Source organism: Microbacterium sp. BK668 (assembly GCF_004362195.1).
Lineage (GTDB): Bacteria > Actinomycetota > Actinomycetes > Actinomycetales > Microbacteriaceae > Microbacterium.
The window spans coordinates 115,344-171,975 of record NZ_SNWG01000001.1 but is presented as its reverse complement, the minus strand read 5'-3'; the positions used below and the strand labels follow the sequence as shown (position 1 = coordinate 171,975).

Annotated in this window: 51 protein-coding genes (2 of these 51 only partly in view); 25 read left to right on the top strand and 26 right to left on the bottom strand. The window is 71.8% G+C overall.

The window, feature by feature from the left end:
- Both EV279_RS16960 and EV279_RS16955 read left to right on the top strand, forming a co-directional pair.
- Positions 1 to 142: the 3' end of an SLC13 family permease gene (locus tag EV279_RS16960; protein WP_243728383.1), read on the top strand. 605 nt of this gene lie to the left of the window's left edge; 142 of the gene's 747 nt are visible here — the last part of the coding sequence; its start codon lies off the left edge, out of view; the stop codon is at positions 140 to 142.
- Between the two features lie 23 nt (positions 143 to 165).
- Positions 166 to 951: an SLC13 family permease gene (locus EV279_RS16955; RefSeq protein WP_243728382.1), complete on the top strand. Its 786-nt coding sequence runs from the start codon at positions 166 to 168 to the stop codon at positions 949 to 951.
- Between the two features lie 68 nt (positions 952 to 1,019).
- Here the strand turns inward: EV279_RS16955 and EV279_RS00740 are convergent, their stop codons facing one another.
- Positions 1,020 to 2,066, bottom strand: coding sequence for an SDR family NAD(P)-dependent oxidoreductase (locus EV279_RS00740; protein ID WP_133541043.1), 1,047 nt, complete (start codon positions 2,064 to 2,066; stop codon positions 1,020 to 1,022).
- Positions 2,067 to 2,118: 52 nt separating this feature from the next.
- Between EV279_RS00740 and EV279_RS00735 the strand changes: the two genes are divergently transcribed.
- Both EV279_RS00735 and EV279_RS00730 read left to right on the top strand, forming a co-directional pair.
- A complete protein-coding gene (locus tag EV279_RS00735) occupies positions 2,119 to 2,700 on the top strand; it encodes a TetR/AcrR family transcriptional regulator (RefSeq protein WP_243728381.1) in 582 nt (193 codons plus the stop codon).
- Positions 2,701 to 2,821: 121 nt separating this feature from the next.
- Positions 2,822 to 3,136 (top strand): ATP-dependent DNA ligase, encoded by a 315-nt coding sequence (locus EV279_RS00730; RefSeq protein WP_133541041.1) that lies wholly within the window; start codon positions 2,822 to 2,824, stop codon positions 3,134 to 3,136.
- An 11-nt stretch (positions 3,137 to 3,147) separates the two neighbouring features.
- On the opposite strand, the gene EV279_RS00725 is transcribed toward EV279_RS00730, so the two are convergent.
- The 6 genes from EV279_RS00725 to EV279_RS00700 all read right to left on the bottom strand — a co-directional run bounded on the left by EV279_RS00725 (position 3,148) and on the right by EV279_RS00700 (position 9,754).
- Positions 3,148 to 3,513 carry a hypothetical protein gene (locus tag EV279_RS00725; protein ID WP_133541040.1) on the bottom strand — a complete coding sequence of 122 codons (366 nt, stop codon included), beginning with the start codon at positions 3,511 to 3,513 and terminating at the stop codon, positions 3,148 to 3,150.
- An 18-nt stretch (positions 3,514 to 3,531) separates the two neighbouring features.
- Complete coding sequence (locus EV279_RS00720; RefSeq protein WP_133541039.1) at positions 3,532 to 4,167, bottom strand: NAD(P)-binding domain-containing protein; 636 nt, start codon at positions 4,165 to 4,167, stop codon at positions 3,532 to 3,534.
- A gap of 100 nt (positions 4,168 to 4,267) precedes the next feature.
- Entirely contained in the window at positions 4,268 to 6,568 is a 2,301-nt protein-coding gene (locus tag EV279_RS00715; RefSeq protein WP_133541038.1) for a glycoside hydrolase family 3 N-terminal domain-containing protein, read from the bottom strand.
- Positions 6,565 to 7,431 (bottom strand): carbohydrate ABC transporter permease, encoded by an 867-nt coding sequence (locus tag EV279_RS00710; RefSeq protein ID WP_133541037.1) that lies wholly within the window; start codon positions 7,429 to 7,431, stop codon positions 6,565 to 6,567. The genes EV279_RS00715 and EV279_RS00710 overlap by 4 nt, the downstream gene beginning before the upstream one ends.
- On the bottom strand, positions 7,428 to 8,453 hold the full coding sequence (locus tag EV279_RS00705) for a sugar ABC transporter permease (protein ID WP_133541036.1): 1,026 nt from the start codon (positions 8,451 to 8,453) through the stop codon (positions 7,428 to 7,430). The genes EV279_RS00710 and EV279_RS00705 overlap by 4 nt, the downstream gene beginning before the upstream one ends.
- A gap of 11 nt (positions 8,454 to 8,464) precedes the next feature.
- Positions 8,465 to 9,754, bottom strand: coding sequence for an extracellular solute-binding protein (locus EV279_RS00700; RefSeq protein ID WP_133541035.1), 1,290 nt, complete (start codon positions 9,752 to 9,754; stop codon positions 8,465 to 8,467).
- Between the two features lie 176 nt (positions 9,755 to 9,930).
- Here EV279_RS00700 and EV279_RS00695 point away from each other — a divergent pair, with 176 nt between their 5' ends.
- Positions 9,931 to 10,929 (top strand): LacI family DNA-binding transcriptional regulator, encoded by a 999-nt coding sequence (locus tag EV279_RS00695; protein WP_133541034.1) that lies wholly within the window; start codon positions 9,931 to 9,933, stop codon positions 10,927 to 10,929.
- A gap of 39 nt (positions 10,930 to 10,968) precedes the next feature.
- On the opposite strand, the gene EV279_RS00690 is transcribed toward EV279_RS00695, so the two are convergent.
- Positions 10,969 to 12,132, bottom strand: a complete 1,164-nt coding sequence (locus EV279_RS00690; RefSeq protein WP_133541033.1) for an ROK family protein — start codon at positions 12,130 to 12,132, stop codon at positions 10,969 to 10,971.
- A 308-nt stretch (positions 12,133 to 12,440) separates the two neighbouring features.
- Here EV279_RS00690 and xylA point away from each other — a divergent pair, with 308 nt between their 5' ends.
- The 6 genes from xylA to EV279_RS00660 all read left to right on the top strand — a co-directional run bounded on the left by xylA (position 12,441) and on the right by EV279_RS00660 (position 18,535).
- A complete protein-coding gene (xylA, locus tag EV279_RS00685) occupies positions 12,441 to 13,631 on the top strand; it encodes a xylose isomerase (protein WP_133541032.1) in 1,191 nt (396 codons plus the stop codon).
- A gap of 123 nt (positions 13,632 to 13,754) precedes the next feature.
- A complete protein-coding gene (locus tag EV279_RS00680; protein WP_208109441.1) occupies positions 13,755 to 15,068 on the top strand; it encodes an FGGY family carbohydrate kinase in 1,314 nt (437 codons plus the stop codon).
- Between the two features lie 85 nt (positions 15,069 to 15,153).
- Positions 15,154 to 15,834, top strand: coding sequence for a GTP pyrophosphokinase family protein (locus EV279_RS00675; RefSeq protein WP_133541031.1), 681 nt, complete (start codon positions 15,154 to 15,156; stop codon positions 15,832 to 15,834).
- A 57-nt stretch (positions 15,835 to 15,891) separates the two neighbouring features.
- Positions 15,892 to 16,752, top strand: coding sequence for a transposase (locus EV279_RS00670; protein ID WP_133541028.1), 861 nt, complete (start codon positions 15,892 to 15,894; stop codon positions 16,750 to 16,752).
- Positions 16,753 to 16,838: 86 nt separating this feature from the next.
- Positions 16,839 to 18,038, top strand: coding sequence for a cation:proton antiporter (locus EV279_RS00665; RefSeq protein ID WP_133541026.1), 1,200 nt, complete (start codon positions 16,839 to 16,841; stop codon positions 18,036 to 18,038).
- Positions 18,035 to 18,535, top strand: coding sequence for a glutaminase (locus tag EV279_RS00660; RefSeq protein ID WP_133541024.1), 501 nt, complete (start codon positions 18,035 to 18,037; stop codon positions 18,533 to 18,535). Before EV279_RS00665 ends, EV279_RS00660 begins: the two co-directional genes overlap by 4 nt.
- Before the next feature lie 12 nt (positions 18,536 to 18,547).
- On the opposite strand, the gene EV279_RS00655 is transcribed toward EV279_RS00660, so the two are convergent.
- A complete protein-coding gene (locus EV279_RS00655) occupies positions 18,548 to 19,297 on the bottom strand; it encodes a GMP synthase (RefSeq protein ID WP_133541022.1) in 750 nt (249 codons plus the stop codon).
- A 91-nt stretch (positions 19,298 to 19,388) separates the two neighbouring features.
- The gene (locus EV279_RS00650; protein ID WP_133541020.1) at positions 19,389 to 20,141 is read right to left on the bottom strand and encodes a LysR family substrate-binding domain-containing protein; all 753 of its coding nucleotides are present in this window, start codon (positions 20,139 to 20,141) and stop codon (positions 19,389 to 19,391) included.
- A 33-nt stretch (positions 20,142 to 20,174) separates the two neighbouring features.
- Between EV279_RS00650 and EV279_RS00645 the strand changes: the two genes are divergently transcribed.
- A complete protein-coding gene (locus tag EV279_RS00645) occupies positions 20,175 to 20,573 on the top strand; it encodes a DUF1304 domain-containing protein (RefSeq protein ID WP_208109440.1) in 399 nt (132 codons plus the stop codon).
- Positions 20,574 to 20,642: 69 nt separating this feature from the next.
- On the opposite strand, the gene EV279_RS00640 is transcribed toward EV279_RS00645, so the two are convergent.
- The 7 genes from EV279_RS00640 to EV279_RS00610 all read right to left on the bottom strand — a co-directional run bounded on the left by EV279_RS00640 (position 20,643) and on the right by EV279_RS00610 (position 30,666).
- Positions 20,643 to 21,215, bottom strand: coding sequence for a thermonuclease family protein (locus tag EV279_RS00640; RefSeq protein WP_243728380.1), 573 nt, complete (start codon positions 21,213 to 21,215; stop codon positions 20,643 to 20,645).
- 125 nt (positions 21,216 to 21,340) lie between these two features.
- Positions 21,341 to 21,748: a transferase gene (locus tag EV279_RS00635; protein ID WP_133541018.1), complete on the bottom strand. Its 408-nt coding sequence runs from the start codon at positions 21,746 to 21,748 to the stop codon at positions 21,341 to 21,343.
- A 182-nt stretch (positions 21,749 to 21,930) separates the two neighbouring features.
- Entirely contained in the window at positions 21,931 to 22,704 is a 774-nt protein-coding gene (locus EV279_RS00630) for a DNA-formamidopyrimidine glycosylase family protein (RefSeq protein ID WP_133541016.1), read from the bottom strand.
- Entirely contained in the window at positions 22,697 to 27,718 is a 5,022-nt protein-coding gene (locus EV279_RS00625) for a DEAD/DEAH box helicase (protein ID WP_133541014.1), read from the bottom strand. The genes EV279_RS00630 and EV279_RS00625 overlap by 8 nt, the downstream gene beginning before the upstream one ends.
- A 115-nt stretch (positions 27,719 to 27,833) precedes the next feature.
- On the bottom strand, positions 27,834 to 28,019 hold the full coding sequence (locus EV279_RS00620) for a PspC domain-containing protein (protein WP_133541012.1): 186 nt from the start codon (positions 28,017 to 28,019) through the stop codon (positions 27,834 to 27,836).
- Between the two features lie 39 nt (positions 28,020 to 28,058).
- The gene (locus EV279_RS00615; protein WP_133541010.1) at positions 28,059 to 29,723 is read right to left on the bottom strand and encodes an ATP-binding cassette domain-containing protein; all 1,665 of its coding nucleotides are present in this window, start codon (positions 29,721 to 29,723) and stop codon (positions 28,059 to 28,061) included.
- A 271-nt stretch (positions 29,724 to 29,994) separates the two neighbouring features.
- The gene (locus EV279_RS00610) at positions 29,995 to 30,666 is read right to left on the bottom strand and encodes an alpha/beta fold hydrolase (protein ID WP_133541008.1); all 672 of its coding nucleotides are present in this window, start codon (positions 30,664 to 30,666) and stop codon (positions 29,995 to 29,997) included.
- 79 nt (positions 30,667 to 30,745) lie between these two features.
- Here EV279_RS00610 and EV279_RS00605 point away from each other — a divergent pair, with 79 nt between their 5' ends.
- Together EV279_RS00605 and EV279_RS00600 are read left to right on the top strand one after the other, a co-directional pair.
- Complete coding sequence (locus EV279_RS00605) at positions 30,746 to 31,414, top strand: NUDIX hydrolase family protein (RefSeq protein WP_133541006.1); 669 nt, start codon at positions 30,746 to 30,748, stop codon at positions 31,412 to 31,414.
- Positions 31,415 to 31,737: 323 nt separating this feature from the next.
- Positions 31,738 to 33,264 carry a DivIVA domain-containing protein gene (locus EV279_RS00600; RefSeq protein ID WP_243728379.1) on the top strand — a complete coding sequence of 509 codons (1,527 nt, stop codon included), beginning with the start codon at positions 31,738 to 31,740 and terminating at the stop codon, positions 33,262 to 33,264.
- A gap of 161 nt (positions 33,265 to 33,425) precedes the next feature.
- Here EV279_RS00600 and EV279_RS00595 read toward each other — a convergent pair whose 3' ends face one another.
- Both EV279_RS00595 and EV279_RS00590 read right to left on the bottom strand, forming a co-directional pair.
- A complete protein-coding gene (locus EV279_RS00595; protein ID WP_133541004.1) occupies positions 33,426 to 34,496 on the bottom strand; it encodes a low specificity L-threonine aldolase in 1,071 nt (356 codons plus the stop codon).
- Positions 34,497 to 34,629: 133 nt separating this feature from the next.
- Positions 34,630 to 35,304 (bottom strand): SDR family NAD(P)-dependent oxidoreductase, encoded by a 675-nt coding sequence (locus EV279_RS00590; protein WP_133541002.1) that lies wholly within the window; start codon positions 35,302 to 35,304, stop codon positions 34,630 to 34,632.
- A 120-nt stretch (positions 35,305 to 35,424) separates the two neighbouring features.
- Here EV279_RS00590 and EV279_RS00585 point away from each other — a divergent pair, with 120 nt between their 5' ends.
- The gene (locus tag EV279_RS00585; RefSeq protein WP_133544456.1) at positions 35,425 to 36,834 is read left to right on the top strand and encodes an MFS transporter; all 1,410 of its coding nucleotides are present in this window, start codon (positions 35,425 to 35,427) and stop codon (positions 36,832 to 36,834) included.
- A 234-nt stretch (positions 36,835 to 37,068) separates the two neighbouring features.
- On the opposite strand, the gene EV279_RS00580 is transcribed toward EV279_RS00585, so the two are convergent.
- Positions 37,069 to 38,526 carry a DUF6421 family protein gene (locus EV279_RS00580; RefSeq protein WP_208109438.1) on the bottom strand — a complete coding sequence of 486 codons (1,458 nt, stop codon included), beginning with the start codon at positions 38,524 to 38,526 and terminating at the stop codon, positions 37,069 to 37,071.
- 164 nt (positions 38,527 to 38,690) lie between these two features.
- Here EV279_RS00580 and EV279_RS00575 point away from each other — a divergent pair, with 164 nt between their 5' ends.
- The 6 genes from EV279_RS00575 to EV279_RS00550 all read left to right on the top strand — a co-directional run bounded on the left by EV279_RS00575 (position 38,691) and on the right by EV279_RS00550 (position 44,605).
- Entirely contained in the window at positions 38,691 to 39,149 is a 459-nt protein-coding gene (locus EV279_RS00575; RefSeq protein WP_279526923.1) for a winged helix-turn-helix transcriptional regulator, read from the top strand.
- Positions 39,150 to 39,177: 28 nt separating this feature from the next.
- On the top strand, positions 39,178 to 40,161 hold the full coding sequence (locus EV279_RS00570; RefSeq protein WP_133540998.1) for a diacylglycerol kinase family protein: 984 nt from the start codon (positions 39,178 to 39,180) through the stop codon (positions 40,159 to 40,161).
- 82 nt (positions 40,162 to 40,243) lie between these two features.
- On the top strand, positions 40,244 to 41,395 hold the full coding sequence (locus tag EV279_RS00565; protein ID WP_133540996.1) for a histidine kinase: 1,152 nt from the start codon (positions 40,244 to 40,246) through the stop codon (positions 41,393 to 41,395).
- Entirely contained in the window at positions 41,392 to 42,030 is a 639-nt protein-coding gene (locus EV279_RS00560) for a response regulator transcription factor (protein ID WP_133540994.1), read from the top strand. Before EV279_RS00565 ends, EV279_RS00560 begins: the two co-directional genes overlap by 4 nt.
- Before the next feature lie 242 nt (positions 42,031 to 42,272).
- Positions 42,273 to 43,145, top strand: coding sequence for an ABC transporter ATP-binding protein (locus tag EV279_RS00555; protein ID WP_133540992.1), 873 nt, complete (start codon positions 42,273 to 42,275; stop codon positions 43,143 to 43,145).
- A complete protein-coding gene (locus EV279_RS00550; protein WP_133540990.1) occupies positions 43,142 to 44,605 on the top strand; it encodes an ABC transporter permease in 1,464 nt (487 codons plus the stop codon). The genes EV279_RS00555 and EV279_RS00550 overlap by 4 nt, the downstream gene beginning before the upstream one ends.
- Positions 44,606 to 44,806: 201 nt before the next feature.
- Here EV279_RS00550 and EV279_RS00545 read toward each other — a convergent pair whose 3' ends face one another.
- Positions 44,807 to 45,322: a hypothetical protein gene (locus EV279_RS00545; RefSeq protein ID WP_133540988.1), complete on the bottom strand. Its 516-nt coding sequence runs from the start codon at positions 45,320 to 45,322 to the stop codon at positions 44,807 to 44,809.
- 66 nt (positions 45,323 to 45,388) lie between these two features.
- On the opposite strand from EV279_RS00545, the gene EV279_RS00540 reads away from it, so the two are divergent.
- On the top strand, positions 45,389 to 46,036 hold the full coding sequence (locus EV279_RS00540; RefSeq protein WP_133540986.1) for a 2-phosphosulfolactate phosphatase: 648 nt from the start codon (positions 45,389 to 45,391) through the stop codon (positions 46,034 to 46,036).
- Between the two features lie 167 nt (positions 46,037 to 46,203).
- On the opposite strand, the gene EV279_RS00535 is transcribed toward EV279_RS00540, so the two are convergent.
- The 3 genes from EV279_RS00535 to EV279_RS00525 all read right to left on the bottom strand — a co-directional run bounded on the left by EV279_RS00535 (position 46,204) and on the right by EV279_RS00525 (position 48,216).
- Complete coding sequence (locus tag EV279_RS00535) at positions 46,204 to 46,695, bottom strand: SprT-like domain-containing protein (protein ID WP_133540984.1); 492 nt, start codon at positions 46,693 to 46,695, stop codon at positions 46,204 to 46,206.
- Positions 46,696 to 46,725: 30 nt separating this feature from the next.
- Positions 46,726 to 47,247, bottom strand: a complete 522-nt coding sequence (locus EV279_RS00530; RefSeq protein ID WP_133540982.1) for a tetratricopeptide repeat protein — start codon at positions 47,245 to 47,247, stop codon at positions 46,726 to 46,728.
- Between the two features lie 102 nt (positions 47,248 to 47,349).
- Entirely contained in the window at positions 47,350 to 48,216 is an 867-nt protein-coding gene (locus EV279_RS00525) for a fused MFS/spermidine synthase (protein ID WP_133540980.1), read from the bottom strand.
- 154 nt (positions 48,217 to 48,370) lie between these two features.
- On the opposite strand from EV279_RS00525, the gene EV279_RS00520 reads away from it, so the two are divergent.
- Together EV279_RS00520 and EV279_RS00515 are read left to right on the top strand one after the other, a co-directional pair.
- Positions 48,371 to 49,126 carry a 5-oxoprolinase subunit PxpA gene (locus EV279_RS00520; protein ID WP_133540978.1) on the top strand — a complete coding sequence of 252 codons (756 nt, stop codon included), beginning with the start codon at positions 48,371 to 48,373 and terminating at the stop codon, positions 49,124 to 49,126.
- The gene (locus EV279_RS00515) at positions 49,120 to 50,781 is read left to right on the top strand and encodes an urea amidolyase family protein (protein WP_243728378.1); all 1,662 of its coding nucleotides are present in this window, start codon (positions 49,120 to 49,122) and stop codon (positions 50,779 to 50,781) included. Before EV279_RS00520 ends, EV279_RS00515 begins: the two co-directional genes overlap by 7 nt.
- A 9-nt stretch (positions 50,782 to 50,790) precedes the next feature.
- Here the strand turns inward: EV279_RS00515 and EV279_RS00510 are convergent, their stop codons facing one another.
- On the bottom strand, positions 50,791 to 53,415 hold the full coding sequence (locus tag EV279_RS00510; RefSeq protein WP_133540976.1) for a DUF4062 domain-containing protein: 2,625 nt from the start codon (positions 53,413 to 53,415) through the stop codon (positions 50,791 to 50,793).
- Positions 53,416 to 53,484: 69 nt separating this feature from the next.
- Positions 53,485 to 56,094, bottom strand: a complete 2,610-nt coding sequence (locus tag EV279_RS00505) for a DUF4062 domain-containing protein (RefSeq protein WP_166644405.1) — start codon at positions 56,092 to 56,094, stop codon at positions 53,485 to 53,487.
- Between the two features lie 320 nt (positions 56,095 to 56,414).
- On the opposite strand from EV279_RS00505, the gene rpoB reads away from it, so the two are divergent.
- Positions 56,415 to 56,632: the beginning of a DNA-directed RNA polymerase subunit beta gene (gene rpoB / locus EV279_RS00500; protein WP_133540972.1), read on the top strand. It continues 3,277 nt past the right edge of the window; only the first 218 of its 3,495 coding nucleotides appear in the window; the start codon lies at positions 56,415 to 56,417; its stop codon lies beyond the right edge, outside the window.

Here is a 56,632-nt window from a genome sequence, read left to right as displayed (position 1 = left end):
CACGCCCGCCGAGATGCCGCTCGATCTCGCCCGACACGCGCGAACCCTGCGTCAGCAGTACTCGCTGACGCTCGACACAGGGGTGCTCCTGGGGCCGACCAACGGGGTCACCGAAGTCGTCGTCGCGCGCGGTCGCCCCTGATCGGACGCGTGATCTATCCCGGGATGGCGACGCCCTCGGGGGATCTCGTCGTCCTGGCCGCCCGTCGAGGCGATGAGCTGCTCAAAGGCGACATCACGGTACAGGCCGGGGACGCGCTCCTCATGCAGGGGCGGTGGGACGACCTGGCGCGACACGCGGGGGACGACGGGGTGCTCGCCGTGCATTCGCCCCAGCGGCTTCGCCGCTCGGTGCCGTTCGGACGAGGTGCGAGACGCACGATGGCCGTCGTCGCCGCGATGGTCGTGCTGCTGGCGACGGGTATCGTGCCGCCTGCGGCGGCGGCGCTGCTGGCCGCCGGCGCGCTCGTGGTGCTGCGGGTCGTAGATCCGCCCCAGGCGTACCGTTCGATCTCGTGGACGACGATCGTGCTCATCGCCGGCATGATTCCGCTCTCGACCGCCTTCACGAAGACCGGCGCAGCGGACCTCGTGGCGAGCGCGCTCCTCGGAGCGATCGGCGACGCCGGGCCGACGGTCGCGCTCCTGGTGCTGTGCGTGCTCGCCCTCGTACTCGGGCAGCTCATCAGCAACTCCGCCACGGCGCTCATCCTCGCGCCGATCGCGATCTCGGTCGCCGCGACGCTGGACGTTTCGGTGCAGCCGTTCCTCATGGGGCTCGCCGTCGTCGCCGCCGCGGCCTTACTCACTCCCGTGGCGACGCCCGCGAACCTCATGGTCATGGAGCCCGCCGGCTACCGATTCGGCGACTACTGGAAGCTCGGCCTCCCGCTCGCCGTCTTCTTCCTGCTCGTCGGCGTCTTCTACGTGCCGCTGGTGTGGCCGTTCTGACCCCGTGCCTGAGCCGCCGTTCCGCCGGCCCGCGACGCGCCAGGCGCCGGGACCGTCGTGCGACCCGCTTACGCGGCCGACCAGCCGCCGTCGCTGGCGAGCGTGACGCCGTTGACGTTCACGCCGTCGTCACTCAGGAGGAAGGTGATGGATGCCGCGAGCGCCTCCGCCTCGGCGGCGTCGGGCATGATCGCCATGGCCGTCTGCACGCGCTCGGCCCCGAGCGGTGAGCCGAAGGACGCCTCGATGTTCGTGATGGTGGGGCCGGGTGCGACGGCGTTCACGCGGATGCCGCTCGGTCCGTACATGTAGGCGCTCGACTTCGTCAGTCCCACGACCGCGTGCTTCGACGTCGTGTAGGCCGCGCCGGCTGCCGAGCCGCGCAGCGCCGCCTCCGAGGCGGTGTTGACGATCGAGCCGGCACCTTGCGCGAGCATCGCGGGAATGACCGCGCGCATGAGCTTCATGGTGCCGGTGACGTTGACGCGCAGGACACGGTCCCACACGGCGTCGCTCAGCTCGCCGACCGGCGTCATGTCGTCCATGATGCCGGCGATGTTGGCCAGGCCGTCGATCGTCTCCCCGGCGGCGGAGAGGATGGCGGCGACGCCGTCGTCGTCGGTGATGTCGGCGGAAAGGGGAACGACGTCCGCTTCCCCGTGCTGCGTGACGAAGTCGTCGAGCCTCTCCTTGCTCACGTCGACGGCGACCACCCGTCCTCCCTCCCGCGCAATGCGCGAGGCGGTCGCGCGTCCGATCCCCGACCCGGCACCGGTCACGATGACGGTCTTTCCGGCGAAGCGGCCCTCGTCGATGCGCTCGGTCCAGGTCCGGAGCGCGGGGGCCGCGGTCGCCGAGGTGTCGGGCGCGCTCGCGGCGGAAACGCCCCCGCTCGTCGCCGCCGCGCGCTCGACGAGATCGCCGAGCATCTGCTCCGTGAAGGCGCCGCGGCTCATCGTGACGAGGCGCTTGATCGGGAGGCGGCGGATCGGCGCGAACACCTCCGGGGTCTGACCGCTCTGCGCGAGGACCTCGGTGAGGAGCGCATTGCCGGCGGGGTCGGCAAGCCAGTCGGCGATCGCCGAGTCGGCTGTGAGGGCTGTGGCGGTAGTCATGGTTCGGGTCCTTTCTCTACCGGACATCGTTGTCCGGTAATAGGTTATACCCGTGCCGATTCGTGAGGAAGGGTCCCCCCGCGCCAACCGGGGCCCCGCGGCGGGCCCCGAGAACCGGCGCGCCCTCATCGCGGCGGCTCGCGAGGTCTATGCCGAGGCCGGACTCACCGCCCCTTTCAGCCAGGTCGCCAAGCGGGCGGGCGTCGGGCAGGGGAGCCTCTACCGTCACTTCCCAGACCGCACAGCGCTCGCCGTCGCGGTGTTCGAGGACAACATGACCGAGCTCGAGGGCTTCGCGGCAGCGCCCGCGCGCACGATCGAGGACCTGCTGGACCTCGTCGCCGACCAGGCGATCGTCTCCAGCGCCTTCATCGAGCTGATTTCGGCGCAGCCGGAGGATCGCCGGGTCGTGCACCTCGGCGCGCGCTACCGCGACGTCGTGGCGAGCCTGGTCGACCGGCAGCGTGACATCGCGGGCGAGGCATCCGGTCTCGAGGTCGCCGACGTGCTCCTAGCGACCGAGATGCTCGCGTTCGCCATCTCGCGCAGTGCGCCGGGAGATCGCGCCGACGCCGCGGCGCGCGCGCGCCGACTGCTGCGCAGCGCGTTCCGCCCGGTGGGGTCGTCGATCTGACGCGAGGCGGATCCGAGGCGGAGCCGGTCTGACGCGCACGTGAGGTCCCCGTGAAGAATCGCCGCATCCGGCTCCAGACCCGCTAACGTGACGAGCACGGGGGAGTGAGAAGGAGTGGCGAATGGGGCGGTTCATCTACGACACGATGGCGAACTCGGTCGACATCGACGATCGGACGCTCGCACATCTGCGCATCGTCGTGATGAACAAGCTTCGACGGTCGGAGGCGTTCATGTTCGACGTCGAGATCGGAGACGGAAGCGGACGGAAGAGCTTCTGGATCCATCCGTCGGTCCCGCTCCAGTTCCACTTCTTCGGCAGCCGCAACCCGCGCATCAATCGCCTCTGGATCGAGGAGCTGATGCAGTCCGCGAGCGGGCCCAGCGGACTGCAGATCGTCCCGGAGCCCGAAGAGCCGTCAGGCGAAGAGGGCTGACGCGACGGGTGTCACTCGCGGGACTCGACGATCTCGACGGCCTGCGGTGAGATGTCGGGCGCGGGCTCACCGTCGCCGGCGATGCTCTCGGCGACGAGCGAGACCCCGCCCGAGGAGTTCGCGGAGTTCGCGAGGCTCTCGATCCATTCGCGGCTGAGGACCGGCGGCTCCGGTTCGTCGAAGACGAATCGCAGCGGGATCGACGGATGCAGCCAGATCGTGCTGCGTCCTCGGGGCTGATCGTCGGGATGCGCCCACGACACGGTGAAGCTCTCGCCACGGCGGAGCTTCGTCGCGATGACGACCTTCAGATGCGCCAGCGCGCGGTCCTCGATGTGGATGGGAGTTGCGGATCCGCCGTAGTAGATGGTCCCCATAGGTGAACCATAATCCCGTCAGCGTTGCGCGCGTGCCAGATTTCCGACGAGCTCGTCACGGTCCTGGCGCACGCCGTAGGCCGGCTGATCGCGCTCGACGCGCCAGCTCTCGGCGAGCGGGCCGACGTCGACCGTGTCGAAGCCGAACTCGTCGTACAGTCCGGTCACGAACTCGACGGCCTCGGGGTTGTCGCTCGAGGTGGCGAGCGCACGGCGTCCCGGCGTCCCGGCCGGCGTTCCGTCGGTGCCGATCTGCGAGGCGGTGATGTGGTTGAAGGCCTTGGCCACCTTCGACTCCGGAAGATGCTCCTGAAGCAGGCCGCTCGTCGTGGCGCGCTTGTCGTCGAGCTCAGCGATCCGACCGTCGCGCTCCCAGTAGTAGTTGTTGGTGTCGAGCACGATCTTCCCGGCGAGCGGCGCGACCGGGATGTCCTGATACGCCTTGAGGGGCACGGTCACCACCGCCACATCCGCCGCGGCCGCGGCATCCTCCGCCGTCCCGGCACGAGCCCGGGGCCCGAGCTCCTCGACGAGCGCCGAGAGGGTCTCCGGGCCACGCGAGTTCGCGATCACGACGTCGTACCCGCGCGCCGTGAGGCCGCGGGCCAATGCCGATCCGATGTGTCCTGCGCCGATGATTCCCAAGGTCGTCATGCCGAGGTGAAACGCCCGGCGCCCGATGCTATTCCGGGCCCGACCGGCGACCGGATCCGCGGCCGTCTCGGGCTCTCGAGGCGACCGCGGCTCCGCCGGATCATCGCGGGACGACCGCCGCGACCGACACCGACACGGTTCGCGCGTCCGCCGGCCCGATCTCGTGGACGGGACCGACCAGGCGCGTCGTCGACGACGTCTCGCGGTCCTCGCACGAGCCTCCCACCCAGAACTCGATGTCGCCGGGCTCGACGACGCGAGCGCCGCGGCGGTCGGTGAAGCTCAGACGCCCCACCGGGACGTCGAAGCGGACCACCGTCGTCTCGCCCGGCTCGAGCGCCACGCGGGCGTAGCCCACGAGCTGGGCGACCGGACGCGTGACGCTGGCGTACAGGTCGCGCGCATACAGCTGGACGACGTCGACGCCGCTGCGCTCCCCGACGTTGCGCACCTCGACCGTGACCGGAAGGTCGGCACCGGTCGCGGACTCCGTCGGCGCCGACAGCCTCGAGTGCTCGAACCCGGTGTAGGTCAGGCCGTGCCCGAAGGGCAGCGCCGGGGTGCTGTCGGCGCTCGTGATCTCAGACGGTCCACCGAGGATCGGGTGCAGGTAGGTGTACGGCTGTGCGCCCGCCGATCGCGGGAGCGAGACGGGCAGGCGACCCGACGGCGCGGCGCGCCCGGAGAGCACCGCCGCGATCGCGGACGCTCCCTCCTCGCCGGGGAAGAAGGCCTGCAGGACGGCCGCGGGCGCGGCTGGCCCGTCGATCGCCCACCCGATCGCGTAGGGGCGGCCGGACAGCACGATCATGACGGTGGGGACGCCCGTCGATACGACCTCCTCGACGAGGCGCCGCTGGAGGCCGGGCAGTTCGAGGTCATCGACGTCGTTGCCCTCGCCGACCGTGCCGCGTCCGAACAGGCCCGCGCGGTCGCCGACGACGACGACGGCCACGTCGGACGCCGCCGCCGCGGCCACGGCCTCGGCGATCCCGGACGCGTCATCTCCGGATACGTCGCATCCGCGCACCGCCTCGGGCGCCGAGCCCGGGAACTCGGCCCGGAGAGCCTCGAAGACGCTCGGCAGCTCGAGCCCGAGCGGCACGTCGGGGTGGTGGGCCAGCACGTGGTTGACGAAGGAGTAGCAGCCCATGAGCGCTTCCGCGGAGTCGGCGTTCGGCCCGATGATCGCGAGGCGCCCGATGGACGCCGCATCGAGCGGGAGGACGCCGCCGTTGGAGAGGAGCACGAGCGACTCCTCCGCGAGACGCCGTGCGACGGCCCGGTGCTCCGGGGTGTCGAGGTCGATGGCGGCGGGGGGTTCGTCGAACGTCTCGTCGAGGAGGCCCAGCTCCTCCTTCTCGGCCAGCACGCGCAGGACAGCCCGGTCGACGAGCGCTTCGTCGACCGCTCCGGATCGCAGCGCCTCGGCCAGAGGGGCGGTGAACGCGTCGCCGGTCGGCAGCTCCACGTCGATCCCCGCGGCCAGCGCCAGGGCCGCCGCTTCGCCGAGGTCCTGGGCGACCGCGTGCATCGTGTGCAGGAAGGCCACCGAGAAGTAGTCCGACACGACCACTCCGTCGAATCCCCACTCCTCGCGGAGGACGCTCGTGAGAAGCTCCTCGGACGCGGCCACGGGCACCCCGTCGATCTCCGCGTAGGAGTTCATCACCGACCGCACACCGCCGTCGCGGACGGCCATCTCGAACGGCGGAAGCAGGACGTCGGCGAGCTCGCGGGGTCCCGCGTGCACCGGGGCGTGATTGCGCCCCGACTGCGACGCCGAATAGCCCACGAAGTGCTTGAGGGTCGCGTGGATGCCGGCATCCTGCAGTCCCCGCACGTAGGCGGTCCCGACGGTGCCCACCACGTACGGATCCTCGCCGATGCACTCGTCGACACGACCCCAGCGCGGATCGCGGATCACGTCGAGCACGGGTGCCAGGCCCTGGTGGATGCCGAGCTGTCGCATCGACCCTCCGATGAGGCGTCCCATCTCCTCGACGAGCGCCGGGTCGAACGACGCGCCCCACGCGAGAGGGGTCGGGAAGGTGGCGGCCTTCCACGCCGCCAGGCCCGTGAGGCACTCCTCGTGCACGATGGCGGGGATTCCCAGCCGGGTCTGCTCGCGCAGGCGGCGCTGCTCGCTCCACAGCCATGCGGCGCGCTCGACCGGGTCGACCGGCCTCGTGCCGTACACCCGCGTGAGATGCCCGATGCCGTGGGCCGAGGCATCCTCGTACTTCGTGGAGGTGGCCATCTCGCCCGCCATGGGCGCGACGAGCTCGTCGCCCTGGTCGACCCAGTACCCCACGAGCTGCGCGAGCTTCTCGTCGAGGGTCATCTGCGCATGCAGAGCCCGCACCCGCTCGGAGACCGGCGGGAGTTCGATCCGGCTCATCCCTTGACCGCTCCTGTCAGGCCGCCGACGATGCGCCGCTCGAAGAGGCTGAAGAACGCCAGAGCCGGGATCATCGACAGCGACGTGAACGCGAGCACCTTCGCGGTGTCGACGGAGTACTGCGACGAGAACGCCTGGACGCCGAGCGGCAGGGTGAAGTTCGCGTTGTCGTTGAGGAGGAACAGCGGCAGGAGGTAGGCGTTCCAGCTTCCGATGAAGGCGAGGATGCCGACCGTGATCACCCCGGGGACGGCGAGGGGGAGCACCATGCGCCAGAAGAAGCCGAGGCGGCTGCAGCCGTCGATGAACGCCGCTTCCTGGATCTCGTCGGGGATCGCCCGGAGGAACGGCACCAGGATGATGATCGTCGTCGGAAGGGCGAAGGCGATCTGCGGGAGGATGACGCCGCCGAGGGAGTTGATCAGCCCCAGGTTGCGCACCACGATGTACAGCGGCGTGATGGCGACGGTGATCGGGAACATCAGGCCGGCCGCGAACAGGGCGTACAGCGCGCCGCGACCGCGGAACTGGTAGCGGGCGAGCACGTAGCTGGCCATCAGCCCGAGGAGGATGACCCCGACGGTCGTGGCGACCGCGACGATCGTCGAGTTGAACACGAGGATCCAGAACGTGCTCTCGGTGAGGACGTCGATGTAGTTCGTGAACACCCACGGGTCGGGCAGCCCGGCCGGGTTGGTCGTGATCTGCGAGTTCGAGCGGAAGCCGCCGAGGATGATGTAGATCACCGGGCCCAGCATGAGCGCGATGACGATCAGCGCCACGAAGTACACGGCAGGAGTCCCCGCCCGCATGCGCGATCGCCGCGGGGCGGTCGGCGCGGCGGTGGCCACGGCGGCGGTCATCGGTCGTTCCTTTCGGTGAGCGCGCCGGCGGTGTCGCGGCGCAGCACGAAGCGCTGGTAGATCAGGGCGACGACGAGGGAGATGAGGAAGATCACGACGGCGACGGCGCTGCCGTAGCCGAAGTTCCCCGCGTTGCGGCCGTTGGCGACCATGTAGGTCGCCATGGTCGAGGTGCCGGCGACGGATGCCACGTACTGGCCCCAGATGATGTAGACGAGGTCGAACAGCTGGAGGGCGCCGATGATCGACAGGAACGCCCAGATGCGCAGCGTCGGTCCGAGCAGGGGGATCGTGATGCGGCGCTGGATCTGCCAATAGGTGGCCCCATCGATCGCCGCCGCCTCGTAGAGCTCATCGGGGATGCCCTGAAGCCCCGCGAGGAAGAGGATGACGGCGAAGCCGACGTACTTCCAGGTGAGGATCGCCATGAGGGTCCAGATGGCGATGCTGGGGTCGGAGAGCCAGTCGCGCGTGAGGTTGTCGAGGCCCAGGTTCTCGAGGAGACCGTTGAGGGCTCCGTTCGTGGCGAGCATGAGGCTGAAGCCGGTGCCCACCACCACCTCGGCGATGACGTAGGGCACGAAGATCAGCACCCGGATGAGCGACTGACCGCGCATCTTGCGATTGAGCAGAAGCGCCAGCAGAAGCGCGATCGGTCCCTGGATGACGATCGACATGACCAGGATGAAGGCGTTGTGGCCCAGCGCCTCCTGGAAGTCGGGGTCGGTGAAGATCGTGACGTAGTTCTTGAGGCCGACGAAGTCGACCGCGGGTCCGTAGCCCTTCCAATTGAAGAAGCCGTAGTACGCCGCCATGATGACGGGGAAGATGACGAACCCGATGAAGAAGATGAGTGCCGGACCGACCAGCACGGCGACTTCGAGGCGGCCGGACCATCCCAGCCCAGGGCGCCGGCGGCGCGGCGGTGCCGAGGGCGGCGGCGTGACGCCACCGCCCCCGGAGCGCTGCGCGAGATCCGTCTGCGGGCGAACGTCCGTCTTCGGTGTCTCGCTCGTGGTCATGCGGAGTGTTCCTAGCCCTTCGCGCCGGCCTGGTTGGCGGCTTCGATCAGCTTCTCGGGCGTGCTCTGGCCCGCAAGCATGTCGACGACCGCCACGTTGAGCGCGTTGCCGACGTTCTGTCCGAGGACGGTGTCGAGCCACTGCGAGACGAACGGAGCCTTGTTGTAGGCCTCGAGGATCTGCTGGAGATAGGGCTCGGTGACGGCCTTCTGCGCCTCGGCGTTGACCGGCGGCGAGTTGTACGCCTTGTAGTAGGCGGTCTGCTGGTCGTTGGAGGCGACGAAGTTGAGGAAGTCGGCGCACTCCTCGGGAGCCTGAGCGGCGCACGAGTAGCCGTCCACGCCGCCCATCATCGAGCCGGGCTCTCCCTCGCCGCCGGAGACCTCGGGGAAGGGGTACCAGGCGAGGTCGGGAAGGGGCTTCTCATCGGGGGTGAGAGAGGCGATCACGCCCGGGTCCCACGCGCCCATGAGCTCGCCGCCGGCCTTCTTGTTGGCCACGAGCCCCGCCGAGCTGCCCGCTCCCTGCTGGGCGGACGTCGTGAGGAAGCCCTCGTTGAACGGCTCGGTTGCTGCGAACTCCTCGAGGTCCTCCGCGGCCTTGAGCCAGCAGGGGTCGCTGAAGTCCTTCGAGTCGCCCGTCTCCTCCATGGTCTCGGGGGAGCACTCGCGGATGGCGAACCAGTAGAACCAGTGCGCAGCGGGCCAGGCGTCCTTCGCGCCGAGGGCGAGCGGGGCGACGCCGATCGCCTTCAGCTTCTCGTTGGCTTCGACGAGCTCGTCGATGGTGGTCGGGTTCTCGGTGATGCCGGCCTGGTCGTAGAGATCCTGGCTGTAGAAGATGCCGCCGGGAAGCACCGACAGGGGCATCGCCCAGATCTTGTCCTGGTACGTCTCGGCTTTGAAGGAGCCTTCGGAGATGTTCTCCTTCGCCTCGCCCTCGATCTTGTCGGTGAGGTCCATGAGCTGACCGGCCTGCACCATGGCGGCCAGCTTGCCACCGCCGCGCTGGAGGAAGATGTCCGGCGGGTCACCCGCGTTCAGCGACGTCTGGAGCTTGCCGTCCAGGTCCTCGTTCTGGATGGACTGCATCTTGATCGTGACGTTCGGGTTCTCCTCCTCGAACGCGGCGATCGCGTCCTTCCAGAACTGCTGACCCGGTCCGGTCGTGGAGTTCTGCCACAGTGTCATCTCGACGGTGCCGTCTGCGCTCTCGCCGGAGCCGCCGGCGCTGCAGCCGGCGAGCGCGAGAGCGCCGACGACCAGTGCGGCAGAACCCGCGAGGATCCTGTTGCCCTTCATGTGATTTCCCGTTCTCTTCTTCGAGGAGCACACCACTGCTCCGGGGGGTGCGGTTTCTGTGCGAGTCGGGTCGCGCAGGTCTGGAACGCTGTCCGGACAGAAAAAAGCGTGCGTGCCCAACAAATATCTGTCAAACGTTTTCGAAAACGATTTCCAATCCGTTATGCTTCCGCGACATGAAGCACAGGCCGACGATCACCGACGTCGCGCGTGCCGCCGGCGTCTCGGTGTCGACGGTTTCCAAAGCCGTCAACGGGCGCTACGGGGTTGCCAGCGAGACGGTCGACCATGTACTCGCCGTCGTCGCCGAGCTCGGCTACGAGTCGAGCCTCATCGCCAGCAGCATGCGCGCGCGCTCGACCGGGGTGATCGGCGTTCTGGTGGCCGATTTCGAGCCGTTCAGCGCCGAGATCCTCAAGGGCGTGGGGCTCGCCCTGCGCGATTCGTCGTACGACCTCCTCGCGTACTCCGGATCGCACGGCGAGGCCGAGGGATGGGAGCGGCGCTCGATCTCGCGCCTGTCCGGCACGCTCATCGACGGCGCCATCATGGTGACGCCTACCGTGCTCAATGTCGGCACCGAGGTCCCCGTCGTCGCCATCGACCCGCACACCGGACCCGCCGACCTGCCCACCGTCGAGTCCGACAGCTTCGGCGGCGCCCTCCAGGCCACGCGCTACCTGATCGAGCTCGGTCACACCGCGATCGGCTTCATCGCCGGCCGGCCCGACCTGCGCTCGTCGATCGCGCGCGACGCGGGCTATCGCCGGGCGATGGCCGATGCCGGCCTTCCCGTGCATCCCCACCTCGTCGGGACCGGAAGCTACCGCCAGGATGCTGTGCGGGTGGCCGCCCTCGAGATGCTCGGGGGAGTCGAGCGCCCGACCGCCATCTTCGCGGCGAACGACATCTCGGCGCTCGAGATCGTCAAGGTCGCGGGGGAGCTGGGGCTGGACGTTCCCCAGCACCTGTCCGTCATCGGATTCGACGACGTCCCCGAGGCCGCCAAGGCGACGCCCGCGCTCTCGACCGTGCGACAGCCCATGCAGACGCTCGGCGCCGAGGCGGCGCGGATGCTGCTCTCGCTGATGCGGGGCGAGACGCCGCACACGACCCACGCGACGCTGCCCACCCGGCTCGCCCCCCGCGCCACGACGGCACCTCCGCCGCGCTGACGCCGGGCGTCCCGCGCGCTGACCCCAGGTGTCCCGCGCTCAGCTCAGCGCCGCGCCGGCGGGGTCGCGGAGAAGCTCCTCGAACGCCGCTTCCGCGGCGCCGATGATCAGCCGGTCCTCGGCGAGCGCCGCCGCCCGGATCTCGAGATCCTCCCCGTTGGCGGGCATCGACTGGGCCACCACCGCTGCGGTGAAGCCTGCGAGGTCGTGTTCCGCAAGCATCCCGAGGAACCCGCCGAGCACCACGACCGACGGATTGAGGACGTTGACGGCATTGGCGAGGGCTGTCGCGAGGATGCGCCGCTGGCGGGCGACCTCCTCCAGCACGTCCGTCGTCCGCGCTTCGCGGAGGAGGCTCGCCAGGGTCGGCTCGTCGACGTTGCTCCGCTGCAGTACGGCGAGGAGGCGCGACCGGCTCACCTCGTCCTCGAGGACGCCGTTGCCCGCCCGGCGGTCGGCCGCAGAGGCGATGCCCGGCCGGTTCTGCCCGAACTCGCCGGAGTAGCCCGACGCGCCTCCGACCGACACGCCCTGCACGATGAGGCCCCCGCCGATGCCGCTCGCGCCGCCGTTGAGATAGACGACGTCGTCGACTCCTGCGGCCGCCCCGAAGAGGTGCTCCGCGACGATCGCCATCGCGGCGTCGTTGCCGACGACGGTGGGAAGGCCCGTCTCCGCCTCGACGAGCTCGCGCAGCGCGACATCCGTCCATCGCAGGTGCGGTGCATCGCGGACGAGGCCGTCCGACGAGCGCACGAGCCCCGGCACAGCGACGCCGATGCCCGCGATCGCGGCGTCCGCGAGCGCCTCGGCCCGCCAGATCTCGAGCCGCTCGCCGATGAGCCGCGCCGTGCGCTCGGGACTGAGGAGTTCGGTCATCTCGATGCGCTCGCTGAGGCGGACCGTTCGGTCCAGTCCCACGACTCCGAGTGTCAGGGCGTCGACCTCCGGATTCACGGCGATCGCCACCACCCGGTGGTGCGCGGCCACCAGGGGCGAGGGGCGGCCCACGCGGCGGCTCGGGTCGGGAGCGCGCTCCTCCACGACGCCGAGCGACACGAGGTCTCCGACGAGATCGCCGATCGTGGAGCGGTTCAGGCCCGTGGCGAGGGTCAGCGCCGCGCGCGAGACCGGGCCCTCCAGGTGAGCGAGCCGCAGCAGCCGCGAGAGGTTCGCCTGACGGCTGCCGACGGGATCGTTCATCCCCTCACTGTAGGGCGGCGCGACGAACCGGCCACGACGGGCGGTGCCGGTTTCAGTAACTCGCGCGGCGTCGGACCGATGCCGTCCGGGCTGCATACGCTCCGGCACTCGACAGTCCGACGCGATGCACGGGGGCCGAGATCGCACAGTCTGCGGTCCCTCCTCGCGGCGGACCGCACATCGTGCCATCTCGGCGCCGCGCGGGTTCCCGAAGGCCGGGCTGCAAGGACTGGACGCGGCATCCGATCTGGTATACGTTGTCTCTGACAACATTTCGATCTCCCCTCGGCCGTTCGCAAAGGAGCGCCATGCCCACCCCCACTCGTGACGACAAGTTCTCCTTCGGACTCTGGACCGTCGGATACAACGGCACTGACCCGTTCGGCGGACCGACCCGGCCGCCGCTGGACGTCGTGCACGCCGTCGAGAAGCTCGCCGAGCTCGGCGCGTACGGCCTCACCTTCCACGACGACGACCTGTTCGCCTTCGGTTCGAGCGACGCCGAGCGTCAGACGCAGATCGACCGCCTGAAGGGCGCGCTCGACGACACCGGCCTCATCATCCCGATGGTGACCACCAACCTCTTCTCGGCCCCGGTCTTCAAGGACGGCGGGTTCACCTCGAACGACCGCCAGGTGCGCCGCTTCGCCCTGCGCAAGGTCTTCCGGCAGCTCGACCTGGGCGCCGAGCTCGGTGCCAAGACGTTCGTCATGTGGGGCGGCCGCGAGGGCGCCGAGTACGACTCCGCCAAGGACATCCGCGCGGCGCTCGAGCGCTACCGCGAGGCCGTGAACCTCCTCGGCCAGTACGTGACCGACAAGGGCTACGACATCCGCTTCGCGATCGAGCCGAAGCCGAACGAGCCCCGCGGCGACATCCTCCTCCCGACACTCGGCCACGCGATCGCGTTCATCGACTCGCTCGAGCGCCCCGAGCTCGTCGGCCTCAACCCCGAGGTCGGCCACGAGCAGATGGCGGGGCTCAACTTCGCCGCCGGCATCGCCCAGGCGCTCTACCACGGCAAGCTCTTCCACATCGACCTCAACGGCCAGCGCGGCATCAAGTACGACCAGGACCTCGTGTTCGGACACGGCGACCTGCACAACGCGTTCGCCCTCGTCGACCTGCTGGAGAACGGCGGCCCCGGCGGCGTGCCGGCCTACGACGGCCCCCGGCACTTCGACTACAAGCCGAGTCGCACCGAGGACGAGACCGGCGTGTGGGAGTCGGCATCGGCGAACATGCGCACCTACCTCCTCCTCAAGGAGCGCGCCGCCGCCTTCCGCGCCGACCCCGAGGTGCAGGAGGCGCTCGAGGCCGCCCGCGTGCCCGAGCTCTCGGTGCCGACGCTGAACGACGGCGAGACGTACGACGACTTCCTCGCCGACCGCTCGGCGTACGAGGACTTCGACCCGTCGCAGTACCTCGGCGGCAAGGGCTTCGGCTTCGTCCGCCTCCAGCAGCTCGCGACCGAGCACCTGCTCGGCGCGCGCGGCTGAGGCATCCGTCCCCACCCCCCTTCTCCCCGCGAAACAGCATCGGGGCGCCGAGACAGCGGGTTTCGCCGCAGTCTCGGCGCTCCACTGCAGTCTCGCGGTGGGTGAACGCGTGAAGGAGCGCACATGAGCCTCGTCATGGGAGTCGACTCGTCGACGCAGTCGTGCAAGGTCGTGATCACGGATGCCGCGACCGGCGCGGTCGTCAGGCAGGGGCGAGCATCCCATCCGGACGGCACCGAGGTCGACCCCGCCGCGTGGTGGACGGCGCTCCAGGCCGCGATCGTCGACGCCGGCGGACTCGACGACGTCGCAGCATGGGCGATCGGCGGGCAGCAGCACGGCATGGTCGCGCTCGACGCGGAGGGACGAGTCATCCGCCCCGCCCTGCTGTGGAATGACACCCGCTCGGCGGGCGCGGCAGCCGACCTCGTCGCCGAGTTCGGTGCCGACACGCTCGCCCGGCGCACGGGGCTCGTGCCCGTCGCGAGCTTCACCATCACCAAGCTTCAGTGGCTCCGCGACCAGGAGCCCGAGAACGCCGCGCGCGTCGCCGCGGTCGCTCTGCCGCACGACTGGCTGACCTGGCGCCTGCGCGGCTTCGGGCCCGCCGGCGAGTCGCCCTGCGGGCCCGTGCTCGACGAGCTCGTGACGGATCGCTCGGATGCCTCGGGCACCGGTTATTGGAACCCAGACGCCTCCGGACCCGATCCCTACGACCGCGAGCTGCTCGTCGCCGCCCTCGGCCACGACGCGCTCCTTCCGCGCGTGCTCGGACCCGACGAGTGGGTCGAGGACGAGGCCGGCCGGCGGGTCGGCCCCGGCGCGGGCGACAACGCCGGAGCCGCGCTCGGCCTCGGTGCACGTCCCGGAGACGTCGTCGTGTCGATCGGCACGTCGGGGACGGTCTTCGCCGTGAGCGAGGAGCGCACGATCGACCCGACGGGCACCGTCGCCGGCTTCGCCGATGCCGACGGGCGCTTCCTGCCGCTCGTCGCGACCCTCAACGCGGCGCGCGTGCTCGACGCGATCGGACGCGTCCTCGGCGTCGACCACGCAGAGCTCTCGCGCCTGGCCCTCGCCGCCGAGCCGGGCGCGGCCGGCCTCGCCCTCGTGCCGTACTTCGAGGGCGAGCGCACCCCGAACCTCCCCGACGCGACGGCGTCGCTGACCGGCATGACGCTCGCCTCGACGACCCGCGAGAACCTCGCCCGGGCCGCCGTGGAGGGGATGCTGTCGGGCCTCGGCGCCGGACTCGAAGCCCTTCGCGCCCTCGGCGTGCCCCTCGAGCGGGCGCTCCTCGTCGGCGGCGGGGCGCAGTCCGAGGCCGTGCGCGCGATCGCACCCCAGGTGCTCGGCATCCCCGTCGAGGTGCCCGAGCCGGGAGAGTACGTCGCCCTTGGCGCAGCCCGTCAGGCCGCGCGCATCGCGTCGGCGTGACGCGGGCCCATGCGGCCGGAGTGGCAGCGGCGACGGTCATCCGCTCTCACAGGAGTCGTATAGGCGGTGTGCCTAGGTTGGGGGCATGGCGATCCCCGGGGATGACGCGACCCTCACCATCTCGCCGTCCGAACTGCGCACGATCCGCGACGAGCTTCAGCGGTTCCTGCTCGAGTACCGCTTCGGCATGCAGGAGATCGAGACGAAGATCGGCATCCTTCGCGAGGAGTTCGAGCACACGCACGACTACAACCCCATCGAGCACGTCTCGAGCCGGCTGAAGTCGCCCGACAGCATCGTGGAGAAGGTCGCGCGGAAGGGCATCGACTCGGACTTCGACTCGATCCGCGCCGGCATCACCGATATCGCGGGGATCCGGGTCACGTGCAGCTTCGTCACCGACGTCTACCGGCTGTTCGACCTCCTGGTGCGCCAGGACGACATCACCCTGGTCACGATGAAGGACTACATCGCCGAGCCGAAGCCGAACGGCTATCAGAGCCTCCACGCGATCATCGAGGTGCCGGTGTTCCTCTCGACGGGGCGCGTCGAGGTTCCCGTCGAGGTGCAGTTCCGCACGATCGCGATGGACTTCTGGGCGAGCCTCGAGCACAAGATCTACTACAAGTACGACCGGCAGGTGCCCGACCGCCTGCTCTCCGAGCTGAAGGATGCGGCGGACTCCGCCGCCGCGCTCGACCAGCGCATGGAGCGTCTGCACCGCGAGCTCCATGGCCCCCGCCCGGCGGCTGTCGTCGCCATCTGACCCGGTCGGCCCCAGGCTGCCGTGCGAGGCGGCACGGGGACCGGCAGAATGATCGGGATGCCGCAGCCCGCCGCGCAGGACGACCTCGACGCGATCGCCGTCGAGCTCTACGCACTGCCCCCATCGGAGTTCACCGCGGCGCGCAACGCGCGGGCCTCGGCATCCGATCGCCCGCTCGGTGCTCGGGTGAAGAAGCTCCCCAAGCCCGCCGTCGCGGCGTGGGCCGTGAGCCTGCTCGCGCGTGAGGGCCAGCTCGGCGAGGCGCTCGAACTCGCCTCGGCGCTGCGCGAGGCGCAGGACGACCTCGACGCGGCAGAGCTCTCGCGCCTGGGCGCGCAGCGCCGCGCCCTCGTCGGGGCGCTCTCCACGCAGGCGGTCGCCCTGGCCGGGGAGCGCGGCGTCGCGGTCGGCGCGGCGGCCCGGGACGACATCGAGAAGACCATCAATGCAGCGGTGATGGATGCCGCGGCCGCCGCCGCCGTCATGACCGGCCGCCTCGTGCGGCCTCTCGAGGCGACGGGGTTCGAACACGTCGACCTCGCCGACGCCCTGGGCGGCTCCGCGCCGGACGGGGGCGCCGCGCCGCCCCCGCCGACGCGGGACGACCTGGCCGAACGCCGCGCGCGCAAGGAGGCGGAGAAGGCCGCCCGCGAGGCCGAGCGCGCCGAGTCCGAGGCGCAGCGCGAGCTCGCCCGCATCGAGACGCGGCTCGGCAAGGCGAGGGAGCGTGCCGACCTGCTGCACGAGCGCCTCGAGGAGCTGCGGGCCGACGTCGCGCGCTTCGAGCGCGAGGCCGCCGAGGCAGACGACGAGGCCGAGCGCATGGACGGGAAGCGTGAGGAGGCGGCATCCGTCGCCCGCGCCGCGAGCAAGAAGGCCGAAGCCGCCCGCGCCGCGGTCGAGGAGCTCGCGCGCTGAGCCGAACACAGCGGTCGACTGCGGCGGCCCTCCGGCCAGGATGAGAGCCCGGCGCGCGGGGAAGCGCGCGTCGCTACCCTGAACCCGTGAGCACGCAGCAAACGACGATCTTCCTCATCTTCGTCCTCGCGGTGCTGGCGCCACTCGTCGCCCGCTTCCTGGGACGCTGGGTGCGCGTCCCGATCGTCGTGTTCGAGCTCCTCCTCGGCATCCTCGTCGGTCCCGCTCTCCTCGGGTGGGCGCAGCCGTCGGACTTCGTCGACCTCCTGTCGAACTTCGGCCTCGCGATGCTCTTCTTCATGGCAGGATCCGAGATCGAGCTCTCCGCCCTTCAGGGCAGAACCGGCCGTCGCGCAGCGGGCGGCTGGCTCGTCAGTCTGGCGGCCGGCATCGCGGCGGGCTGGCTCATCGCACCGGGGGAGGCGGCGGTGGTGGTCGGGGTCGCACTGTGCTCGACGGCTCTCGGCGCGCTCCTGCCGATACTCCGCGACGAGGGCGAGCTCCGCACGCCCTTCGGACGGTCGATCTCGGCGATCGGCGCCGTCGGCGAGTTCGGACCGCTCATCGCCATCTCGCTCTTCCTCGGCGGACGCGACCCCGGGATCGCGACCATCGTGCTCCTGCTGTTCGTCGCGGTCGCGGCCGTGGCGATCTGGTGGGCCTTCCGCGTCCCGCAGGGGGCGCTGCACCGGCTGGTCAGCGCCTCGCTGCACACCTCCGGGCAGTTCGCCGTGCGCTTCGTGGCCTTCGCCCTCGCCGTACTGGTGGCACTCAGCATCGTGCTCGACCTCGACATGCTCCTGGGCGCCTTCACGGCGGGCGTCGTCTGGCGGCTGGCCATGAGGGACGCGACCGAGCACGACCGTCACGCCGTGGAGAGCAAGGTCGAGGCTGTCGCGTTCGGCTTCCTCGTGCCGATCTTCTTCATCTACACGGGGATCACCTTCGACCTTCAAGCACTGCTGGACGAGCCGGTGCTGTTCCTCCTCCTGCCGGTGGGACTGCTCATGCTGCTCCTCATCCGCGGCCTGCCCTCGACTCTCGCCGCGCCCGTGGGCGCCTCGCGCCGCGATCGCATGGCGGTCGCGCTCTACGGCGCGACGGGGCTGCCGATCATCGTCGCCGTCACGGCGATCGGGGTGGACGAGAAGCTCATCTCGAGCGGGCTGGCTTCCGCCCTCGTCGGGGCCGGGATGCTGTCCGTGCTCCTGTACCCCCTTCTCGGGACGATTGTGCGCCGGGAGCGCCTCACGGCGCCCGCAACCTTCCAGGACGATCTCGCGTGAGCCTCTTCGCGCTGTTCGACAGCGCGCGCACGAGACTGCAGGTGATCCCCCGCGAGGGGCTCGGCGAGCTGATCGAGCCTGCGCGCATCCTCGGGATCCGGCGCGCTCCGCGCATCGTCTCCCGCGGCTGGGTGTGGCACCTCGGCGCGATCCTCCTGTCCGAGGACGCCGTCTACGCGACGGGCGACATCATCCGCGCCCACGAGGAGGTGCGCCGCGGCTATCCGGCGGAGTCCCAGCGGCGGCGGGCCGAACTCGCGGCGGCGGCGCGGCGGGGCGGGTTCGCGGAGGGCCAGACGGTTCATCTCGGGTGGACGCCGATCGACCTCGCCGCGGTGGGCGAGGGCGCGGCATCCGGTCCCCTTGCTCTCGTCGCGGGAGTGCCGAGCGTCCGCTGGAGCGCGATGGGCGGCTTCGTGCCGCTGGAGGGGTACGTCGAGGAACGGATCTCGCTCCTGCTGCACCCGCCTCTCGGCATGGGCGAGACACCGCACTGACCCGTCGGCGAGTCAGTGCGGGGTCTCGGGGCCGAACCGGCGGGCGAAGCCGCGCAGCAGCCGCACCGGCTCGGTGACGGATGCTGCGAGCACCTGCGTCGCGATCCGCTCGTAGTCGTGCGCGGCGAAGTAGCCGTCGTCCCGGTACACGGCCATGCGCTGCGTGAACGCCCGCGGCGTCGGCTCGGGATGGAACTGCGTCGCGTAGAGGGTCTCGCCGACGCGGTACGCCTGGACGGGGCATCCCTCGTTCGCCGCGAGCAGCACGCCGCCCGGCGGCGGCTCCGCGGAGCCCTCCTTGTGCGCGGTGAGAGCAGAGAACCGCGTCGCGAGCTCGCCGAAGAGCGGATCGGCCGCACCGTCGCGGGTGACCTCGACGGCGGTCGGCCCGGTGTCCTCGGGGTACGCGCGGCTCACCTCGCCGCCGAGATACCTGGTGACGACGCCGATGCCGTAGCACGTGAAGAGTGCCGCCGTCGTCGCGGTCACGGCGCGCTCGGCGATCGTGGTCAGGTCCTTCTCGAGGCGCCGCTGGACGTCGGTCTTGGTGGACTCCGGGTCCGTCGCGTTGAAGGGGCTGCCCCCCACGAGGAAGCCGCTGTAGCGGTCGAACACGTCGGCGGGGAGCGGGGCCCGCACGAGGTCGTGCTGGGCGAGCTGCGACTCGTCGAGGCGCATCGCCTGGCGGAACGACTCGTACTCGGCGGCCGCGGCGCCCTGCTGTGGGCGCACGCACACGTAGAGCAGCGGGGCACGCGTCATGCCGGAAGTCTAGGCGCCGCGTTCCGCACGGGGCGGTCTCAGCGTCACGATCCGCCGCGAAGGCCGCGCGCCCGATAGCCTCGCGCGGAGGTCACGTGCGGGACGAGTTGGCCGTGCGCCCTCGGACGATCCCGACGAACACCTCCACGTGCGGCGTCGTGCGGGCGGCAGGCCATGCGAGGGCCACCTGCGAGGCGGGTCCGTCGCGGAGAGGGATGGATGCCGCGTCCCGCCGCTGGTGCAGCCGCGCCAACGACATCGGCACGATCACGGCACCGACCCCGGCGGCGACCGTCGCGATGGCGTCGGCCGTCGTGGCGGGCGCCTCGAAGACCGGCGCGACCGCCCCGGGCACCGTGAAGCCGAGGACGTCGTCGGCGGGCGTGAGGACGACCTCGCCCTCGAGGTCGCCCAGGTCGAGCTCGTCCGCCGCCGTCAGGTGGGAGACCTTCGACACGACCACGACGGCCTGCTCCTCGTAGAGGGGGATGACGTGGAGCCCGTCCGCGTCCAGGGGCAGGCGGACCAGCGCCGCATCGACCTCGCCCGACAGCAGCTCCTCGCGCTGGTGCGCGACCTCCACCGGTCGCAGCTCGAGCTCGACATGCGGCATCCGCTCGCGCCAGGTGTCGATCCATCTCCCGGGTGTCGCGCCGGGCATCGCGCCGAGGACGAAGCGCGTCGGCTCGGGCGCCGCCGGCTCAGCACGAGGGGTCGGACGAGCGGCGGTCGAGGACCGCGCCGAGCGAGCGCGCCCGCCGCCGCGGCGCGGGGACGAGGCATCCGCCTTCCGGCCGCCCTTCCCGTGCCGGGGCGCGCCTCGCGAACCGCCGCTCTTCGCCATGCCGCCAGAGTAGCCGGGCGCTATCGTTCGGTCATGGTGGCCATCCTCGCGACGGTGTTCGCGGCCCTCGCGGCCCTCCTGCACGTGTACATCTTCGTCATGGAGAGCGTGCAGTGGACGCAGCCGCGAGTGTGGAGGCGCTTCGGCGTCGCCGATCAGGCGACGGCTGATGCGACGAAGCCGATGGCCTACAACCAGGGCTTCTACAACCTCTTCCTCGCCGTCGGCGTCGTCATCGGGCTCGTGCTGTTCTGGGCCGGTGGCCCCGACACCGTCGCGGATGTCGCGGGTCGCACGCTCGTGCTCTTCAGCCTCGGCTCGATGGTCGGGGCGGCGCTCGTCCTGACGACGACCGGGTCGAAGTACCTGCGAGCGGCGCTGATCCAGGGCACGCTGCCGCTCGTCGGATTCGTGCTCTTCCTCTTCGCCTGAGGGCGAGCGGTCGGTCTACTGCGGGCGGCCGACGAGCGTGGCGCCGAAGGCTCGTGCTCGGCGTGGAGGTCAGCCGCACGCGCCCCACCGCCCGGAGGATGCTGCGTGGGCGCCCGCTTCGAGGCTGCGCAGCAGCGGCTCGTGCAGCGTGTTCGGCGCGTAGACCTCCGTGCGGGCGTCGCCGCGCGCGACCAGCTCCCCGTTCACGAAGCGCCCGTCCGGGGTCCAGACGTAGAGCAGGTGGCGGCCGTACCGGTCGAGCGGCTCGACGTCGGGAGCGACCCAGATCGTCGACCCGGGCGGCGTCAGCTCCGCGAGCCGCGCCGTCGCCTCTGCGCTCCAGCATTCGGGCTCCGGCGAGATCTCCGGGGTGTCGACGCCGAGCAGACGCACGCGCGTCGACGACAGGTCGGTGACGACCCGGTTGGGCGCGTCGACGTGCGCGCGGAGGGTGTCGCCGTCGTGGACGGACTCGACCGTCATGCGGAACGCCTCGTCCGGCGGCGCGGGCATCGCCGCCGGCGCGGTCGGGGCCGCGGAGGCGGACGGGGCGACCGTCGCCTCGTCGCGCATGCCGTACCACCAGGCCACTCCGCCGGCGACGACGAGCACGAGAACGGCGATCAGCACGCGCGTGGTCACGCGGCGATCCTAGGGGGCGGTGCTGACACTCCGGCGGCGCTCGTCGCGCGGCGGCGGGGTGCCCGGGGGCGCGGAGGGCGAACGAAAGCCGGGCCCTGAGACAGAGCCCGGCTGGGTCGCGCCGGTCAGGCCGCCAGACGCAGTCCGCGTCGGTCGGTGGCGACGCGCTCGCCGTCGCCGATGGTCTCGTCGTCGCCGATGAGCGAGCCCACCGCGACGCGAGCCTCGCGCCCTACCTGCGTGCGCACGCCGATCTTCGCCCCGGCGCCGATGGCGGCTCCGGCGCCGATGTGCGCGTGGGGAGCGATGTCGGCCTCCGGGCCGATGACGGCGTCGCTCTCGACCCACACTCCACGACCGACATGTGCCCCCGCGGCGATCTGGACGCCCGGCTCGACATACGCTCCCGCTTCGACCACGGCGCTCGGGTGCACCTTCGCGCCGTGCGCGATCAAGCCACGGCCGTTGGCGTGCTTCCGATAGCGCAGGGTCTCACCGCGGTCGTTCTCGATGTCGATGTAGTTCTTGCCCACTGTCCCCTCCTGCAGCGCCGGATGGCGCCGAGCATAGGAATAACCCGAATGCCCGGAAATTCATTCCCGTGCATGACCTCTGCCCCTATTGGGCCTCATACCTCTATTCGTCACCTAGACGCTTGCGGATTGCGCGAGCGCATGCGATAACCCCGGCAGGACGTCGCGTCAGCACGTGGAGGTCAGCGCTGGCAGTTCGGGCACCAGAAGACGATGCGCTCGCGCGTGGGGTCGGCGCCGAGGGTGCTGCCGAGGATCGTCGTCCCGCAGCGCCGGCACGGGCGGCCCTCGCGGCGGTACACCCACGTCGCCCGCCCCGGGCGCGCGTCGCCCGTGAAGGTGCGGCCCGAGCGGTCGCGGTTGGCCCGGATCATCCGCGCCCCGAGATCCACGACGGCCGCGGCATCGGTCTCGGTTGCGGGACGGGTGGGAAGGATGCCGCGCACGAACAGGATCTCGTTGGCATACTCGTTGCCGAAGCCGGCGATGTTGCGCTGATCCTGGATCGCGACGTGCGCGGCTCTAGAGTCGGCCCCGAACCGGCGGGCGGCCTCGGCCGGATCCCACGCGTCCGAGAGCGGGTCGGGACCGAGGTGGTCGACGAGCCGGCCCTCCTCGCGGGTCGGGACCACTTCGATGTCGGCGAGGTCGAAGCCGACGGTCTCGGCGCGGGCCGTGCCGATCACTGCCCGCGCCTTGAACGCGGGCGCGCGCCAGCGCTCCCCCGGGCGGTACACGTGCCACTCACCCTCCATCTTGAGGTGCGAGTGCAGGGTCCACTCGCCGATGCGGTGGAGCAGGTGCTTGCCGCGCGAGACCACGTCGTGCACCACCTCGCCGCGAAGGTCGACGGTCGCCGCCTGGGGAACGCGCAGCTCGAAGCGGGTGACCTCCGAGCCGGCCAGCGCCTCGTTCAGCCGCCGGGCGGCGCGGAAGACGGTGTCGCCCTCAGGCATGCGCCGCCGCTCGTGCCGCATCGCCGGCGGTCAGGCGGCGGAGCGTCAATCCGCGCGGCGACTCGACGAACCCGGCCTCGCGCAGCGCCGCGCCGGTCGGGGCGGTGTAGACGAATGCCCCGTTGACCTGCTCGACGGTGAGCGTGTCGAGCCGGCGAGCGCGGGCGGTCGCGGCGAGGTCGCGCGCGGCGGCGGCCAGGCGCTGCTCGTCGTCGGTGAACGCGAGCGCGGACTTGCCGCCCCGTTCGAGGTAGAGGGTCAGCGCGCCGTCGACGAGCACGACGATGCCGCCGGCCTTCCGGCCCGGGCGGTGGCTCACCCCCTCGAGCGCAGGCCACGCCAGGGCTGCCCCGTACGGATTCGCGGGATCGGTGGCGGCGAGCGTCACGGGCCGAAGCGGCGCGGGGTCGGGGAGCCCCGCGAACTCACGGAGCCGGTCGACGGTGGCCGAGGCGGCGAACTGCGCCGCTCCCAGCTTCTCGATGACGTAGCCCCGGCGGCAGTGCCCGGCCTCCTCGAACCCGGCCAGCACCCGGTACGCCTGCGCGAATCCGCCGGGGAGCCCCTCGGACTGCACGGCGCCGCGCGTCACGACGCCGTAGCGGTCGAGCAGGAGGCTCGCCGACGCCGTCGCCCGGAGCGCCGTGTCGATCTCGGCGGGAGGGAGAAGCGACCATCGGCCGCCGATGGCGGGGGGACGGGGAGGGACGGATGCCGCGACCGTCCGCACCGCGGCGCCGCGGTACATCCGGGCCCGAGGCGCGCGGCGGGTGACCCGGTGCGCCTGCGAGCCACCGGTGAGGAGGGTCCGGATCGGGGCGAACGTGTCGTTGGTGACGCGGCCCGCCCACGTGAGGCTCCAGAGCGCGTCGATGACCGACTGCTCGTTCTCCGCTCCCGTCGCCTGCTTCAGCTGCGCGACGAAGTACGCACCGCCGCCCGCGAGCGCCTCGAGCAGCTGGCTCTCGAGGCTGCCGTGCGCGATCTCCTCGCTCGGCGGCGCGAGCGTGAGCGGCGCGCCGTCCGCCGGGTGCAGGGCGATCCAGCCGTCTCGGCCGGGAAGCGATCCGTGACCGGACCAGATGACCTCGCCCGTCGCGGTGAGCTCGTCGAGCATCGAGGGGGTGTAGTCCGACACGCGCGCCGGCAGCACGAGCGACTCCCACGCGCTCGCCGGGATGGGGACGCCCGCGAGCTGCTCGATGACGGCCGCGACGCCGTCGATTCCCTCGAGCGGGCGCGTGAGGTGCTGCCACGAGGGCAGGAACCGCGCGTACGCCTCCTGCGAGACCGGCTCGACGCTTCCGCGGATGGCAGCGAGCGACCGCATGCGCAGGCGCCGCAGCACCTCCGTGTCGCACCATTCCAGGTCGTCGCCGCGTGCGGCCTCACCGGCCCCCGAGCCGGCTCCGGTCCCCGAGCCGGCTCCGGTCCCCGAGCCTGACGAGGGGTCGGGCAGGAAGAATCCGCTCGCGATGCGCCCCTGCGACTCCAGCCGCTGCAGCGTGTGGCGGATGACGGCGACGCCGAGACCCAGCCGGGCGGCGACGGCCTCGGCCGGGAACGGGCCGTGCGTGCGGGCGTGACGGGCCACGAGGTCGCCGAGGGGATCGGCGAGCGGATCGAGGAAGGCGGTCGGGATTCCGACCGGGAGCGCGGCTCCGAGCGCGTCGCGCAGGCGACCGGCGTCTTCGATCGCGGCGACCCGCGTGACGCCGGCGATCGTCACCGGGATGGCTCGCCGCGCGTCGATGAGGGCCGTCAGATGCGCGGATGCCTCCGCCTCGGTCGCGTGCGGCTCCGCCGACCACCCGCCACCTGGGGTCTCCGAGCTCTCGCTGGTCCCTGAGCTCGTCGAAGGGTCGAGCTCCTCGTCCTCGTCCCACCACTCGCCGGTGACAGGATCCATCGACCCGTCTCCTGCGCTGGTCGAGCGGTCGGCGCGTTTCGTCTCGTCGCTGCGCTCCTCGCTCAACGACCGGACGGCGGGCGGCGCCGGCCCATCGGCAGCCGCGACGGCATCGGCGGGCTGGAGCCTCGCGGCGACCTCCGCGGCATCCATCGGGCCCAGCATCCGGAGCAGATCGGCCACCCCTTCGACTCCGCGCGCCCTCCGCTCGGGTTCGAGGCGCTGCACCTCGCGCTCGAACTGGGCGATGATCGCCGGATCCAGGAGCTCGCGCATCTCGACCTTGCCGAGGAGCTCGGACAGGAGCGCCGGATCGACCGAGAGCGCGGCCGCCCGGCGCTCGGCCAGCGGAGAGTCGCCCTCGTACATGAAGGCGCCGACGTAGCCGAAGAGCAGGTCGCGCGCGTACGGCGACGGCTGCGCGGGCTCGGTCTCGACGAGGCGGATGCGTCGATCGCCGATGCTCTTCGCGATCCGCAGCAGAGCGGGGACGTCGTAGACGTCCTGCAGCACCTCCCGGAGCGTCTCGAGGATGATCGGGAAGGTCGGGTACCGCCGCGCGACCTCGAGCAGCTGGGCAGAGCGCTGCCGCTGCTGCCACAGCGGGCTGCGACGATTCGGGTTGGTGCGGGGCAGGAGAAGGGCGCGCGCCGCGCACTCGCGGAAACGCGACGCGAACAGCGCCGACCCGCCGACCTCGTCGGTGACGATGTGCTCGAGCTCATCGGGATCGAAGACGAAGAGCTCGGCGCCCGGCGGCTCGGCCGTGGCATCCGGGATCCGCGCGATGACGCCGTCGTCGCTGGCGACCGCCGCGCCGTCGACGCCGAGCCGCTCGCGGATGCGTGCGTTGACCGCGAGCGCCCACGGCGCGTGGACGGGCATGCCGTAGGGCGAATGCAGGATGAGCCGCCAGTCGCCGACCTCGTCGCGACCGCGCTCGACGGTCAGGCTCTTGTCGGTCGGAAGAGTGCCCGTCGCCTCGCGCTGCTCGGCGAGGTACGCCAGGAGATTCCCCGTCGCGTTGGGGTCGAGTCCCGCCTCCTTGAGGCGCGCCTCGGCCTTGTCGGGCTTCGCCGTCGAGACCTCCCGGGCGAATGCGCCGAGCGCCTCGCCGAGCTCCGCGGGCCGTCCGAGCCCGTCGCCGTGCCAGAACGGCACCTTGCCGGGCTGCCCGAACGCCGGCACGACGTTGACCCGGTCGTGGGTGATCTCGACGATGCGCCAGCTCGTCGTGCCGAGCGTGAAGACGTCGTTGACGCGCGACTCGTACACCATCTCCTCGTCGAGCTCGCCGACGCGGGCGTTCGACGACTCGCCCGCGACGAAGACGCCGAAGAGACCGCGATCGGGGATCGTTCCCCCGCTCGTGACGGCGATCCGCTGCGCTCCGGGCCGGCCGGTCAGCACGCCGAGGTCGCGGTTCCAGACGACGCGCGGGCGCAGTTCGGCGAACTCGTCGGAAGGGAAGCGGCCGGCGAGCAGATCGAGGGTCGCCTCGTAGGCCGAGCGGGGGAGCGAGCGGAAGGGCGCGCTGCGCTTGACCGTCTCGTACCACCCCTCGACGTCGACGGGGCCGACGGCGCAGGCCGCGACGGTCTGCTGCGCCAGGATGTCGAGCGGATTCTGAGGAACCGCGATCGCCTCGATCCTGCCCGCGAGCATGCGCTCGGTGACGATCGCGGTGTGCAGCACGTCGCCGCGGTGCTTGGGGAAGAGCGCGGCGCGGCTCACCTCGCCCACCTGGTGACCCGCGCGGCCGATGCGCTGCAGACCGGAGGATGCCGAGGGCGGCGCCTCGACCTGGATCACCAGGTCGACGGCGCCCATGTCGATGCCGAGCTCGAGGCTCGAGGTCGCGACGACGCAGCGAAGGACGCCGGACTTCAGCTCCTCTTCGACCTGCGCCCGCTGCTCCTTCGACACCGACCCGTGATGGGCCTTGGCCAGCACGGGATTCGCCCCGGCTGTCGCTCCTGCCTGGGCCATCATCGCGGCGGGCACCGTCGCGTCGGGCAGGTCGAGTCCGAGGCGCTCCGAGTAGATCTCGTTGAGTCGCCCGGTCAGCCGCTCGCCGAGCCGGCGCGAGTTGACGAACACGATCGTCGACCGGTGCTGGAGGATGCGGTCGACGATCGCCTCCTCGACGTGCGGCCACAGCGAGCCGGTCACCTCGGTGCTCTCGGGGACCGGCCGGCCGGTGTCGAACCAGTCCTCCGAGACCCCCTCGTCGTCGGCGCCGGTGTCGCCGTCGGGCTCCGACCCCGGCGGAGGGGGCGGGTTGAGCATGTCGTCGACGGGTACCACGACCCGTAGGTCGAACGCCTTCGACGCCTTCGGGGCGACGATCTCGACGGGGGCGGCGCCCCCGAGGAATCGCGCCACCTCGTCGATGGGGCGCACCGTGGCCGACAGGCCGATGCGCTGGGCGGGCGGCGACCCGGGCTGGAGGGACTCCCGCAGGGCGTCGAGGCGCTCGAGGCTGACGGCGAGGTGCGCGCCGCGCTTGGTCGCGGCGACGGCGTGGACCTCGTCGATGATGACGGTGTGGACGCCGGCGAGCGTCTGCCCCGCCTGGCTCGTGAGCATGAGGTACAGCGACTCGGGCGTCGTGATGAGGATGTCGGGCGGCGCCGACACGAGCTTGCGCCGGTCGCTCGAGGTGGTGTCGCCCGATCGCACGCCGACCGAGACCTCGGGCACCGAGATGCCAAGGCGCCGCGCCGACTGCCCGATGCCCACGAGCGGGGACCTGAGGTTGCGCTCGACGTCGACGCCCAGCGCCTTGAGCGGCGAGATGTAGAGGATGCGGGTCGGGGATGCCGCGGCATCCGGTCTCTTCTTCCTGCCTCTCGCGGGAACCGGAGCCGGCTCCTCCGGTGACTTCTCGCGGAACACGCGGTCGATCGCCCAGAGGAACGCCGACAGCGTCTTGCCCGACCCGGTGGGCGCCACCACGAGCGCGTGCCTGCCCGCCGAGATCGCGTCCCACGCGCCGGTCTGGGCGCTCGTCGGCTGCGCGAAGGCGCCGCGGAACCAGTCCTGCGTGGCAGGAGAGAACCGCTCGAGCACGCGATGCGCTGAGCCGGACGAAGCGTCGCTCATCCCTCCATCCTTCCCGACACCTCCGACATCGAGGGCGGTCAGATGAGAACTTTCTCCTGGTGGAGAGAGCATTCCTCGGCAGTGGAGGGACGCGGGCGGCGGCTTCGGGCGGGCGTCAGTCCCGCGCGAGCGGGATGAGAAGCCACAGCAGCAGATAGAGCCAGATCGACAGGCCGAAGAAGACGACCGAGCCGACCATCACGATGCGGATGACGACGGGGCTCATGTCGAAGCGATTGGCGATCGCGACGCAGACGCCGCCGAGGACGCGTCCGGTGCGGGGGCGAACGAGCTCGGGCATGCGACCATCCTGCCCCGAAGGTCCTCGCACCGGTAGACGTCATACCTCGGCGAGGCGTCCGTCGCGCCCGAGTTCGAGCACGAGGTCGACGCCGAGCCGGCCGAGGAAGGCGTCGTCGTGGCTCACGACGACGACGGCCCCGCGGTACGCCGACAGCGCCTCGACGAGCCGGTCGACCGTGTCCAGATCGAGGTTGTTGGTGGGCTCGTCGAGCACGAGCAGCTGCGGCGGCGGGTCGGCCAGCAGCAGCCGCGCCAGCGCGACGCGGAAGCGCTCCCCGCCGGAGAGCGTCGCGACCGGCCGTGTCGCGGCATCCCCCCGGATGAGGAAGCGCGCGAGGCGGTTCCGCAGCTCCGGCGTCGGAACGCCCGGCGCGGCGGCGGCGACGTTCTCGACGACAGATGCTTCGTCCCGGAGCCCGTCGATGCGCTGCGGAAGGTACCCGACCCGGTCGGTGTGCGCCACGGCGTCTGCATGACTCCTTCGATCCGACCCCGTCGAGGCGGAATCGGGCGACTCGGCTCCGATCCGGACGGAATCGACGGAGTTGTGCAGAGCCGACCGGACGAGCCGCTCGAGGAGCGTCGTCTTCCCGGCGCCGTTCGGCCCTACGAGGGCGACGCGCTCCGGGCCCTGGAGGACCCACGAGCGGGTGCCGTCGCCGATCGTCGCGATGCGACGCCCGGCGGGGACGCCCGGGTCGGGCAGGTCGACGTGCATCGACTCGTCGTCGCGCACGCGGCCTTCCGCGGCAGCGAGCGCCTGGCGGGCGGAAGCCTCGCGATCGGCCTTCTCGCCGCGGAGTCTGCCCGCCGAGACCTGGGCGGCCCGCGAGAGCCCGCCGGCGACGATGGGCGGCACGCGCTTCTCGAGCTGCGCCTTGCGTCCCATCGCGAGGCGCTTGGCCAGTTTCGACTCGGCCTCGATCCGCTCGCGCTTCTCGCGCTTGACGAGCTGTCCGGCGGCACGCTCGGCCTGGCGGGCGGCGCCCTGCTCGGCATCCAGCCATGCGCGCCACTCGGAGTACGGGCCGCCGAAGGTCGACAGCTCGCTGTCGTACAGCTCGGCCGTGTCGTCCATGAGCTCCAGCAGCGCGGTGTCGTGGCTCACCACGACGAGCGCGCCCCGCCATGCGCGCACCATGTCGTACAGGCGGCTGCGGGCGTCGCGGTCCAGGTTGTTCGTCGGCTCGTCGAGCAGCGTCACCGGTGCGCCGCGCAGGCGGATGCCGGCGATCGCCGTCAGCACCGCCTCGCCGCCCGAGAGCTCGCCGACGCGCCGCTCGAGCATCGCGGGGGCGAGGCCCGCTTCGGCCAGCGCGGCATGCGAGCGCGCCTCGACGTCCCAGTCCGCACCGACGGCGTCGAAGTGGGCCGGGTCCGGATCGCCGGACTCGATCGCCCGGAGGGCGGCGAGCGGAGCCGCGACGCCGAGCAGCTCGGCGACGGGCCGGTCGACGTCCAGCGTCAGGCGCTGGGGCAGGTACGCGGCATCCTCGAGCCTCGTCACGTGCCCGCGATCGGGCGTGAGATCGCCCGCGATGAGCCGGAGCAGCGTCGACTTGCCGGAGCCGTTGCGGCCGACCAGGCCCGTGCGACCGGAGCCGAACGTGCCGGAGACGCCCGCGAGGGCGATCGAGCCGTCGGGCCACGTGAAGGTGACGTCGTCGAGGACGACGGAGGGGGTGAAGGTGGAAGCGGGCATGAGTCTCCTCGGTGTCGTGGATGCACTGACACCGGGAGGGCCGCGGGCGGGTCCGGGAAGGATGCCGGAGCCGAGGAGGCGGCGGAGGTCGACGGGTCAGCGCGGATCGGTGGCGCGGACTCGCGTCGAGGCGTCCGGGATGACGGACCGAGGGATCGACGGATCAGCGCGTGGTCACAGCGCGGTCGCGAAGATCTCCGTCAACGTCTTTCCTCACACTCGGGACAAGGACCGCGCCATCATACCGGACCTCTTCTGAATGAGGAATGGGTCAGGCGGTCAGCGCTTCGAGCTGCTTGTCGAGGAAGGCGCGGACGTCGGCGAGCTCCGCCTCCGAGACGCTGTGCGTGAGGCCCTGGTAGACGCGGCCGCTGAGGTCGACGTGCGCCGGCAGCCACTCGACGGTGTGCGCGACGAGGAACTCGGGGATGACGTCGTCGTTCGTCCCTCGGCCCCAGAAGACCGGGGGCCTCCGCTCGGCGAGCGCGGCGTCGCCGGGCAGATCGCCGGGCGTCGCATACCCCGAGAGGTTCACGACGAAGGCGAGCCGGTCGGGAGCCAGCCGCATCGCCTGCAGCGACACCGCCCCGCCCTGCGAGAAGCCGAGGAGGCCGACCGGCGTCGGCGCGGGAGCGACGACGTCGAGCCAGTGGAGGAGGCGGGCGGCGGCATCCGTCGTCCTCGCGGCATCGCGGCCCTCGAGGCCCTCGATCGGGTACCAGGAGTAGCCCGGCGCCGGCCACGGCGGTGTGAGCGGAGCGCGGACGGCGGCGACGGCGAACTGCGCCGGAAGGTAGGGGACGAGGCCGAAGAGGTCGTTCTCGTCGGCGCCGTAGCCGTGCAGCAGGACGAGGAGCGGTCGGCCGGTCCGCGCCTCGGGGCCGGCGGACCACAGCACGATGTCGGGGTCGAGGTGCGGGGTTCCGGCCAGCGGGTCGCTCATGCCCTCGATCCTCGCACTCTGCACCGACGCGGGTCGGCCCCTCCCCGTCGCGGCTGAGGCCCTGCGGTATACAGGAGGCATGCCGGTCCGCACGCCAGACCCCGACCCCAACGAGAGCGACGACGAGGGCACCCCGCGCGATCCGCTCGGCGGCATCGGCGCGTCGTTCGGCGTTCCGGGCAGTCCGCTGGGCGACGGGACGTTCGGCTCGCCCGCCCCCGGCAGCGCAGCCAACCCCGCGTGGCTCACCGACATCGAGCTCGCTGAGGCCCGCCGCCGGCTGCCGATGCTGTACGTCGAGGCGCTGCCGGTGCGCACCGACGGCATGGGCGCCGTGACGAAGGTCGGGATCCTGCTGCGCGCGACCCCGCTCGGCGAGATCACGCGGACGATCGTGTCGGGTCGCGTCCGCTACGGCGAGACGGTGCGCGACGCGCTGTTCCGCCACCTCGAGAACGATCTCGGGCCGATGGCCTTCCCCCTTCTCCCGCCGCAGCCCGTGCCGTTCACGGTAGCGGAGTACTTCCCGATCCCGGGTGTGAGCCCGTTCCACGATGACCGCCAGCACGCCGTCTCGCTCGCGTTCGTCGTGCCCGTGACCGGAACGTGCGAGCCGCGCCAGGACGCGCTCGAGGTGACGTGGCTCTCGCCGGAGGAAGCGGCATCCGACTCCCTCGCCGCCGAGATGGAGGGCGGCCGCGGCACGCTCGTCCGGCTCGCCCTCGCGAGCGTCGGCGCGCTGCGCTGACCCGATCGCGCACCACGGGCAGCAGTCGCGCGCGAGCGGTGCTGCGGCGGGTCACGAAGGCCCGCCGGCGAGTTGGACCGGCGGTCGGCGGAGGCTGCGGCATCCGCTTCTGGGAGCGTTCCCGTCCCTCAGATTCGGCGGGTATGATTCCACCGACCCGAGGCGCGGCAACGCGCCGATCCCCCCACCCCACGTCGCGGCATCCCGCGCGACGACCTCGCCGCACCGCGACCGCCGAACCCGAATCGGCGGCCGCCGACGAGGCCTGTCCGCCCGGCTGTCCGCCGACCTCGAGCTCACGAAGCGAAGAAGCGGAGAGTCACATGCCCGATCAGCAGACGCCAGCCCGGAACGCCGGCCCGGAGGACGCATCGCCGTTCGACGAACTCATGATCGGCGGGGAGCAGTCCCCGGTCGGACCCTCGTTCACGACCGTCTTCCGCGGCTACGACAAGGACGAGGTCGACGCGGCCGTCGCCCGCCTGACCGCGCGTCTGCGCGCCGAGGGCGACGAGATCGCCCTGCTCGAGCAGCGCTACCGCGACGTCAGCGACACCGCGAACGCCCAGAGCATGGAGGCCGTCGGACGCATCGAGGCCGAGTACGAGGCGAAGCTCGCGGCCGCCGATGCACGCAGCCGCGAGACGATCGACCGGCTGAAGGCCGCCCTCAACACCGCCAACGCGCGCCTCGGCAAGGTACAGGACCGCGTGCAGGCGGAGGTCTCGGCCGCCGACGAGCGCAGTCGCGAGACCATCGAGCGCCTCGAGGCCGAGCTCACGGCCGCGACCGCGCGAGCTGCCAAAGCAGAGTCGCAGGTGCAGGCGCTGAGCGACGAGCTCGTCGACAGCGGCGGCCAGGACTCGAGCCGCCCGCAGTTCGAGGAGATCCTGCGGGTTGCGGAGGATCAGGCGAGCCTCATCATCCGCAACGCCACCGTCCAGGCCGATCGTCTCCTCGAGGCGTCCCGCGAAGAGATCGCCAAGCGCCGCAAGGAGGTGCAGGTCGAAGCCGACGGGATCCTCGCGCAGGCCCACCACGACGCGCAGCAGGCGCGTCTGCGCATCGACACCGAGCTCACGGCTCACCAGGCGCGGCTCGAGCGCGAGGCGGCCCACGCCGCCGAGAAGGTGTCGCAGGCCGAGCAGGAGGCTGTCGCGATCCGCACCGAGGCGGAGAAGGGGGCCGCGTCGCTGCGGTCGATGGTCGCGCGCGAGACGTCGCTCGCCCGGCAGGAGGCCGAGGAGGCCGTGCGCGAGCTTCGCCTGCGCGCGCTCGAGTTCGAGGAGTCGCTCACCCGTCGCCAGAACGACGCGCAGCAGGAGTTCCTCGTGCTGCACAACCAGGCCGTCGCGCACGCCGAGCGCATCACGCAGGACGCCAACGACCAGGTCGCCGCATCGCTCGAGCACGCGCAGCGGGTCGCCTCCAAGGCCGACGACTTCGACCGCCTCATGCGCGCGCAGGCTGCACAGATCGAGGCCGACGCGAGCATCCGCGCCCGCGAGACCCTCGACCGCGCGCGCGACAAGGCGCAGAAGATCATAGAGACGGTCACGAGCCACTCTCAGGGCGTGCTGCGCGACGCCGAGGACCGCACCCGTCAGCTGCGCTGGCAGCAGCACCAGCTCACGAGCTTCATGGCGGAGGTGCGCGAGCTCATCCGCCCCGAGACGCCCTTCGACGCCTCGGCCGACGTCGACGTGTCGGCCGACGGCGAGGCGTCGGCTGGGCACGCGGATGAAGAGACGACGGATGCCGCGGCCGGCCCGGGCTCCGAGTCCGAGGCGCACACCGCCGACGGCGGGACGCCCCAGGAGCCGACACCCCGCGAGCACGCCGACAACTGACGGCCCTACCCGTCGCACGAGAACAGGAGGATCGGGCGGGCGCAGGACGGAAAGCCCTTGCGACGTCCTGTATTCGTCGATCCTCCTGTTCTCAGCAGCAGTGGCTCAGGGGCAGTAACCGAGGAGCAGTGGCCGAGGAGCAGTGGCTCTGGAGCAGTGGTTCAGGAGGCTGACGTCTCGCGGGCGATGGCGGCGACGAAGGCGTCGATGTCCTCCTCGGTCGTGTCGAAGCTGCACATCCAGCGCACCTCGTTCTTCGCGGCATCCCAGTCGTAGAAGCGGAAGCTCTCGCGCAGCCGGTCGGCGACACCCGGAGGCAGGGTCGCGAAGACGCCGTTGGCCTGGGTCTGCTGGGTGAAGGCGACGCCGCGGATCGACCCGTCGGCCATGCCCGCCTCCACGCCGGCGCGCAGGCGCTGCGCCATGGCGTTGGAGTGCCGCGCGTTGCGCAGCCACAGGTCGCCCTCGAACAGGGCGACCAGCTGCGCCGACACGAACCGCATCTTCGACGACAGCTGCATGTTGAGCTTGCGGAGGTAGGTGAGGCCCGTGGAGGCGTCGGGGTCGAGCACGATGACGGCCTCGCCGACCATCGCCCCGTTCTTCGTGCCGCCGAGGCTCAGCACGTCGACGCCCGCGTCGCGGGTGAAGGCGCGCAGGGGCAGGTCGAGCGACGCCGCGGCGTTCGAGATGCGCGAGCCGTCGAGGTGCAGGCGCATCCCGAGCGGATGGATGTGATCGGCGATCGCGCGGATCTCCTCCGCCGTGTAGAGCGTGCCGAGCTCGGTGGACTGGGTGATCGACACCACGAGCGGCTGAGCACGGTGCTCGTCGCCCCAGCCCCAGGCCTCCCGGTCGATGAGCTCGGGCGTCAGCTTGCCGTCCTCGCTCGGGACGTTCAGGATCTTGATGCCCGCGACCCGCTCGGGGGCCCCGCCCTCGTCGACGTTGATGTGCGCCGACGACGCCGCCACGACGGCGCCCCACCGGGGCAGCATCGACTGCAGGCCGGTGACGTTCGCGCCGGTGCCGTTGAAGACGGGGAAGGCCTCGACGCCCTCGCCGAAGTGCTGTGCCATGACCTCCTGCAGGCGGGCGGTGTACACGTCCTCGCCGTAGGCGACCTGGTGCCCCTCGTTGGCCGACGCGATCGCGGCGAGGATCTCGGGGTGGATGCCGGAGTAGTTGTCTGACGCGAAGCCGCGCACTTCGGGGTCGTGGATCGTGGTCACGGACATCCAGCCTAGTTCGGCGCTATGCGGGCGACGGCGCTGCACAACTCCTTCGAACGGGGGGGCCGCGCGGACGGAGAACCCCCTTGCGCCGGCTCTCGCGACGGAATCGAAGGAGTTGTGCAGGCCGAGGTCAGGAGCCCAGGGTCACGACCGTGTCGTTGATGTCAGCTGCCTCGGCGTCCCAGAGGCCGAGGAAGGCGTCGGCGAGGGTCTGCTCCAGGCCGTCCAGCGCCTTGACCCGGAACACGACGGATGCCGCGACCTGGGGCCCCGAGGCATCCCGAGCCGCCTTGGCGAAGCCCTGTGCGACGGCGCGCGACCACGCCTCGCTCGCGGCCTTGACCGCGGCGTAGTTCGCCCCGCCCGCCAGCGGACGGGCCACCGCCGTTGAGGAGATGATCGCGAGCCGCCCCGCGTCCGAGGAGCGGAGGTCGTCGTCGAACGCGCGGCTCACGTGCCGGAGAGAGGTGAGCGAGCGCTCGAGGAACCGGTAGTCGACGTCGGTCTGCCCGGCCAGGCCCCCACCGCCGCGCCAGCCGCCGACGAGGTTCAGCACCCCGTCGATGCGTCCGATCTCGGTGTGGATGTCGTTCGCGAGAGCCTCCACCGACGGCTCGTCCGTCAGGTCGCACACGAGTGTCCGCACGCCGGACAGCCCGGCGGAAAGCTCCTGGAGCTTGGCCGGATCGCGACCGACGACGACCACCTCCGCGCTGCGATCGAGCGCCGCACGCGCGACGACCGCTCCCACGGTGCTCGTCCCGCCCGCGAGCAGGATGGTGCGGCCCTCCAACGACGTCGTCATCACCCCATCCTCCCACTCGGGCTTACGGATGTCCGGGGCTCCCGTTAGCCTCGCCCCATGGCCTCTGACAACCGTGCGGCGGCCGCCTCGACCGAGACGGTTCTCGCCCCGCCCGGCGGCATGCGCGTCTTCGTGCAGGTGCTCGTCAACACCGCGGTGGCGAACATCACGACGAGCTTCCTGTGGTTCGCCCTCACCTTCTGGGCGTACCTCGAGACCCGGTCGGTGCTCGCGACGGGCGTCATCGGCGGCGTCTACATGCTCCTGATCGCGCTGTTCGGGATGCTGTTCGGCACCGTCGTCGACCGCCACCGCAAGCACCGCGTGATGGTGCTGTCGGGTTTCGTCACGCTCGCGGCCTTCCTTCTCGCCGGGGCGCTGTGGCTCGCCCTCGGCGAGCAAAGGCTCGTCGACCTCGCCCAGCCGTGGTTCTGGATCTTCTCGGCCATCATCCTGGCGGGCGCCGTCGTGGAGAACCTGCGCAGCATCGCGCTGTCGACGACCGTGACGCTGCTCGTCCCCGTCGAGCGCCACGCCAATGCCAACGGCCTGGTCGGCACCGTGCAGGGCATGGCCTTCATGGTGACGAGCATCTTCAGCGGACTCGCGATCGGGCTGCTCGGGATGGGGTGGACCCTCGCCATCGCCCTCGTGCTGACGGCGGGCGCGCTCGTCCACCTCCTCTTCATCCGGATCCCCGAGGCGCAGCCGGCCGCGTCGGGCGAGAAGATGCCCCTCATCGACCTCAAGGGGAGCATCCGCGCAGTCGCGGCGGTGTCGGGGCTCTTCGCGCTCATCATCTTCTCGACCTTGAACAACCTCATCGGCGGCGTCTACATGGCGCTCATGGACCCGTACGGCCTCACGCTCTTCCCGGTCGAGTGGTGGGGAGTCGTGCTCGGCGTCACGGCGACGGGCTTCATCATCGGAGGGGCGTTCGTCGCGAAGTTCGGCCTGGGCAGGAACCCCATCCGCACGCTGCTGCTGGTGGCGATCGTGATGGGCTTCCTCGGAGCGCTGTTCACCGTTCGCGAGTGGTGGTGGTTGTACGCCCTGGGCATCTGGCTGTACATGTGCCTCATCCCGGTGGCCGAAGCCTCGGAGCAGACCGTGATCCAGCGCGTCGTGCCGTACGCGACGCAGGGGCGCGTGTTCGGGTTCGCGCAGGCCTTCGAAGCCGCGGCCGCTCCGATCACCGCGTTCCTCATCGCGCCGATCGCGCAGTTCTGGATCATTCCGTACATGAACTCCGCTGAGGGGCAGGAGACGTGGGGATGGCTCCTCGGCGACGGGGAGGCGCGCGGGATCGCGCTGGTGTTCCTGGTCGCGGGCCTCCTCATGGTCGTGGTCGCGCTGCTGGCTTTCACGACCCGCTCGTATCGCACCCTCTCAAGGGAGTACGAGACGGGGGAGACCGGCGACCCGGCCGCCACGACCCCCGGCGACCCTGCCGTTGCCGGTGCTGCGGGCGCCGCGGAGGCATCCCTCGCGGATTCGCCGGTGTCGGCTCCGGAATCCCCCCGCCGCTGAGCCGCCGAGGCATCGCGCGAGCGGAGGACGATTCCGTTCCGGCGCGTCCTCCCGTCCTCGGATCCCCTCCGCCCGGCGCGGGTCGGCAACCACCGCCCGGCGGAGGGCATCGCGCGAGCGGAGGACGATTCCGTTCCGGCGCGTCCTCCCGTCCTCGGATCCCCTCCGCCCGGCCGCGCCGGGACCCCGACGGCCGACAGGATGCCGCGCCCGGCGGGACGCGGCATCCACGACTCAGTCGGTGCCGCGGATCCCCGCCGTCGAATCGATGACGGGGCGCATCTTCTTCTCCAGCGCCTCGTAGAACATCGACAGCGGGAACTCGTCGTCGAGGACTGCGTCGGTGTACCCCTTCGGCGCACCGGCGAGCACCTCGTCGGAAAGGCCGCGCGCCCACGCCGATGCAGGGTGGGGCGTCAAGGTGCCGCGCACGAGGTCGTACGCCGCGAGCCAGTGCGCCGTCTTCGGGCGATCGATCGAGCGCCAGTACAGCTCGTCGATCGCATCGCCGAGGGCGACGACCGCCGCCGGCACCTCGGCCCAGTCGAACGCGAGCGACGTGTCGGTCCAGTGCAGCACGTTCCGCTGATGCAGCCACGCGAAGAGCAGCTGGCCGCCGAGTCCGTCGTAGTTGCGCACCCTCGACCCGGTGATCGCGAAGCGGAAGATGCGGTCGAAGATCACGGCGTACTGCACGAGCACCGCGTGCTTGAGGGTCTCGCCCTCGGTGGCGCTCAGCGTCTCGCCGTCCTCGACGCGTGCGCGAAGCCGCGCGGTGATCGCGACGCATTCGCGGAACGCCGTGAGATCGCACCTCAGCTCTTCGAGCGAGTACAGGAAGTACGGCATCCGCTGCTTGATCATGAAGGGATCGAACGGCAGATCGCCTCGCATGTGGGTGCGGTCGTGGATGATGTCCCACATCACGAACGTCTGCTCCGCGAGCTCCTGGTCGTCGAGCATCGCCGCGGCCTCCGCGGGCAGCTCGAGCTTCGTGATGTCGGCGGCGGCGCGCACGACGCGGCGGTAGCGTGCCGCCTCGCGATCCTGGAAGATCGCTCCCCACGTGAACGGGGGGATCTCGCGCATCGTGACGGTCTCGGGGAAGAGCACGGCGGAGTTCGTGTCGTACCCGGGCGTGAAGTCGACCAGGCGCAGCGACACGAAGAGCTTGTTGCCGTAGTCGCCCGCTTCGAGCTCCGCGATGAACTCGGGCCAGATCACCTCGACGATCACCGCCTCCACGAAGCGGTTGCGGGAACCGTTCTGCGTGTACATGGGGAACACCACGAGGTGGCGGATGCCGTCGATCCGGTGCTTCTGGGGCTGGAATGCCACGAGCGAGTCCAAGAAGTCGGGGATGCCGAATCCGCCGTCCGCCCAGCGCTCGAAGTCACGGCGCGAAGCCGCGAGGTACTCGGCGTCGTGCGGGAACTCCGGGGCGAGCTCGAGGATCGCCGCCGCGATGACCTCCACGCACACCCGGGCCTCGGCGTGGTCGGCCGGATCCGGCACCGATCCGTCCTGGGCCTGCATCGTCTGGAGCGTCGTCGCGGCATCCTTCAGCCGGTGCCACGCGGCGCTCGTCTCCACGCCCGACGCGGTCGCGGCCGATCCAGAGGCGTCCTCCACGACCTCGGGCTCGCCGACGATCGCCTTCACCGCACCTTCGTGCATGTGGCTGATGGACATGGAAACCTCCGATCAAGTGATCCGCGGACGGGTGACACGACGATTCTACGGAATTCTTCCGGCGCGGACGACCCACGCCAGGATGGCTTCCAGGTCGAACGAAACCGAGTACTCTCCCGCACATGAGCACTGACGAGCCGGCGGCCGCACCAGCGCCGTCGAGGGTGGAGGACCCCGTCGACTCGAGCATCATCCGCGAGGTGTCTCGAGATGCCCGGGCCACCCTCGCAGACATCTCCAGGGCCGTGGGTCTCTCGGTGTCGGCGGTGCAGGCCCGTCTTCGCCGCCTCGAGGCGCGGGGAGTCATCGCCGGCTACCGAGCCGTTCTCGATCCGGAGGCGGTGGGCCGCCCGCTCGCCGCCTTCATCGAGATCACGCCCCTCGATCCGGCGCAGCCCGACAACGCCCCGGAGCTCCTCGAGCACCTGGCCGCCATCGAGGCGTGCCACTCCATCGCAGGCGACGCGAGCTACATGCTCTTCGTGCGGGTTCCGTCGCCGCGCGATCTCGAGACGCTGATCCGCGACATCCGCCTGGCAGCGTCGGTGAACACCCGCACGACCGTCGTCCTGCAGACGTTCTACGAGAACCGCCCGATCGTTCCTGCGCAAGGGGACACCTGACACGGTCCTGTCCGGCTAGCCTCGCGACATGCAGACGCCGGGGATTCCGCTCGAACCGCGCCCCACGGGTGCGGGGGTGCTCATCGTGCGCAACCTGCGCTCGGGGCGCGACGTCATCCGCCGGGATCCGGCGGACGTCATCACCGAGCGGCTGCCCGACGCGAGGGTGCACGAGCTCGCCGAGGGCGAGCTGCTGAAGGACGCCGTGGCGAGGGCGCTCGCAGGCGACGATCCGCCGTCCGTGCTCGCCGTGCTGGGCGGTGACGGATCCGTCTCGCGCATGGCGCATCTCGCCAGACGGCACGACCTGCCCCTCCTCGTGCTCCCGGGCGGGACGTTCAACCACTTCGCGCGCGCCGTCGGGATCGACGACGTCGGCACCGCGATCGACGCCCTCGTCGCCGGGGAGGGGACGACGGTGACCGCGGCGGAGGTGTCGGCCGGCGACGGAGAGCCTGTCACGGTGCTCAACGCGATCTCCGTCGGGACGTACCCGCAGGTCATCGCCGAGCGCGAGGACCGCATGGACGACATGGGCAAGTGGCTGGGCGGGGTGGCGGCGACCTGGCGCGCACTGCACGACGCAGCGCCCGTCGTCATCGGCCGCGAGGGCAGGCACGCCAAGGTGTGGTCGGTCTTCATCAGCGTCGGCCGCAACGCACCCGAGCGGGTCGCCATGATGCAGCGGCAGACGATCCACGACGATCTCCTGGACGTGCGCATCCACCACGCCCGCGGGTCACGCCTCCGAGCCGTGGCATCACTCGCCTTCGGCCGCAAGACGACCGCCCTCCTGCGCGCCGTGCGCCTGATGCCCCCGGAGTCCGACGTCGAGCGGCTCGTCGTGCCGGAGCTCGACCTCTCGGTGCGCACGTCCGAGGGTTCGGCATCCGTCTACGTCCACGACGGAGAGCTCGAGGAGGAGACGCCGCAGGGCTATCGTCTGCGCTGTCGCATCGTCCCCGACGCCGTGCGGGTCTACGCCCCGGCGTCCGCCGCACGAGCGGACTGAGCCGTCGCGTCACTCGCGCGGAGGAGGCGGATACATCGCAGGTCGGATGCCGCGGCATCCGACCTCCCGTAGCGTGAAGTCGATGTTCCGCCGCCTGCTGCCCTACCAGATCGTGGTCGACGTCGTTCTGGCAGGACTGTTCGCCGCGGTCGCCGCGCCGATCGAGCTGGGCCTCGGGCGAGCGGTCGATGCCAACGCGCTCGGCGCGACGCTCGTCGTCGTGATCTTCGCCGGTGCCCTCGCCGTCCGCCGGCTCTCGCCGGGCCTGTCGCTCGGGCTCGCCTGGCTGGGGGCGATCGTGCAGATGAGCTTCGGTCGGAGCCCCGGCTTCGCGGACCTCGCGATCTTCGCGGTGCTCTACGCGACCGCGGCCTACGGCTCGCGCGTGGTGTTCTGGCTCGGCTTCTCATCGACGATCGTCGGCGCCGGTGTGATCACCCTCTACCTCTTCGCCGGGCCTGTCGCCGTGGTGGGCCTCGACTGGTCGACGATCACGACCGCGGCCGCCGTGCTCATCGCGGCGACCTTCGCGCTCCTGCTGGCCTGGACGGTCGGCGCCCTCGTGCGCACCGCCCTCCGTGCCCGGGAGAACCGCGAGGCGCAGCGCCGGGCGGAAGACGAGACCTACGCCGAGCAGGAGCGCGTGCGCATCGCGCGCGACATGCACGATGTGGTCGCGCACTCGCTCGCCGTCGTCATCGCACAGGCCGACGGGGCGCGGTATGCCGCGGCATCCGATCCCTCGATGGCGACGGCAGCCCTCGGAACGATCTCGTCCACCGCCCGGTCGGCGCTCGCCGACGTGCGGCTGCTCCTGTCGCAGCTCCGGCACAGCCAGGGTGACGGGCCCCAGCCGACGCTCGCCGATCTCGAGGAGCTCTACGCGCAGGTGCGCGCGGCGGGCATCGAGCTGCGGGTCGACGTCGATCCCGCACCGCCTGGGGATCCGCCGGCGGCCGTGCAGCTGGCCGTGTACCGCATCCTGCAGGAAGCCCTGACGAACGCCCTGCGCCACGGCGACGGCGGGGTCGTCGAGGTGCGCCTGGCGTGGCCGGCCGAGCGCGTCGATCTGCTCGTGCGCAACGGGGTGTCGACGGATGCCGCGTCCCGCGCGGGTAACGGCGTCATCGGAATGCGCGAGCGCGCTCAGCTCGCCGGCGGCACGCTCACCGCGGAGGCCGTCGACGCGGTGTTCGTGGTGCGGGCGAGCCTGCCGATCGGGGTCGGGCGGTGATCCGCGTCGCGCTCGTCGACGACCAGGCGCTCTTCCGGGCGGGGATCCGGATGCTGGTGGATTCGCAGCCGGATCTCGAGGTGGTCGGCGAGGCGTCGGACGGGCGCGAGGCGCTCGGCGTCGTGCGGGCCACGAGGCCGGACGTCGTGCTGATGGACATCCGGATGCCGGTCCTCGACGGGCTCGCAGCGACGGCGGAGCTGCTCCGCGACGACGAGCCGCCGCGGATCGTGATGCTCACGACGTTCGACCTCGATGAAGCCGCCGCTCGCGCCATCCGGCAGGGGGCGAGCGGCTTCCTTCTCAAGGACGCCGACCCCGAGTTCCTGCTCGCGGCGATCCGCACCGTGCATGCCGGGTCGGCCGTGATCGCGGCATCCGCCACCCGTGACCTCTTCGCGCACTTCACGGATGCCGCGCCTCGGCCTATCCCCCCGGGCTACCGCGACCTGACCGAGCGCGAGCGTGAGATCTTCGCGCTCGCCGCGCGCGGCCTGTCGAACGCCGAGATCGCGGCGCGCGAGTTCCTGTCGGAGGCGACGGTGAAGACGCACATCAGCCGCATCCTGACCAAACTCGGCCTGCGCGACCGGGTGCAGCTCGTGGTCTTCGCCTTCGAGCACGGCCTGGCCTGACGGCCGTCGCGGGTCCGGGCTCGTCCCCTCGTCTCGCTGCGCTCGCTCGGGGACCGGATCTCCGCGGGTGCGGGGTCGTCCCCTCGTCTCGCTGCGCTCGCTCGGGGACCGGATCTCCGCGGGTCTGGGGTCGTCCCCTTGTCTCTCCGGGCGCGGCCGCGCACGAGGATCATCCTCGAGACGGATCCGGATGCCCCTTCCGGCCGACGCGGCGCCGCGAGTCCGGTTCCTAGCGTCGGAGCATGCACATCTCATCGACCGATCTGGGTCTCGCGGCCCGGGTCCACCAGCTCACCAAGACGTACGGATCCGGAGAAGGCGGGGTCACCGCGCTGGACGGCGTGAGCGTCGGCATCCGCCGCGGGGAGTTCACGGCGATCATGGGCCCCTCCGGTTCGGGCAAGTCCACGCTCATGCACATCATGGCGGGCCTGGATGCCCCGACCCGCGGTCGCTCGTGGATCGGTGACACCGAGATCACGGGTCTCGGCGACCTCGAGCTCACGATCCTCCGCCGGCGCCGCGTCGGCTTCGTCTTCCAGGCCTTCAACCTCGTGCCGACGCTCGACGCGCTGGGCAACATCCTCCTTCCGTTCGACCTCGACGGGCGGCGCCCGTCCGCTCACGAGCGTGCCCGCATCGACGGCCTCATCGATACGCTGGGCCTCCGATCCCGGCTGCGTCATCGCCCGCACCAGCTCTCCGGCGGCCAGCAGCAGCGGGTCGCGATCGCGCGGGCGCTGGCCACCGCGCCCGACCTCGTCTTCGCCGACGAGCCGACGGGCAACCTCGACTCCCGCACCGGACGCGAGGTGCTCGCGCTGCTGCAGACCGCCAGCCGCGAGCACGGCCAGTCCATCGCCATGGTCACGCATGACCCCATCGCCGCCGGCCACGCCGACCGGGTCCTGTTCCTCGGCGACGGACGCATCACGGCCGACAAGCCGCGCCAGAGCGCGGAGCAGATCTCGGCCTACATGTTCGCCGCCGAGCTCGCGTCGGCTCCGGCCGCGTCGGCTCCGGCCACGTCGGCGGTCCCGATCGCGACGGCGGCGCAGGCTCCGGCCGGCTCCACCGTCGCGGCCGTCGGCGAGGGCGCCGAGGTGCCGGCATGACCGCGCTGGCGGTAGAGGAGCGGATGCCGCGTGCCGAGGCATCCGTCCCCCTCGCGTGGCTCCGCGAACGCGGGATGGGCGCGAGCATCCTCGTCGCCGCGCTCTCGAGCGCCTTCGGCGTCGTGCTCATCTCGGCGACGGGGTTCATCGGCGCGATGCTGCGCGCGGATCCGTATCTCGGCGACAGCGGCACGCTCGCGTTCGTGCTGAGCTTCCTCACTACCCTGCTCGTCGGGGTGGCCGTGTACGTGGCGGCGATCGTGACGGCGAACACCTTCTCCACGGTGGTCGCCGGGCGCACGCGTCAGATCGCGCTGCTGCGGCTCATCGGCGCGTCGGCGCGGGCCCAGCGTGCCGAGATCGCACGCCAGGGGCTGATCGTCGGCGCGGTGGGCGCGATGCTCGGCCTCCTGGCCGGCACGGCGCTCGCCGCGGGCGGGGTGCAGCTCATGATCGGGCTGCTCGGGCTGGACGGTGTGTCCTACCCGATCGTGCAGGGCGTGCTCCTGCTTCCGGCGGCGATCGTCGCGCTGACGACGTGGGCGGCAGCGTGGGCCGGTTCCCGCCGGGTGCTGACGGTGACGCCCCTTCAGGCCCTTGGGGGCTCGGTCGAGGCCTCTCGCGAGACGGTCGCGCGGCGGAGCGCACGCAACGTCGCCGCCGTCGTGCTGTTCGCGATCGGCGGCGGGCTGCTCGCGCTGGGGATCCTCGCCGGCCTCGTCACCCCGCTCGGCGTGGTCGTCGCGTTCGTCGGCGGCATCCTGTCGTTCACCGGTCTCGCGCTCGGAGCTACGCTCGTCATGCCACCGGTGCTGCGGCTGGTCGGGCGCGCGCTCGGCGGGTCTGCGCCGGCGCGGCTCGCCGCCGAGAACGCCCTCCGCTACCCCGAGCGCTCCAGTCGCATGGCGATCGGCGTGGTGATGGGCGTGACGCTCGTCACGATGTTCGCCGTCGCCCTCGAGACGGTGAAGGCGGTGCTCACGGTTTCGGCGGGCGGGGAGCTGCCTGGGGAGATGTCGACCGTGATCGACTCGTTCGGGGCGGTCATGATGGCGCTCGTCGCCGTGTCGGCGGTCATCGCCGGCGTGGGCCTGGTCAACCTCCTGACCCTCGGCGTCGTTCAGCGCCGTCGCGAGCTCGGACTGCTGCGCGCGCTCGGGCTCTCAAACACGCAGGTGCGCCGCGTCGTGCTGCTCGAGGCGGCGCACATCACGATCGCCGCGCTCGGTACGGGCCTCGTGCTCGGAACCGCCTACGGCTGGGCCGGCGCGCAGTCGCTGCTCGGCTCGGTCCCGATCGATCCGGTAACGCCGCGGACGATGAATCTCGTCGCGCCCGCCGTGCCCTTCTGGCCGATCGTCGCCGTCGTCGCGGCGACGGCACTGCTCACCCTGATCGCCGCGGTCGTCCCGACACGGCTGGCGACCCGCGTCGCTCCCGTCGAGGCTCTCGCGGAGTGACGGGGGAGGCTCGGTGCCCGTTCGGGGGGCGCCGAGCAGGGGAGGGATGCCGCGGCCCGGCTTCGCTGCGGCATCCCTCCTCACGCCGGCGTCATCGCGCGCGTGCACCGTGCCGTTCGTGTAGGCCGCCCGTTGCCGCACGACCGCGCGACGCGAGGACAGGATCGCCACATCGGCCCGGCAGCTCGCGACCGCGGAGCGTCAGGCCGCGAGGGGCTCGTCCGGTTCCGGGTCGTGTGCCCAGCTCGGTGCGAGGGCGCGGATCCGGGCCGCCCGCCACTGCCACACCGACCACAGGACGGGCCAGAGGGCCGGAGCCGTCGGGCCCCCGATGACGAGGCGGTCCCGCCACAGCGTCTTGGAGGGGTCGCCCGGCGCGGCGGAGATCGCCATCTGGTGGTCCCAGACGTCCAGACTCGCGAGCGGACCGGTCAGCGGGATCCCGCTGTCGCGGAAGATCCGCACCTCGCCGTGCTCATCGCGGGTGACGCGTTCGCTCATGTGGATGAGCTGGCGGCCCATCGGCAGGAATCCGAGGGCGCTCAGCTGCACGGGCACATCGTCTCCCGGCGACCATGACGTCGGAAGGCCGTGCGGCACGAGCGGGTCGAGATCCATCACCGGGCCGTACAGCTCCGCGACGGCGCGGGGCGAGTGCACGGCTCGCCACGCGGCATCCGCATCGCAGTCGATCACGAGCTTGAGGAGAACGCGCATGGGCTCAGTCTCGCACCGGATCCTGCGCTGCTCGGGGGCTTGCGGAGCCCCGCCTAGGCTGTCGGGGTGTCGTCGCCGCAGCATCCGTTCGCGCAGTCCCCGTACCAGGTGCGGTTCGAGTGGGGCACCGACGGCCTCGCCCGCCTCGCCCCGGCCGACATCGTGGTCGTCGTGGACGTGCTCCGCTTCTCCTCGAGCGTGATCCAGGCCGTCGAGCGTGGCGAGACGGTCGTGATGGATGCCGCGTCCCGAGCGGTCTCGATCAACGGCGTCGCGGTGGCCGAGGCGGCGTCGGGTCTCGTCCTGATGGGTGGCCTGCGCAACGCCGCCGCCGTCGCGGGCGCCGTGCTCGCGGAGCAGGAGCGGCGCGGCGAGCGCACGAGCGTCGCCGTCGTCGCCGCCGGAGAGCTCACCTCGAGAGAGCGGGGGGCTCGGCTCCGGTTCGCCGTCGAGGACCTCTTCGGCGCCGGCGCGATCATCGCGGCGCTCGCCGATCGCGGCATCGACCACTCCTCGCCCGAGGCCGCCGCCGCCGCCGAGGCGTTCCGGCCGCTTCGCGGCGCGATGCGGCACCTGCTGACCGCCAGCGGATCCGGCCGCGAGCTCGCCGACCGGGTGGACGAGGTTCACGCCGCGGCAGCGGTGGACGCTTCGAGCGTCGTGCCGGTGCTCCGCGGCGGGGCCTTCGAGGCGTTCGCCGCCGGGACGCCGTAGCCGTCGAGCGGCTGTATCCGGGGGTCCCGGGCGTCGAGCGGCTGTATCCGGTGGTCCCGGGCGTTTCGTCTGCGGCGCTGCGCGCCTCCGCTCAACGACCGGAACGCGGCGCCCGGTCGTTGAGCGAGCGAAGCGAGACGAAACGCGCCCAGTCGCCGAGGAGACCTCTAGTCGCGGGGCGTCATCGCCGCCAGGCGCGTGGCCGGCGTGATCACGCGCCGGGTCCACGTGAAGAGGAAGCGCTGGTCGAAGCGCGGTGCGCAGGCGACGCACGAGGTGGCGCGAGCCGGGCGACGATGGCGGTAGGCGGTGTGCCCCGAGGGGCACACCCCGACCCACGGCGCGAGGTCGGTCGCGGTCTCGCCCGAGTGCGTCACACCGCCGACGTAGCCGAGCTCGCGGGCGACGGCCTTCCAGCGCGGGCCGTGAGCGGCATCCGGACCGGCGAGAGCATGCGCGACCTCGTGCAGCAGCGTCTGATGATTGGTGTCGTCGTCGTAGCGCGCCGCGAGGTAGCGGGAGACGGAGATGCGCTTGCGGGTGTAGTCGCACAGCCCGGCGCGGCGCTTGGCGTTGTCGAACGCGAACGACCAGGAGTCGTCGAGGTGGGTCGCCAGAAGCGCCTCGGCCCACCGGCGCACGCGATGCAGTTCCGACATGCGGAGAAGACTAGGACGGAGGTGCGACAGTCAGCTGGCGACGCGCGCCCGCCGGCGATCGGCCGCATCGACGGCGAGCAGCGTCGACTCGAGCTGGTCGTCCGAGGCGCCGGACTCCTGGCGCAGGAAGAGCGCGCGCTTGAAGTCGCGCCGCGCCGACTCGTAGTCGCCCGCCTCGTAGTGCGTCTTGCCGCGATGCTGATAGGCGAACGCCGCGATGGCGCTCCAGCCCTGGCCTTCGGCCTCCGCGGCGCACGTCGTGAGCTCGTGGTCGGCCGCCGCATAGGCGCCGCGGAACTGCAGGACCGAGGCGTGCAGGATGCGCGCGCGCAGCAGATCCTTGCGCGTTCCGGCCATGCGGGCCAGCCGCACCGACTGCTCCGACAGCACGAGTGCGTCGTCGAGGCGGTCGAGCACCTTGAGCAGCCAGACCCGCTCGAGGAGGGCGGGCAGGCTGCGCTGCTCGCCGATCTCGTCGAGCCGCTCCTTGCACTGTCGGGGGTCGATCTTCTCGCGAAGCGTGTCGGGGTCGTACCCGTGGATGAAGCTCACCGTCGACTCCTCTCCGCTGTCACCGGCGCGCTGTCCCAGTGTGCCTCGCGGTTCCGGTCGCACCGGCCCGGCACGCCGGGAGGTTCCGCCGCGGCTTCGGAATCAGCGCTCGAAGACGGATGCCGCGGGCTTCGGAGACGGAGTCGCGTCGGCGTCGGTCGCCGGACGGGCGGCCCGCACGAACTCGTCCAGCTCCGCCCCCTGCGCGACCTTGGCCGGGTGCGGACCCGCCGCCATGAGGCGCGGGAGCCACTCGGTCGGCAGCGGCGCGGGGGAGGCCGCGATGACCAGGTTCCCGAACCGGCGCCCCTTCAGCGTCTGCACTTCGGCGAGCACCACGACATGGGGGAGCACGGCGCGGACCGTCGCGACCTGGCGGCGGGCGAACATCAGGCCCGAGCCGTCGGCCACGTTGACCAGCAGCACGCCGTCGGGCGCGAGCAGGCGCGCGGCGGCGGTGTAGAACTCGTGCGTCGTGAGGTGCGCGGGGGTCTGCGCGCCCGAGTACACGTCCGACACGAGCAGGTCCACCGCGCCGACGAGCGCCGCGGGCAGCCGCGCGAGCCCCTCCCGGGCATCGCCGACGCGGATCCGGATCGCAGCGCCCTTCGGCAGCGGAAGATGCTCGCGCACGAGCTCCACGAGCGCCGGCTCGATCTCGAGGACCTGCTGCCGCGACCCCGGTCGGGTCGCTTCGACGTACCGCGGAATGGTCAGGGCCCCCGCGCCCAGATGCACGGCGGTGAGGGGCTGACCCGGCATCCGCAGGCGGTCGATCACGGCGCCCATCCGCGCGACGTACTCGAAGTGGAGGTGGGTCGGGTCGTCGAGGTCGACGTGCGACTGCGGCGTGCCGTCGACGATGAGCTCGTACCCCGTCGTGAACCCCGACACGACGATGCGCGCGAGGGTGCCGTCCGAGAGGCGGGTCTGCGGGTCGTCGCTGGGTTCCCGTCGCGCCCTGGCCATGCCTCCACGCTATCGGCAGGGTCGAGCGGTGCCGCATAACTCCTTCGATCCGCGCGGACGAGGGGCATGTCGAGGTCAACACCGGCAGCGGGCGCGCGATCTTCCGGAGTTGTGCAGGAGCGCCCGGCGGAACCGGTCGCAGTAGCGTGGAAACATGGCGTCGATCGACCTCAACGCGGACCTCGGTGAGACCGTCGACGGCGTGCCGACGGCCGACGACGAGGCGATGTTCGCCGTCGTCTCGAGCGCCAGCGTCGCGTGCGGGGGTCACGCGGGCGACGCCGTGTCGATGCGCACCGCCGTCGAGCGGGCCTCCCGGTTCGGTGTGGCAGTCGGCGCGCACCCCTCCTATCCCGACCGCGCCGGATTCGGCCGGGTGCGCATCGCCCTCGACCCGGTGGACCTGCGCGCCGCGATCGTCGGCCAGGTCGCCGCACTGGTCGCGGCCGGCGCCGACGTCCGCTACGTCAAGCCGCACGGAGCGCTCTACCACGCCGTCGCGTCCGACCGCGGCGAGGCCGACGCCGTCGCGGCGGCGATCGCCCAGCTCTCCGGCGCACTGGGGCGGCCCCTCCCCGTCCTCGGCCTCCACGGGGAGATCGTCGCGGCGGCGGAGGCGCACGGCCTGCCGTTCGTGCGCGAGGCCTTCCTCGACCGCGGCTACCGGCCCGACGGAACCCTCGTGCCGCGGGGCGAGCCCGGCGCGCTCCTCGCCGCCCCCGCCCTCGTCGCCGCGCGCGCCGTGCGGCTCGCCCGGGACGGTGTCGTCGACGCCGTGGACGGATCCGAGCTCCGAGCCGATGCGGCGTCGCTGTGCGTGCACGGCGACTCGCCCGCCGCGGTCGCGATGGCCGAAGCCGTCCGCTCCGCGCTCGACGGCGACGGCATCGCTGTGCGGCCGCCGTGGTGAACGGAGGCTCCCGCGGGCGTCTGCTGCCCATGGGCGACCGGGCGATCCTCGTCGAGGTCGCTTCCCTCGACGACGTGCTGACGCTGCGCCGGCAGCTCGAGGCATCCCGTCCCGAGGGGGTCGCCGACCTCGTGCCCGCCGCCCGGACGGTGCTCGTGCGGGTCGACCCCCGCGTCCTCCCGCTCGCCGCCGCGCGGTCCTGGCTGGATCGGACGATCGCGTCGGCGGATGCCGCGGCCGCCGCCCCCGCCGACGCGGCTCTGGTCGAGATCGACGCCGTGTACGACGGACCGGATCTCGACGAGACCGCGGGGCTTCTGCGGATGTCGGCCGAGGAGCTCGTCCGCCGGCACTCAGGCGCGGAGTGGACCGTCGCCTTCACGGGCTTCGCGCCGGGCTTCGGCTATCTCGTGAGCCCGGACTGGCCGTACGACGTGCCGCGACTGGCGAACCCGCGCACGCGCGTGCCGGCCGGCTCGATCGGCGTGGCGGGCGGCTTCTCCGGCGCCTATCCCCGCGAGACACCCGGCGGCTGGAGGCTCCTGGGGACGACGTCGGCGCCCCTGTTCGATCCGGATGCCGCGTCCCCGGCGCTCCTCGCGCCCGGCACGCGCGTGCGCTTCCGCCCGGCCGCTTCCGAGGTGGCCGGCGCGTCCGGGTTGGCCTCCTCCTCTCGTCGCTCCTCGCCCTTCCCGGGGAGCGGGCCGACGGCGGAGTCCAGCGTTCTCCGGTCCCCGAACGAGCGCAGCGGGAAGAGGGGACGACCTCGAACCGACGAGGACCGGCGACCCGGCATCCGGATCGTGGAGCCCGGACTCCTGGCGACCCTGCAGGACCTGGGTCGCACCGGCGCCGCCGCCCTCGGCGTCGCCCCGTCCGGCGCGCTGGATCGCGGGGCCCTGCGCACCGCCAATCGCCTGGTCGGCAACGACGAGGGCGCGGCCGGCATCGAGGTCACGATGGGCGGGTTCCGCGCCGCCGCGGAGCGCGACCTCTGGTTCGCGGTCGCGGGCGCGTGGGGACCGATCCGCCTCGACGGGAACGAGCTCGACCCGTACGAGGCCCACGCCTGGCCGACTGGCGCGGAGCTCCACCTCGACTGGTTCGCGCACGGCGCGCGGGCCTACCTCGCCGTGCGCGGCGGGCTGGACGGCGCCGTCGTGCTGGGCTCGCACGCATCCGACCTGCTCGCCGGTCTGGGCCCCGACCCCCTGCGCGCGGGGCAGCGGATCGGAGCGGGTGAGTCGGCATCCGCCGGCATTCCGGCCCCGGTCATCGCGCCGTGGGGTGCGCCCGCGGACGAGCTGCTGGAGGTCGCGCTCGCGGCGGGCCCCCGCGCCGACTGGTTCGCGGCATCCGCGCACCGCGAGCTCTTCGAAGCCGTCTGGACCGTCACGAACGACGCCGATCGGGTCGGCGTCCGACTCGACGGTCCCGTCTTGAGCCGCACCCGGGACGGCGAGCTTCCCAGCGAGGGGATGGTGCCCGGCGCGCTCCAGGTGCCGCCGTCGGGCCGGCCGACGATCCTCCTCGCCGACGGCCCGGTGACGGGCGGATACCCCGTCATCGCCGTGGCGACGGATGTCTCGCTCGACGCCGTCGCGCAGGCACGGCCCGGCACGCGCGTGCGGTTCCGGCACGCCCGCCCGATCTGAGCACGGCCGCTACCAGTGCTGCAGGATGGCGTCGACGCCGGACCGCTCCGCCTCCGGCAGAGCCAGGCACACGGCCTCGGCGAGGCCCATGTCCTCGCCTTCGCGCTCTCCCGCGGCGACGCCCGCGGGGTCGCTCTCGCGGAGCGCCTCGAGATAGGGCGTGTGCACCGTGAAGGCCTCCGCGTCGAAGACGCCGATCCGGTGGCGGATCGACTCGGCCGCCTGCGCGAGCGCTCCCGCTCGCCAGGCGTCGCCCTTCGCCGCCGCGATGGCGCACACCCCCTCGAGACCGTACGCGACGCCTTCGTCGTAGTGGAGCCGCAGCGAGAGGTGGAGCGTCTCGACGAACTCCGCCTCGGCGTCGGCGATCTCGCCGCGGAGGAAGTTCAGCCGGGCCCTGAGATTGCCCGCGACCGAGCTCGTGAAGATGTCCCCGCTCGCATGCGCCACACCGGCCGCTTCGTCGAAGCGACGCAGTGCGAGGTCGGTGTCGCCGCGCACCCACGCCAGCCGCGCGAGTGAGACGAGCGTGATGGCCTCCGCCCAGTTGTTCCCCAGCTCGTGGAGCTTCGCCACGGCTTCGGTCAGCTCCGCCTCGGCCTTCTCGGTGTCGTCGGAGGAGAACTGGATGCGCGCCGTCGCACGCGCGGCGAGCGCCATGGCCGAGGCATCCTCGTCGCCGCTCTCGGCGAAGAGACGGACGCACTCGCCGAGGCCAGCCACGACCTGCTCGCTCGGGCGCTGCCACATCTCGCCCCACAGCGCGAAGAACCAGGCGACGGCGCGGGTGTGCTGCGTGATGGGCTGCTCCTTCTCGAGGAGCTCGAGCATCCAGACCCGCACCTCGCCGAAGAAGCCCGCGATCCACCAGTAGATGAGCAGGCGCCACGCGAAGTCGCCCGCGTCGTCGAGCCGGTCGGTGTAGACGAGGTGACGCACGGCGGCGCGGAGGTTGGGCAGCTCGAGCCCCAGCTCGGCGACGGCGTCGGCCTGGCCGCGGCCGCCGAGGCTCGGGGCCAGGCGGCGGACCACGGTGCCGTAGTAGTGGGCGTGGGCTGCCCGCATGCGATCGGCCTCGCCGCGCTCCTTGAGGCGACCGAGGGCGTACTCGCGGACGATCGCCAGGAGCGAGTAGACCGATCGCCCCGCGATCTCGGTCGACTTCACGAGCGACCCGTCGATGAGCGCGGCCAGCCCGTCGACCGCGCCGCCGTCCCAGCTGCGGCCCGCGCCGAGCGCCTCGACGGCGTCGAGTGTGAAGCGCCGTGCGAACACGCCGAGATCGTCGAGGAGGTCGCGCTGCTCCTGGGGGAGGAGGCTCACGCTCCAGTCGATCGTGGCGCGCATCGTCCGGTGCCGCTCGGGCAGATCGCGCACGGCGGCGGTGAGGAGCGGGAGGCTCTGCTGGAGGCGCTCGGCGATGGCCTGCGGCGGAAGCAGGCGCACCTTCGCGGCGGCCAGCTCGATCGCGAGCGGAAGCCCCTCCAGGCGGCGGCAGATGTCGACGACCGCCTGCGCATTCTCGGCGGTCAGCTCGAACCCGGGCTTGGCTGCTTCGGCCCGATCGACGAAGAGCGCGCAGGCGCTCGAGCGCCGCGCGCGTTCGAGCGACGCGGGCAGGGCGTCGTCGGGTGTCGTGAGCGCCGCGACGTCGTAGACCTGCTCGCCGCGGATGCGCAGCACGATCCGGCTCGTGACGAGGAACGTGGCGCGCGGGGCGAGGTCGTAGAGGCGCACGAGGAAGGGCGCGGCATCCACGATCTGCTCGAAGTTGTCGAGAACGACCAGCACCCGCCGCCCCGCGAGGGCGTGCGCGATGCGCTCTTCGAGCGCGGCCTCGCCGTTGTCGCGGATGCCGAGGAAGTAGGCGATCGTCGTAAGCAGAAGGCTCGACTCGAAGACGCCCTCCAGAGGCACGAAGTAGGTGCCGTCGGGGAAGAGGTCGTGGCTGCTCAGGGCCGCCTCGATCGCGAGGCGGCTCTTGCCGATGCCGCCCGGGCCGATGAGGCTGACGACCCGGTGATCCGCCGCGAGGAGCGAGCGCACCGCCTGCACGTCGCGCTCGCGCCCGATCGTCGCGGTGTAGGGCACGGGCACCTTCCCCACCGTGGGGCCGACCGAGTCGGGCGCCTCGTCGGCCTCGCCGCCCCGGGACTCGTCGAAGCGTTCGGCGAGGAGGGTGGCGAGGTCGTCGGCGATGCGTTCTTGGAGTTCTTCGGCGGTGTGGAAGGGGAGGTAGGCGGCGTGGTCGTCTTTCTGGATGCGGGCGATGAGCTGTTTCAGGCGTGGTTCGCGGTTCTCGGATGCCTTGATGTAGATGAGTTTCGGCATGCTGGCGGGGGCGAGGTCGTACTCGTCTTCCAGGCCGGAGATCTGCTCGTCGGGGGCGACCCAGCCGTAGCTCTCCCAGTAGATGCCGACGAAGACGTCGGATTGGTCGAGGTAGGAGCGGTAGAGCTCGCGGGGCGGGTGGGGGCGGGCGCCGAGTTCGAACATGACGGGGGCCAGGCGCATGCGCTCGATCGCGGCGCGTGCGGCGGCGCGTTCGTCGGCGAGCTCGCGCAGGGTCGAGCTGACGAAGACCCGGATCCGCTGGTCGGGCGTGCGGATCGCGGGGCGATGGCCCCCAGTCATGACGACATCATCCCGCGTGACGGCGGCGGACGCCACGCCTCCGCGGGGGAATGGGCGCGTGTCGCGCGTTCACCACTGGGCGAGCGCGCGCTGGACGGCGGGACCGGCGTCGGGCAGGGCCAGCGCATACGCCTCGGCGACGCTCATGTCGTCGCCGGCCTGCTCGCCGGCGGCGACGGCCTCCGGCTGGAACGCGCGCACCGCCGCGAGCGGCTCGCGGTGGGCGGCGAAGCCCTCGACGTCGTACTGGCCGACGCGCTGGCGGATCGCGGCCGCGACGGCGGAGAGGGCGCCCGCCTGCCACGCGTCGCCGCGCAGCGCGGCGACGGCGCTCATGCCCTCGAGGGCGTACTGCGCTCCCTCGTCGTAGTGCAGCAGCGCGGCGAGCTCGAGCGTCGTGCGGTAGACGGCGACGGCGCCGTCGATGTCGCCGGCGATCAGGCGCACCCGGGCGACGTTGTTGCCGGCGACGACCTGCGTGAACGCGTCGTTCCCGCGCTCGCCCGTCGCCCTCGCCCGCTCGAAGTGCTCGAGAGACGCGGGGAACTCGCCGCGGGCCATCGCGAGGAGTCCCAGGGCGACATCGGTGAGCGCTTCGAGCCACCAGTTGCCGAGTCGGTGGAAGACCTCCCGCGCCTGTGCGACCTCGGCCTGTGCGGCGGGCATGTCGAGGTCGGGGAAGCGCATCCGCGTGGAGCCGCGCGCGCCCAGCGCCATGGCCGCGGCATCCTCGTCACCGCTCTCCCGGAACAGTCGCACCGACTCGCCCAGCCGCTCGATGACCTCCTCCGACGGGCGGCGCCACATCTCGCCCCAGACGGTGAAGAAGACCGCGATGGCGCGGGTCCGGGTGGAGATCGGATGCTGCTTCCCGAGGAGTTCCAGCATCCACAGGCGCACCTCGCTGAAGAAGCCCGAGATCCACCAGTAGACGAACAGGTCCCACGCGAAGTCGCCGGCGTCGTCGAGCCGGTCGCTCCACACGAGATGCCGGACGGCGGCGCGGAGGTTGGACAGCTCGAGACTCAGCAGATGAACGGTGCCGATCTGGGCCGGCCCGCGGAGATCGGGTGAGATCCGCCGCACGAGCTCGCTGTAGTAGTCGGCGTGGGCGCGTCGCATCGCGTCGGCCTGGCCGCGCTCCTCGAGCCGGCCGATCGCGTACTCGCGGACGATGGCCAGAAGCGAGAAGGTCGAGCGACCGCCGACGTCGACCTGCTTGACCAGCGACGCGTCGACCACGCCGCCGAGGGCGTCGAGAACGTCCGCCTCCCACGAGCGCCCGGCGCTGACGGCCTCGACGGCGTCGAGTGTGAAGCGGGTGGCGAACACGCCGAGGTCTTCGAGGAGGTGCCGCTGGACGGCCGGGAGAAGGCTCACGCTCCAGTCGATCGCGGCGCGCATCGTGCGGTGCCGCTCGGGCAGGTCGCGCGATGTGGCGGCGAGCATCGGAAGGCTCTGCTGGAGTCGCTGGTCGATCGCGGCGGCGTTGAGCGCGCGGATCTTGGCGGCGGCGAGCTCGATCGCCAGGGGGAGCCCCTCCAGCCGCCGGCAGATGCTGACGACGGCCGCCACATTGTCGTTCGTCAGCACGAAGTCGGGTCGCACCGCCTGCGCCCGGTCGACGAAGAGGGCGACGGCGGAGGAGCGCTGCGCCCGGTGCATCGTCGCGGGCTCCGAGGCCGCCGGCGCGGACAGCGCCTCCACCTCGTACACCTGCTCGCCCCGGATGCGCAGGACGACCCGGCTCGTGACGAGGAAGGTCGCCAGCGGCGCCGCGGTGTAGAGGCGGACGAGGACGGGAGCGGCGTCGACGATCTGCTCGAAGTTGTCGAGCACGATGAGCACGCGGCGGCCCTCGAGCGCGCGGGCGATGCGGTCCTCCAGATCCACGGCGCCGGTGTCCCGCACGCCCAGGGAGTACGCGATGGTCGAGAGCAGGAGCCCGGGCTCGTGCACGTTCTCCAGAAGCACGAAGAAGACGCCATCGCGGAAGATGTCGGCGCTCGCGCGGGCGACCTCGATCGAGAGGCGGCTCTTTCCGATGCCGCCGGGGCCGACGAGGGTCACCACCCGGTCGCCGCCCTTGACGAGGAGCTCCCGCACGCGGCGGAGGTCCTCCTCCCGCCCGATCGTCGAGGAGTAGGGCACGGGGACCTTGCCGAGCAGCGCGTCGTCGTCCGGCGTCTCGTGCTTCGCCGCGTCGAAGCGTTCGGCGAGGAGGGTGGCGAGGTCGTCGGCGATGCGTTCTTGGAGTTCTTCGGCGGTGTGGAAGGGGAGGTAGGCGGCGTGGTCGTCTTTCTGGATGCGGGCGATGAGCTGTTTCAGGCGTGGTTCGCGGTTCTCGGATGCCTTGATGTAGATGAGTTTCGGCATGCTGGCGGGGGCGAGGTCGTACTCGTCTTCCAGGCCGGAGATCTGCTCGTCGGGGGCGACCCAGCCGTAGCTCTCCCAGTAGATGCCGACGAAGACGTCGGATTGGTCGAGGTAGGAGCGGTAGAGCTCGCGGGGCGGGTGGGGGCGGGCGCCGAGTTCGAACATGACGGGGGCCAGGCGCATGCGCTCGATCGCGGCGCGTGCGGCGGCGCGTTCGTCGGCGAGCTCGCGCAGGGTCGAGCTGACGAAGACCCGGATCCGCTGGTCGGGCGTGCGGATCGCGGGGCGATGGCCCCCAGTCATGACCACATCATGGCCCTGACGGGGCCGGAATGTCATGCACCGGCATCCTGTTTCCGTCTTCGGAGGCCGCGTTCCGCGTCTCGTTCGCGGGTTATACCGCAGCATCCGGCCCTCGTCAAGAATCGCGCTGGACATGGCGCGTCGAACGACGTATAGTTGGTAGTTGCGCTCTTGGATTCCCCCTGCCCTCATATGGTGGTCGGCTGCGCCTGCGTGCCCCCGCTTCATCGCGGTGCGCGACATGCAGGCTTCGGGGACTGACGAGCACTCCACCCTGACGACAAGGAAACGGGCCCTCCCGGGCCCACGGAGGAATTCCCTTGGCTGCTGCGCCCAACGCATCCACCACCACCCCCAAGAACGGCCGCGGAGCTTCCCGCCTCTCGTTCGCCAAGATCTCCGACACGCTGACGGTCCCCGACCTTCTCGCCCTGCAGACCGAGTCCTTCGACTGGCTCGTCGGCAACGAGGCGTGGAAGGCGCGCGTCGCCGAGGCGCAGGCCGCCGGCCGCACCGACGTGCCCGAGATCAGCGGTCT

Coding starts and splice junctions, on each gene's coding strand:
- EV279_RS00585 (WP_133544456.1), top strand. CDS start 35,425: ATGCGCGTCTTCGTGCAGGTGCTCGTCAACACCGCGGTGGCGAACATC.
- xylA (WP_133541032.1), top strand. CDS start 12,441: ATGCCCACCCCCACTCGTGACGACAAGTTCTCCTTCGGACTCTGGACC.
- EV279_RS00625 (WP_133541014.1), bottom strand. CDS start 27,718: ATGAGCGACGCTTCGTCCGGCTCAGCGCATCGCGTGCTCGAGCGGTTC.
- EV279_RS00715 (WP_133541038.1), bottom strand. CDS start 6,568: ATGAGCCGGATCGAACTCCCGCCGGTCTCCGAGCGGGTGCGGGCTCTG.
- EV279_RS00630 (WP_133541016.1), bottom strand. CDS start 22,704: ATGCCTGAGGGCGACACCGTCTTCCGCGCCGCCCGGCGGCTGAACGAG.
- EV279_RS00535 (WP_133540984.1), bottom strand. CDS start 46,695: ATGTCGGAACTGCATCGCGTGCGCCGGTGGGCCGAGGCGCTTCTGGCG.
- EV279_RS00610 (WP_133541008.1), bottom strand. CDS start 30,666: ATGAGCGACCCGCTGGCCGGAACCCCGCACCTCGACCCCGACATCGTG.
- EV279_RS00645 (WP_208109440.1), top strand. CDS start 20,175: ATGGTGGCCATCCTCGCGACGGTGTTCGCGGCCCTCGCGGCCCTCCTG.
- EV279_RS00655 (WP_133541022.1), bottom strand. CDS start 19,297: ATGACGCGTGCCCCGCTGCTCTACGTGTGCGTGCGCCCACAGCAGGGC.
- EV279_RS00695 (WP_133541034.1), top strand. CDS start 9,931: ATGAAGCACAGGCCGACGATCACCGACGTCGCGCGTGCCGCCGGCGTC.
- EV279_RS00650 (WP_133541020.1), bottom strand. CDS start 20,141: ATGGCGAAGAGCGGCGGTTCGCGAGGCGCGCCCCGGCACGGGAAGGGC.
- EV279_RS00570 (WP_133540998.1), top strand. CDS start 39,178: ATGCAGACGCCGGGGATTCCGCTCGAACCGCGCCCCACGGGTGCGGGG.
- EV279_RS00590 (WP_133541002.1), bottom strand. CDS start 35,304: ATGACGACGTCGTTGGAGGGCCGCACCATCCTGCTCGCGGGCGGGACG.
- EV279_RS00710 (WP_133541037.1), bottom strand. CDS start 7,431: ATGACCGCCGCCGTGGCCACCGCCGCGCCGACCGCCCCGCGGCGATCG.
- EV279_RS00670 (WP_133541028.1), top strand. CDS start 15,892: ATGCCGCAGCCCGCCGCGCAGGACGACCTCGACGCGATCGCCGTCGAG.
- EV279_RS00680 (WP_208109441.1), top strand. CDS start 13,755: ATGAGCCTCGTCATGGGAGTCGACTCGTCGACGCAGTCGTGCAAGGTC.
- EV279_RS00730 (WP_133541041.1), top strand. CDS start 2,822: ATGGGGCGGTTCATCTACGACACGATGGCGAACTCGGTCGACATCGAC.
- EV279_RS00740 (WP_133541043.1), bottom strand. CDS start 2,066: ATGACTACCGCCACAGCCCTCACAGCCGACTCGGCGATCGCCGACTGG.
- EV279_RS00615 (WP_133541010.1), bottom strand. CDS start 29,723: ATGCCCGCTTCCACCTTCACCCCCTCCGTCGTCCTCGACGACGTCACC.
- EV279_RS00675 (WP_133541031.1), top strand. CDS start 15,154: ATGGCGATCCCCGGGGATGACGCGACCCTCACCATCTCGCCGTCCGAA.
- EV279_RS00705 (WP_133541036.1), bottom strand. CDS start 8,453: ATGACCACGAGCGAGACACCGAAGACGGACGTTCGCCCGCAGACGGAT.
- EV279_RS16955 (WP_243728382.1), top strand. CDS start 166: ATGGCGACGCCCTCGGGGGATCTCGTCGTCCTGGCCGCCCGTCGAGGC.
- EV279_RS00525 (WP_133540980.1), bottom strand. CDS start 48,216: ATGGCCAGGGCGCGACGGGAACCCAGCGACGACCCGCAGACCCGCCTC.
- EV279_RS00605 (WP_133541006.1), top strand. CDS start 30,746: ATGCCGGTCCGCACGCCAGACCCCGACCCCAACGAGAGCGACGACGAG.
- EV279_RS00555 (WP_133540992.1), top strand. CDS start 42,273: ATGCACATCTCATCGACCGATCTGGGTCTCGCGGCCCGGGTCCACCAG.
- EV279_RS00505 (WP_166644405.1), bottom strand. CDS start 56,094: ATGACTGGGGGCCATCGCCCCGCGATCCGCACGCCCGACCAGCGGATC.
- EV279_RS00600 (WP_243728379.1), top strand. CDS start 31,738: ATGCCCGATCAGCAGACGCCAGCCCGGAACGCCGGCCCGGAGGACGCA.
- EV279_RS00620 (WP_133541012.1), bottom strand. CDS start 28,019: ATGCCCGAGCTCGTTCGCCCCCGCACCGGACGCGTCCTCGGCGGCGTC.
- EV279_RS00690 (WP_133541033.1), bottom strand. CDS start 12,132: ATGAACGATCCCGTCGGCAGCCGTCAGGCGAACCTCTCGCGGCTGCTG.
- EV279_RS00550 (WP_133540990.1), top strand. CDS start 43,142: ATGACCGCGCTGGCGGTAGAGGAGCGGATGCCGCGTGCCGAGGCATCC.
- EV279_RS00510 (WP_133540976.1), bottom strand. CDS start 53,415: ATGACTGGGGGCCATCGCCCCGCGATCCGCACGCCCGACCAGCGGATC.
- EV279_RS00720 (WP_133541039.1), bottom strand. CDS start 4,167: ATGACGACCTTGGGAATCATCGGCGCAGGACACATCGGATCGGCATTG.
- EV279_RS00700 (WP_133541035.1), bottom strand. CDS start 9,754: ATGAAGGGCAACAGGATCCTCGCGGGTTCTGCCGCACTGGTCGTCGGC.
- EV279_RS00520 (WP_133540978.1), top strand. CDS start 48,371: ATGGCGTCGATCGACCTCAACGCGGACCTCGGTGAGACCGTCGACGGC.
- EV279_RS00545 (WP_133540988.1), bottom strand. CDS start 45,322: ATGCGCGTTCTCCTCAAGCTCGTGATCGACTGCGATGCGGATGCCGCG.
- EV279_RS00580 (WP_208109438.1), bottom strand. CDS start 38,526: ATGTCCATCAGCCACATGCACGAAGGTGCGGTGAAGGCGATCGTCGGC.
- EV279_RS00725 (WP_133541040.1), bottom strand. CDS start 3,513: ATGGGGACCATCTACTACGGCGGATCCGCAACTCCCATCCACATCGAG.
- EV279_RS00565 (WP_133540996.1), top strand. CDS start 40,244: ATGTTCCGCCGCCTGCTGCCCTACCAGATCGTGGTCGACGTCGTTCTG.